At 62.1% G+C, this 41,701-nt stretch carries 37 protein-coding genes and 2 tRNA genes; 19 read left to right on the forward strand and 20 right to left on the reverse strand.

From position 1 onward, the window contains the following. Positions 1–82: 82 nt before the first annotated feature. Positions 83–2,116, forward strand: coding sequence for an antiviral reverse transcriptase Drt3b (drt3b, locus tag B8446_RS13230; protein WP_304650778.1), 2,034 nt, complete (start codon positions 83–85; stop codon positions 2,114–2,116). Between the two features lie 482 nt (positions 2,117–2,598). Here the strand turns inward: drt3b and B8446_RS13235 are convergent, their stop codons facing one another. Beyond that, positions 2,599–2,811, reverse strand: a complete 213-nt coding sequence (locus B8446_RS13235; RefSeq protein ID WP_048850380.1) for a hypothetical protein — start codon at positions 2,809–2,811, stop codon at positions 2,599–2,601. Between the two features lie 134 nt (positions 2,812–2,945). On the opposite strand from B8446_RS13235, the gene queA reads away from it, so the two are divergent. The 5 genes from queA (at position 2,946) to B8446_RS13260 (ending at position 6,955) form a co-directional block, all read left to right on the forward strand. Next, positions 2,946–3,989 carry a tRNA preQ1(34) S-adenosylmethionine ribosyltransferase-isomerase QueA gene (queA, locus tag B8446_RS13240; protein WP_048850382.1) on the forward strand — a complete coding sequence of 348 codons (1,044 nt, stop codon included), beginning with the start codon at positions 2,946–2,948 and terminating at the stop codon, positions 3,987–3,989. Continuing rightward, positions 3,986–5,137: a tRNA guanosine(34) transglycosylase Tgt gene (gene tgt / locus B8446_RS13245; RefSeq protein WP_048850384.1), complete on the forward strand. Its 1,152-nt coding sequence runs from the start codon at positions 3,986–3,988 to the stop codon at positions 5,135–5,137. The genes queA and tgt overlap by 4 nt, the downstream gene beginning before the upstream one ends. Before the next feature lie 117 nt (positions 5,138–5,254). Further along, positions 5,255–6,295 (forward strand): tRNA epoxyqueuosine(34) reductase QueG, encoded by a 1,041-nt coding sequence (gene queG / locus B8446_RS13250; protein ID WP_048850385.1) that lies wholly within the window; start codon positions 5,255–5,257, stop codon positions 6,293–6,295. Continuing rightward, complete coding sequence (locus B8446_RS13255; protein WP_048850387.1) at positions 6,292–6,507, forward strand: ribbon-helix-helix domain-containing protein; 216 nt, start codon at positions 6,292–6,294, stop codon at positions 6,505–6,507. The genes queG and B8446_RS13255 overlap by 4 nt, the downstream gene beginning before the upstream one ends. Before the next feature lie 145 nt (positions 6,508–6,652). Further along, positions 6,653–6,955, forward strand: a complete 303-nt coding sequence (locus B8446_RS13260; protein WP_048850389.1) for a hypothetical protein — start codon at positions 6,653–6,655, stop codon at positions 6,953–6,955. 32 nt (positions 6,956–6,987) lie between these two features. Here B8446_RS13260 and B8446_RS13265 read toward each other — a convergent pair whose 3' ends face one another. Next, a complete protein-coding gene (locus tag B8446_RS13265) occupies positions 6,988–7,521 on the reverse strand; it encodes a DsrE family protein (protein WP_084712337.1) in 534 nt (177 codons plus the stop codon). A gap of 259 nt (positions 7,522–7,780) precedes the next feature. Between B8446_RS13265 and B8446_RS13270 the strand changes: the two genes are divergently transcribed. Together B8446_RS13270 and B8446_RS13275 are read left to right on the forward strand one after the other, a co-directional pair. Beyond that, positions 7,781–8,215: a hypothetical protein gene (locus B8446_RS13270; RefSeq protein ID WP_148506000.1), complete on the forward strand. Its 435-nt coding sequence runs from the start codon at positions 7,781–7,783 to the stop codon at positions 8,213–8,215. A 317-nt stretch (positions 8,216–8,532) separates the two neighbouring features. Then, positions 8,533–10,455: an HAD-IIIC family phosphatase gene (locus B8446_RS13275; protein ID WP_158507593.1), complete on the forward strand. Its 1,923-nt coding sequence runs from the start codon at positions 8,533–8,535 to the stop codon at positions 10,453–10,455. Between the two features lie 165 nt (positions 10,456–10,620). On the opposite strand, the gene B8446_RS13280 is transcribed toward B8446_RS13275, so the two are convergent. Together B8446_RS13280 and B8446_RS16310 are read right to left on the reverse strand one after the other, a co-directional pair. Next, a complete protein-coding gene (locus B8446_RS13280) occupies positions 10,621–12,294 on the reverse strand; it encodes a peptide-N4-asparagine amidase (RefSeq protein WP_158507594.1) in 1,674 nt (557 codons plus the stop codon). Between the two features lie 169 nt (positions 12,295–12,463). Continuing rightward, entirely contained in the window at positions 12,464–13,216 is a 753-nt protein-coding gene (locus B8446_RS16310) for a glyoxalase superfamily protein (protein ID WP_048850402.1), read from the reverse strand. A gap of 295 nt (positions 13,217–13,511) precedes the next feature. Between B8446_RS16310 and B8446_RS13285 the strand changes: the two genes are divergently transcribed. After that, a complete protein-coding gene (locus tag B8446_RS13285; protein ID WP_048850403.1) occupies positions 13,512–14,495 on the forward strand; it encodes a zinc-dependent alcohol dehydrogenase family protein in 984 nt (327 codons plus the stop codon). A gap of 94 nt (positions 14,496–14,589) precedes the next feature. Beyond that, on the forward strand, positions 14,590–14,982 hold the full coding sequence (locus B8446_RS13290) for a hypothetical protein (RefSeq protein ID WP_199484118.1): 393 nt from the start codon (positions 14,590–14,592) through the stop codon (positions 14,980–14,982). Positions 14,983–15,135: 153 nt separating this feature from the next. Here B8446_RS13290 and B8446_RS13295 read toward each other — a convergent pair whose 3' ends face one another. Further along, complete coding sequence (locus B8446_RS13295) at positions 15,136–16,302, reverse strand: L-dopachrome tautomerase-related protein (protein ID WP_084712340.1); 1,167 nt, start codon at positions 16,300–16,302, stop codon at positions 15,136–15,138. A 130-nt stretch (positions 16,303–16,432) separates the two neighbouring features. On the opposite strand from B8446_RS13295, the gene B8446_RS13300 reads away from it, so the two are divergent. Beyond that, positions 16,433–17,263, forward strand: coding sequence for a TerB family tellurite resistance protein (locus tag B8446_RS13300; protein ID WP_048850406.1), 831 nt, complete (start codon positions 16,433–16,435; stop codon positions 17,261–17,263). A 581-nt stretch (positions 17,264–17,844) separates the two neighbouring features. After that, entirely contained in the window at positions 17,845–19,647 is a 1,803-nt protein-coding gene (locus tag B8446_RS13305) for an AsmA family protein (RefSeq protein ID WP_199484119.1), read from the forward strand. Between the two features lie 217 nt (positions 19,648–19,864). Here B8446_RS13305 and B8446_RS13310 read toward each other — a convergent pair whose 3' ends face one another. Beyond that, a complete protein-coding gene (locus B8446_RS13310) occupies positions 19,865–21,082 on the reverse strand; it encodes an MFS transporter (RefSeq protein ID WP_048850410.1) in 1,218 nt (405 codons plus the stop codon). Positions 21,083–21,233: 151 nt separating this feature from the next. Then, positions 21,234–22,418: an aldose epimerase family protein gene (locus tag B8446_RS13315; RefSeq protein ID WP_456316202.1), complete on the reverse strand. Its 1,185-nt coding sequence runs from the start codon at positions 22,416–22,418 to the stop codon at positions 21,234–21,236. Positions 22,419–22,893: 475 nt separating this feature from the next. On the opposite strand from B8446_RS13315, the gene B8446_RS13320 reads away from it, so the two are divergent. After that, positions 22,894–23,649: an MlaA family lipoprotein gene (locus B8446_RS13320; protein ID WP_241767788.1), complete on the forward strand. Its 756-nt coding sequence runs from the start codon at positions 22,894–22,896 to the stop codon at positions 23,647–23,649. A gap of 11 nt (positions 23,650–23,660) precedes the next feature. Continuing rightward, positions 23,661–24,311 (forward strand): MlaC/ttg2D family ABC transporter substrate-binding protein, encoded by a 651-nt coding sequence (locus B8446_RS13325; protein ID WP_053053883.1) that lies wholly within the window; start codon positions 23,661–23,663, stop codon positions 24,309–24,311. Between the two features lie 115 nt (positions 24,312–24,426). On the opposite strand, the gene B8446_RS13330 is transcribed toward B8446_RS13325, so the two are convergent. The 3 genes from B8446_RS13330 to B8446_RS13340 form a co-directional block, all read right to left on the reverse strand. Continuing rightward, positions 24,427–24,954 (reverse strand): GNAT family N-acetyltransferase, encoded by a 528-nt coding sequence (locus B8446_RS13330; RefSeq protein WP_048850413.1) that lies wholly within the window; start codon positions 24,952–24,954, stop codon positions 24,427–24,429. Between the two features lie 59 nt (positions 24,955–25,013). Beyond that, positions 25,014–26,693, reverse strand: coding sequence for an energy-dependent translational throttle protein EttA (gene ettA / locus B8446_RS13335; protein WP_048850415.1), 1,680 nt, complete (start codon positions 26,691–26,693; stop codon positions 25,014–25,016). Between the two features lie 35 nt (positions 26,694–26,728). Then, positions 26,729–26,802, reverse strand: a tRNA-Ile gene (locus tag B8446_RS13340). A 189-nt stretch (positions 26,803–26,991) separates the two neighbouring features. Here B8446_RS13340 and B8446_RS13345 point away from each other — a divergent pair. Both B8446_RS13345 and ppa read left to right on the forward strand, forming a co-directional pair. Next, the gene (locus B8446_RS13345) at positions 26,992–29,202 is read left to right on the forward strand and encodes an FUSC family protein (protein WP_048850417.1); all 2,211 of its coding nucleotides are present in this window, start codon (positions 26,992–26,994) and stop codon (positions 29,200–29,202) included. Between the two features lie 63 nt (positions 29,203–29,265). Continuing rightward, positions 29,266–29,784: an inorganic diphosphatase gene (gene ppa, locus B8446_RS13350; protein ID WP_048850419.1), complete on the forward strand. Its 519-nt coding sequence runs from the start codon at positions 29,266–29,268 to the stop codon at positions 29,782–29,784. 55 nt (positions 29,785–29,839) lie between these two features. Here ppa and B8446_RS13355 read toward each other — a convergent pair whose 3' ends face one another. The 3 genes from B8446_RS13355 to B8446_RS13365 all read right to left on the reverse strand — a co-directional run bounded on the left by B8446_RS13355 (position 29,840) and on the right by B8446_RS13365 (position 33,853). Then, entirely contained in the window at positions 29,840–30,838 is a 999-nt protein-coding gene (locus B8446_RS13355) for a phospholipase C/P1 nuclease family protein (RefSeq protein WP_048850446.1), read from the reverse strand. A 14-nt stretch (positions 30,839–30,852) separates the two neighbouring features. Then, positions 30,853–33,012, reverse strand: a complete 2,160-nt coding sequence (locus B8446_RS13360) for a TonB-dependent receptor (RefSeq protein WP_158507595.1) — start codon at positions 33,010–33,012, stop codon at positions 30,853–30,855. Between the two features lie 418 nt (positions 33,013–33,430). Next, a complete protein-coding gene (locus B8446_RS13365; RefSeq protein WP_048850420.1) occupies positions 33,431–33,853 on the reverse strand; it encodes a baeRF12 domain-containing protein in 423 nt (140 codons plus the stop codon). Between the two features lie 396 nt (positions 33,854–34,249). On the opposite strand from B8446_RS13365, the gene hemH reads away from it, so the two are divergent. Then, positions 34,250–35,275 (forward strand): ferrochelatase, encoded by a 1,026-nt coding sequence (gene hemH, locus B8446_RS13370; RefSeq protein WP_048850422.1) that lies wholly within the window; start codon positions 34,250–34,252, stop codon positions 35,273–35,275. Positions 35,276–35,366: 91 nt separating this feature from the next. On the opposite strand, the gene B8446_RS13375 is transcribed toward hemH, so the two are convergent. Then, positions 35,367–35,774 carry a hypothetical protein gene (locus tag B8446_RS13375; protein ID WP_048850423.1) on the reverse strand — a complete coding sequence of 136 codons (408 nt, stop codon included), beginning with the start codon at positions 35,772–35,774 and terminating at the stop codon, positions 35,367–35,369. 236 nt (positions 35,775–36,010) lie between these two features. On the opposite strand from B8446_RS13375, the gene B8446_RS13380 reads away from it, so the two are divergent. Next, entirely contained in the window at positions 36,011–36,286 is a 276-nt protein-coding gene (locus B8446_RS13380) for a hypothetical protein (RefSeq protein ID WP_048850425.1), read from the forward strand. Positions 36,287–36,358: 72 nt separating this feature from the next. Further along, positions 36,359–37,114, forward strand: coding sequence for a C1 family peptidase (locus tag B8446_RS13385; RefSeq protein WP_048850428.1), 756 nt, complete (start codon positions 36,359–36,361; stop codon positions 37,112–37,114). A gap of 162 nt (positions 37,115–37,276) precedes the next feature. Here B8446_RS13385 and B8446_RS13390 read toward each other — a convergent pair whose 3' ends face one another. The 6 genes from B8446_RS13390 to dinB form a co-directional block, all read right to left on the reverse strand. Continuing rightward, positions 37,277–37,483 (reverse strand): cold-shock protein, encoded by a 207-nt coding sequence (locus B8446_RS13390; RefSeq protein ID WP_048850430.1) that lies wholly within the window; start codon positions 37,481–37,483, stop codon positions 37,277–37,279. A gap of 432 nt (positions 37,484–37,915) precedes the next feature. Then, a tRNA-Pro gene (locus tag B8446_RS13395) sits at positions 37,916–37,992 on the reverse strand. A 109-nt stretch (positions 37,993–38,101) separates the two neighbouring features. After that, positions 38,102–38,683: an LOG family protein gene (locus B8446_RS13400; protein ID WP_048850432.1), complete on the reverse strand. Its 582-nt coding sequence runs from the start codon at positions 38,681–38,683 to the stop codon at positions 38,102–38,104. Between the two features lie 34 nt (positions 38,684–38,717). After that, on the reverse strand, positions 38,718–39,920 hold the full coding sequence (locus B8446_RS13405; protein ID WP_048850450.1) for an MFS transporter: 1,203 nt from the start codon (positions 39,918–39,920) through the stop codon (positions 38,718–38,720). A 197-nt stretch (positions 39,921–40,117) separates the two neighbouring features. Next, entirely contained in the window at positions 40,118–40,579 is a 462-nt protein-coding gene (locus B8446_RS13410) for a DUF2501 domain-containing protein (RefSeq protein ID WP_048850434.1), read from the reverse strand. Positions 40,580–40,692: 113 nt separating this feature from the next. Continuing rightward, a partial coding sequence (dinB, locus tag B8446_RS13415) for a DNA polymerase IV (protein ID WP_048850435.1) occupies positions 40,693–41,701 on the reverse strand: 1,009 nt, incomplete at its 5' end.

The following is a 41,701-nucleotide window of genomic DNA, read 5'->3' on the forward strand; positions in this document are numbered from 1 at the left end:
AAGCAGCAGGATATGAACCGGATTAACGTGGAACGGCTCTAGGAAAATAAAGCTATCACCAAAGGCTCGCTATCAGCGGCCGGTGGCAACTGACATGTTGCCTTTCGAGGTGCCGCCTTCATTTTCCAATTCTGGGTTTTTCGCGTTCCTGATGCAACATGAAGTCAGAATATCTTGCTGGGACAACAAGAAGACTGTGCGTTGGATTGCGCCCGATGACAGGTTCGACGATGCATTCCGGATAATATTCAGGCTCGCTGACAAGACCCACGAGAACTTCCGAATATATTTCGAAGCTCATGACGGCAAGAATCTAGCAGTTCGAGAGTGGAAGATTTTTTCAAACTGGACGATGCCGTTCAATTTTCGAATATCCCATAAGGAGACCGAATTTCGCCAGCTATCAGTAATACATCCACAAGCGCAGATGTTTGTGGCTGAATTTTACCAGTTGCACGCTTCAGAGATTCTCTATCATTGTTCCAAGAGCAACTTCTCGATCAGGTTTCCAGCATCTGTCGCAAGATCCGTCAGATACAAAGATCGGCTCTTCAAAGAGAACGTCGGGGACTCAAACGACTCTATTGAGGAGGCTGGGAAGGAGTATGAAGGTTCAGGATCATACTTCACCTACAGCAAATACAGTAATATTTTCAAGTTCTACGAAAATTATGCATACTTGAACGCCGAGCGCAAATTCGGAACTCTATACAAGCTCGATGTATCGAGCTGCTTCGACAGCATATACACCCATTCCATTACATGGGCCACGCTTGGACAAGAAGTTTCCAAGGAAAATTTAAATAATCTCGACACTACATTTGGAGGTAAGTTTGATAGACTTATCAGAGAATTAAATAGAGGTGAGACCAACGGGATTGTAATCGGTCCTGAATTTTCGCGAGTATTTGCTGAAGTTATTCTTCAGGATGTCGATAGAAGCTTGGAGAAAGTTATTCTGTCTGAGTACGGCCTGAAGAACCGGGTTGACTATGAAATATTCAGGTATGTTGATGATTATTTTGTCTTCTGTAATCGGGAGGTGGTCGCCACATACATAAAGCGTCATTTGTCGGAGTTGCTGAAGCTTGTCAAACTCACTTTGAGCTCCGAGAAATCAGAGCGTTACGAGAGGCCAATAATCACTCCGCTCACGATAGCTAAGAATAAAATAAGTAACTGTCTTGCAGAAAGGATCGTGACGAATGTTGAGAAAAAAAGCGACCCGCATAGCGGTGATGACATTGATTACTTCAGTGTCAGAATTCAATCTAAAAGCCTGATCGTAGACTTCAAAGCAGCACTAAAGGACAGCGGAGTAAAATATAAAGACGTTTTAAACTATACCCTTGCAGCAACTGAGAAGAAGGTGAACTTCATCTTTCGAAAATTCAAAGGCAATCACGATAATCATAAGGATTACCGAGAGTTAGTTTCAGCTATGTTGGGAATGCTGGAATTTTCAGCGTTTATTTACGCAGCTCAGCCTCGAATTAATTTTGCTGTCAGGTTAACGCGTATTATCGCCACAATAGTGGACAAATTGCATGAATTTGAAGTTGAACGAGACCTGAAGGATCGCGTCTTTAAGTTTATCTTCGACAGCATAAATCGACACATAAAACATACGCCCCATGATCGCTTTCATGAGGTCGAAACGCTTTCTCTGCTGCTTGCTCTTAACAAGTTGGGGCGCGGCTATAGAATTCCTGAACAAAACATCGCGACCTTCGTTGGGTTGGAAATCAGTGACGCCGGAGATTACTCATTCAAGCGACACATGAGCTACTTCTCGATTTCTGTTTGCCTGCTCTACATAAGAAATCAAGCTAGGTATGGAAAGCTCCATGACTTCCTAGAAGCCGAAATCAAGAAAAAGTTCGAAGATAGAAGTGCCTACTTGCATCAGGATTCGGAGCTCGTAATCGCTGCGCTCGATCTTCAGTGTTGCCCTTACATTTCTCAAGGGCTCAAAGAATATATCGCGACCAGCTACGGGGTTGAAACTGCGCGACTACCTTTGCTTCAGCGTGCGTCTCCTTACTGGTTTACCAACTGGGAGAACTTTAATCTTTCGAGAGAACTTGACAAGAAGCGTGCTCGCGAAGTTTATTAAGGCTAGAGCGGCACCCAAGCTAAATTGCCATACGTGGAACTCTTTGAGTGAAACGTAGTTGCGGCACACACACAAGCTCCATGTCCTGCGTGCCTATAGACGTCATCAGGGCTCCATCGGTGGTCGGGGTGCGCCACCGACACTATCTCATCTGAGATGAATAGATATGCCAAAGTTTAAACAGTTAAGTGTTTTCCTTCGCTACATTTGGCCACAATATCTGTTATGGGCGCGGAGGTGCCGGGAAGCCAAGGTACACGCGCTCCGGTCGCCAGGTCCGCTGCCGGCGCAAGCCGGCCGATAGACTTTGAATCCAGTTATGTCCGCTATGAGGAAGGCGATGAAACGTCCTGAACGTCTGTCATGAGGCGGAAGCTGCCGTGCCTTCAAACGAAGTAAACGCCTGTATTCAAGTCAGCAGTCCCAAGACGTGCCCATCCGCAGGCTGAGAATCTGGGGGCAAGGCCCCCAGAACACCCGTGTCACCAGTTCCGGCTGAGCAGCCAGAACTCCTCGCTCGTCAGCGTCACCGGCTGGTCGCTGTCGGCGGCGGCGGCGGCCAGGGCGTGGATGCGTTCGATCATGATCGTCTTGCGCTGATGGGCCTCGCCCGTCTCCTTGATCTGCGCGAGCGCGTCGAGGGCGGATTTCGCGGCGCGGGCCGTGCGGGCGGCGTCGAGGGCGGCGTAGGACATGGGCGTCTCCTGTGGGTCGTGGTGGCGGCCAGCATAACAACGCGGACGCCCGATTGGAAAACCGGCACGCGATCGCGGCTCCGGGAATTCGCGCTTGGCGGGGACAGGGCGGTTTCTGCTATGAGCGCACCGCCATGACCGATCCGATCGCCGATTTCGATTTCGACCTGCCGAAGGACCGCATTGCGACCGAACCCGCACGGCCGCGCGATTCCGCGCGCCTGCTGCATGTCCGGCCCGGTGTGCCGCCTGCGCTGCACATCGTGCGTGACCTGCCGACCCTGCTGCGGCCCGGCGATCTGCTGGTCACGAACGATACCGAAGTCATTCCGGCGCAGCTGACGGGCAAGCGCGGGGAGGCCGCGATCGGGATCACGCTGGACCGCATCCTGCCCGATGGAAGCTGGCATGCCCTGGCGCGGAACGCCCGCAAGCTGAAGCCCGGCGACATCGTGACTTTCCCGCGGTCGGACGTGACGGCGGAGATCGTCGTGAACGAGGGCGACGGGGCCGTGGCGCTGCGGTTCAGCGTGGCGGGGGACGCATTCGATGCGTTCCTGAAGGATGTCGGCGCCCTTGCGCTGCCGCCCTATATCGCCCGCCCCGAAGGCCCTACGCCGCAGGACGCACTCGATTACCGCACGATCTTCTCCGCGCATCCGGGTGCGGTCGCGGCCCCCACGGCGGGCCTGCATTTCACGCCGGAGCTGCTGGCGGCGCTGGAGCAGGCCGGGATCGGCCGGTGTGCCCTGACGCTGCATGTGGGCGCGGGCACGTTCCTGCCGGTCCGGACCGACATCGCGCATCACAAGATGCATGCGGAATCCGGCATCGTGACGGCGGAGACGGCGGATCGCATCAACGAGACGCGTGCGCGGGGCGGGCGGATCGTGGCGGTCGGCACGACGTCGCTGCGGCTGCTCGAAAGTGCGGCCGGCGAGGACGGGATCGTGCGGCCGTGGTCCGGCGAGACCTCGATCTTCATCACGCCGGGCTATCGGTTCCGGGCCGTCGATCTCCTGATGACCAATTTCCATCTGCCGCGCTCGACCCTGTTCATGCTGGTCGCAGCCTTTGCCGGGACGCAGACCATGCGTGATGCCTATGCTTTCGCCATCGCGGAGCGGTTGCGGTTCTATTCCTATGGCGATGCGTGCCTGCTGGAGCGCGCGGCATGAGCGCGTTTCACTGGCGCTGTTCGGCGACGTGCGGCCATGCGCGCGCGGGCATGCTGAAGACGGCGCATGGCGATGTGCCGACGCCGACCTTCATGCCGGTCGGCACGGCGGGGACGGTCAAGGCGATGACCATGGATTCCGTGCGTTCGACGGGGGCCGGGATCGTGCTGGGCAACACCTATCACCTGATGCTGCGGCCGGGCGCGGATCGCGTCGCGGCACTGGGCGGCCTGCACAAGATGATGGACTGGCCGGGGCCGATCCTGACGGATTCCGGCGGGTTTCAGGTCATGTCGCTGGGCGCGTTGCGCAAGCTGGATCAGGATGGCGTCACGTTCCAGTCGCATATCGACGGATCGAAGCACCGGTTGACGCCCGAGATTTCGACGCAGATCCAGCACAAGCTGGATGCGACCATCACCATGGCGTTCGACGAGTGCCCTGCCCTTCCCGCGACGCCGGAGAACCTGCGCAAGTCGATGGAGCTTTCGATGCGCTGGGCGGCGCGCTCGCGCGAGGCGTTCGTGCAGCGCGACGGCTATGGCCAGTTCGGCATCGTGCAGGGCGGCACGGAGCGTGACTTGCGGGAATACAGCGTCCGGGCGCTGGCCGATATCGGCTTCGAGGGCTATGCGATCGGCGGTCTGGCGGTCGGCGAGGGCCAGGCGCTGATGTTCGAGACGCTGGACTATACGGCGCCGCTCCTGCCGCCGGATCGCGCGCGCTACCTGATGGGGGTCGGCACGCCGGACGACCTGCTGGGGGCCGTCGAGCGCGGCGTGGACATGTTCGACTGCGTGATGCCGACGCGGGCGGGCCGCACCGCGCGCGCCTATACCGAGCGCGGCACGCTGAACCTGCGCAATGCGCGTCATGCCAACGATACACGCCCGCTGTCGCCGGACTGCGACTGCCTGGCATGCGCGCGTCATTCCCGTGCGTATCTGCATCACCTGTTCCGGGCGGATGAAATTCTCGGGCCGATGCTGCTGACATGGCACAATCTGGCCTATTATCAGCGCCTGATGCGGACCATCCGCGCTGCAATCATCGCGGACGACCTGCCGGAGACCGCAAGGGCCTTGCGTGCCGGATGGGCCTCGGAAGACTGGACGCCGGACGAAATGCCCTATCCCGACCTCTCGTGACCGGGAATAATATTTCCCCGGCACGAAGAGAAAAAGCCACGCCGTAAATCGCACTATAAAATCAGAACTTTTTTGGTTCTTTTCTACAAAAAAGAACGCTTGTCCCCCCGGAGGCCCATGCCCCCAGACCTGACCACACGCATCGCCGAACACGCCCGCGACCTTGGCTTCGACGCGGTCGGTTTCTGTGCGGCGGAACTTGGCCCGGAGGCGGGCGATCGTCTGCGCGAGGCGGTGGAGCTGGGCTGGCACGCGGACCTGTCCTGGCTGGCCGAACGGCAGGAGGCGCGCGCGCAACCGCGCGCCTTGTGGGCGGAAGCCCGGAGCGTCATCGCACTGGGGCTTTCCTACGCGCCGGATGGCGATCCGCTTGAGACGCTCCGCGAGCCGTCATGCGGCAACATCTCGGTCTATGCACGGCATCGCGATTATCATGACGTGATGAAAGGGATGCTCAAGCATCTGGCGCAGTTCGTCGTGAAGCTGGCCGGCCCTGACGGCGCACAGGTGAAGGTGTTCGTCGATACCGCGCCCGTTTCGGAAAAAGCACTGGCGGAACAGGCAAGACTGGGCTGGCAGGGCAAGCATACCAACCTCGTGTCACGCGAGCATGGTTCGTGGCTTCTGCTGGGCGAGATCTATACGACCCTTGAGCTCGCGCCGTCCGAACCGCGCGCCGGATCCTGCGGCTCCTGCTCGAAATGCCTGAACGCCTGCCCGACCGACGCTTTTCCCGCGCCCTATCGCATGGATGCGCGGCGCTGCATCTCGTATCTGACGATCGAGCACAAAGGTCCGATCCCGCACGAATTCCGCAAGGCGATCGGGAATCACATCTATGGCTGTGACGACTGTCTGTCCGTCTGTCCGTGGAACCGTTTTGCCGTGGAATCGCGCCATCTGAAGCTGCGCGCACGCGAAGACCTGATTGCGCCGACGCTTGCGGAATTGGCTTCTCTCGATGATGCGGGCTTCCGGGCGAAATTTTCCGGATCGCCCATCAAGCGCATCGGGCGCAACCGCTTCGTGCGCAATGTCCTGATCGCAATCGGGAATGCGTCCGACCCGGCGCTCCTGCCCTGTGCCCAAGCATTGATGGGCGATCCCGATCCGGTCGTAGCCGAGGCGGCAGTCTGGGCGGCTGCGCAATACACATGAACACCCTCGTCAAGCGCAGTGTCTCGCTGTCGGGTCATCGCACGTCGATTGCCCTCGAGCCTGAATTCTGGGCAGTTCTCGAGACGATGGCACAGGTGCGCAATCTGTCTCTGGCCCGTCTGGTCGGCGAGATCGACGATGGCCGCACGCCGGATCGCGCGCTCGCCTCCGCGCTGAGGGTCGCGGCATTGCGCCATGTGAGTGCCGACTGATACCGGCCTTCCGAATTTGAACGCCGGGGCTCATCGTTCACGACCATACGATCGGATGCCGCACCACGACCCGCATCCGTGCATCGATGTCACGATCTCTGTGCCGTCCAGTAGTACTTCTCTCTCCGACAGAATAAGTCCGATCATGCTCTGCGCGAAATCGTGGCTGACAGGTCAAACGTTCAGTGCGCTGGCTGAAACGGGTCTGTCTGGGGCTGTTCTGTATCACCTGTTTTCCCGTGCACAGGCTCATGCCGATGACGACGTGTTGCGAATGACCTTGTCCTGCGGATTACACGTGGTGATTGTGCGCGATGATCCGCTGACGCGCGGCGTGATGCTGTATGGCGACAACCGTTATAACGGCCGGCTAACGTCGCCACCTAACGTCAATCTCCGCGTCGGCGCGTCGAACGCCGGCTTCAAGGAACTTCTGTCGAAAAGCTGACGACACGCGGATGAGCTGCGACAAGAGGCGCCCTATTGCTCGATCCGGACGTATCCGCGCGTCTGCAGGTTGAGGAATGTGACGATGCCGGACAGGTTCATCTGCGTTTCCGGCATGAACATGGACGCATCATAGTGTTGGGCTTCTGCAGCCTGCCCGCAGATCGCGAGCGTTACGCCGGCATGGGCAAGTTGCCGCAACAGGGGCAGATTGGGATTCGCACGACCGCCGGTATGTGCGGCGTAAGCCGCGTCATTTGCCGCCAAAACCACGCGAGTGCCGCGAAAAACGGCGACGACGTGCACGTGATCGGGTGTCACACCGGCTTTTGCGAACGTGTTCACGAGAGCCGCCAGTTTCTGGACCGCCGGGCTGATTCCGGTCGGCTGCGCGGCAAGGGTCTGCATGTCCACAACGATCCGATAATCGAGGGACGGGTCGGGCAGTTCGTGTGCGCCCGGAACAGCGCGCAACGTGCCGCCCTCAGGCACGGGCAGGGATGCGGCGCCGGCAGCCGGCCCCACGAGGCACCCCAGCATTGTGGCAATTCGGAACAACGGTCTCATGCAGGTCTCCTTCGCAAGGAAAAGCAGAGCATGTCGTCATGGATGCGAAAACCCCGTGTCCTTAGGTTCGGGCTGCTATCATGGATCGCTTGCGCCGCGTCTTCGTCTTCGCCAGAGTGCGCGGGGCCTTGATCGGGAGGTCCGAGAGCGTGTGCGAGACCCTGTCAGCGTTATGACGGCCGACCCATTTTCCCTTGTCCAACAGCCGCTGCGTCGCCCCGGCCGTGCCGGGCGGATTTGTGCTGCGGCTGCGCTGCTCGTGGGATTCTTCGTTCTGCCCTGTGCCCAAGCGCAGACCATTGGCGTCGAGGGTAACGACCCGCTGCTGGCACGGCCGCTGTTTGCGCCCGACCGACGGCCGACCGATGCACCAACGGCCCCAGTCCTGAACCACGATCCGGTGCTCACAGGCATCGTGCTGCGCCAGGACGAACGAAGGGCGTTGTTCGCCCCCATGATCTCCGGCATGCCGGCACCGGCGTTGTCGTCCGGCGATCTCATTGCAGAGTGGCGGGTTACCTCCATCGACGCCGATACGGTGACACTCGAAAAGAATGGGCAGGTTCTGTCCCTGCACCCGCATTTCGGCCCTGCAGCCCCGGACGATGGCAAGCCGGTGGTCGCATCGCCCCATCCGAGTCCCGCCGCCGACAGGAAGCAGATTGGACCAAGGCGGCCTTTACTCCTGCACTGAAGACATCAAGGGGACCAGTTCGCAAAGAAGAGTTCAGACGGACCTGACCCTCCACAAGGTTTATGTCGGAGTGTAAGTCAGCTTATGCAAGCTACATCGTAAAAAATTTGGGTTTTTGTCTAATTGCCTGATTGTAAAATTAATTTATAATAATAGCGGTTTGAATACAATATGAAATATAACCATCAGAGCAATAGTTTTTCTGGAAATTCCCGCAGATTGACTATATTCTAAGTGTCTCGAAGGCATACGCTACATCGACAATGCGAATGTTAAAGAAAAAAAGATCCAGGCGTCGTTTGCCGAGCAAATTGGGCATGCTAGAAACGGACAAATTTCTAGTGAGGTGGACATTGCCTGAAGCTGTAAGGTTGGTCATCTGGGACCTGGACGAGACTTTCTGGAAGGGCACTCTCTCCGAGGAAGGTATTTCCGATTATATTTCGGAAAATCATGACATTATCGTTACATTAGCCGAGCGCGGCATAATGAGTTCAATATGTTCGAAAAATGATTTCGAGCAGGTCAAGGATATCCTCGAGGAGAAGGAGCTCTGGGACTACTTCATATTCCCGAGCATAAACTGGGAGTCGAAAGGTCCTCGGGTTAAAGAGATCATAGAACTTGTCCAGCTACGGCCGGCGTCCATCATGTTCATTGATGACAATCCCGGAAACCGGGGAGAGGTCGCTCGATACTGCCCGGACGTCCAGATCGAAAATGAACATTTTGTCGAAAAAATGCTCGATGACCCGCGATTTGCAGGCAAGGAGGATTTCGATCTTTCGCGCCTCAATCAGTACAAGGTGCTTGAGAAGAAGTCCAGCGACAAGCAAAATACCGGCAATGACAACAGCTCATTTCTCCGCCAAAGCGGCATCGTGGTTGAAATAGAGCACAACGTCGAAGGTAATATAGAACGAGCCGTCGAGCTGATAAACCGGACGAATCAGCTTAATTTCACAAAGAACCGCCTTCCGGAAGATCATCAGCAAGCCATTGCCGAACTGAAGAAACAGATCACAGACCTTCCCTACGCACGTACCGTAGGGCTTGTAAAAGTCAAAGACAACTATGGCGACTACGGTATTTGCGGCTTCTATCTGTGTGAACAGATCCACGAATGGTTTGTGCTCAAGCATTTCTGCTTCTCGTGCCGGATTCTGGGCATGGGCGTCGAACACTGGCTCTACAACAAGATAGGCCGCCCTTACCTGCACATCGAAGGTGAAGTACTGAGCAACCCTCTCGATGACACAGAGGTCGACTGGATCAACAATGCCGCATCCGACACCGGGCAGAACGATTTTGCGACAGCCATATCGAAGGTCAACAACATCTACATTCGTGGTGGCTGTGATCTGGATGCAGTCGGACACTACCTTCGGTACGTCGCCAACTCCATAGTGTCCGATACCAACATCGTCCGCGACGAAAATCTCATCCGTCGGGACAGTCTTACCAACATATACGATGGCCTCGTCGGGCTAACAGCAGAACAAAAGGAAACGGTCAGCGCGCTCGGATTCGATCCGGCGTATTTTCATGCCGATTTCCTGAAAAAAGCGAAAGATGACGATGTCATCCTGCTGAGTCTGGCTGCGGACACGACCGTTCCGACGTATGTTCCTGTCGGAACGGCATCAGATGACCCGAAATTTGCATTGCTGATGCAGATCCGGGGGATCTTTCTCGACCTTGTGTCCACCTCGGCCGAGACCCTCCGGGAAAACATGAGGCATGTGAACTGGGACGACGAACTGCAGGATCGATGCTGGAACCGAGTAGAGTACCTTAGGTCCAGGTTTGAATCGTTCCAGATCACGGTCCCTTATTACAGGAAAAAACTCGACGCCGTCCTGAGCCAGATGCATTCTGGCGCAAGGATGGTCATCATTCTGCCGTCCTTTAAGCATCGGGATAATTCCGGTCAGATCGTCGTAAACGAACGTGCAAACGCGGTTCGTCAGGCAGTTCTGGAAAGCGTCAAGAACCGCAGGAACGTTCGCACTGTCGACATCATGTCAACGGTCGATAACGATGCTGATTTTGTGGATGGCGATCACATTACGCGACAAGCTTATTTCAGACTTTATGAACAGGTTGTTGCCGCGATCATGCATATGGTCGAGAATGCAGATGGAGAGATTATCGAACCTGCAAGCGAACCTTCAGACAACGACGAACCGAAAAGCGGGTTTTTTGGTAAGTTTCGTTCCAAGATAAAGCTGTTTTCCTAATCACTGCAGTGCGGTGCATTTCGGGGCTCATGTGACGTCGGTATTCATCACATGCCTCTCGAAGTGCCCCGCAATCCCGGACTTTATTTTCGTGTCCATTGTCTGCCGTAAGGACTGTGGGCGCATTACTACTCGTCAGGGTCAGCTTTCAGAACGAAGCCTGCTCTACAGGCCCCAGCAGGGTCTGGTATCGGTCTTCCACTCTGTCAGCAGGTTGTTCTTCGCTGCCGTCTTTCGTGTGACGCATTGCAGGCCGTCGAACGCGCGGTAGAGCCCTGTTGACGATCCTGCATGGGATGTAACGCTGCCGGATGCGCTGAAATTGAGTGTGTCATGCGGCTGGATACGTTCCTCCACGCTCGTCGTCGGAAGAGCGAGACCATTCCATGTCCTGCTGACGTCATCACGAAGGCGCTGGTCGACCGTCGTTGCCTGAGATGACGTTCCGTCTGCGGCGACGGTGTAGTCATAGACGAGATCGAGCGGGAAATGCTGATGCTCGTGCGTGACGTGCACGCCCTCGAAGCCGAGGCTTGTGACCGTGGTATCAAAATCGGTCGTCTGATTGATCTTCTGGTCGTAGACGCTGGATCCGGTCACGGTGAAGGTCTGGTCATTGTGATATTGCCCGCGTGCATCGACAATTGTCTCGACCGGTCCGCGCGACGTCCAGGCCATGCCCGCGATACGATAGGCGTTGTGCGCGGTAATCGAGACCGTTCCGCCTGCTGTCCCGTTCGCACTGGTGATGGTGTTCGTGCTCTGCGGGGCCGTCTGTTGCAGCGTGTTCACCTCGATCCCGCCCGGCACGGTGCTGCGTTCGTGATCGAGGGTGAGATAAAGCGTGCCTGCCACCGAGAAATAATTGTTGGCGCCATTTACCGCGAGGGCGAACGTATGCGCCTTGCCGTCGTTCAACTGCCCTGCGAACGGCGTCAGCTCAACCTGTTGCGGCCTGAACTGAAGCGTATGGATGCCCGGCGTCGGTGACCACAGATAGGGGTCGATGCCGCCGGTGAAAATCAGGGGATAAACCGGCGCCAATCCTGCAAGGGTGCCGTCGATGCTGACCTGCCCTTCGCGGAAGGTCCCGCCGCCGCAGTCCTGCAGCTCCGACGCCAGCGCATCGGTCGTGCAGGTATAGTAGAATTCGTCGCTGCTCTGGTTCTGAAGGAAGGTCTCGAGCCGAGCCGAAACGATGTTGCGCGGCAGTGTCAGTGCACGGGACAGCGTCGCCGTGCCAGTCGCGAGTGCGGTCGTCGTCCCACGCGCATCCGTGTCGAGCGGGATGACCAGATCGGGCTCAGGGGGTGCCGGGTGCTGGCGATCCGCCGGGTAGAACAGCAGGCTTGCAGTCCCATAGATCGTCGAATTGTCGGTTGCGTTCTGGTAATTGGCGATGAACATCTGGCCGAGCTGCTGCGATTTCAGCAGTGCCGTGTCTTCGGTCACATCCCGTTCGCGATGCCAGCTTGGCGCAACTGCGCGACCCGGCTCGGACGTGGTGCCGAAGAACAGCGGCACGCCACCGAGAAACAGGGTCGCCGTGCGATCGTACTGCGTACCGGCCGTAACCGAGATGTCCGTGCTGAGCACCACTTTTGCCCACGGACCGGGGCAGGCCGCAGGCGGCGTATAGGAGAACGTCGCCTGGGTTGCGCCAAAACTCGCGTTCTGCACCAGAGGCACGACGCACGGCTTGCCTTGCGGAAGTGGCGCATCCGGCTCCAGCGGCGCCGTGTCCTGACTGCCGATTTCTGCCGCCTGTGCGGAGAGTGACGTGAATGCTCCGGCCATGACTGCCGCCAGCACCAAGGACCGCACAACCCGACGCGACATCACCGGCTCCCCCATTCTGATTGGTTCGATTTGATAACGTAAACCAACCGTAAAGAAAACCATGTAACAGGCATGTCGTGGACGCATGTCCGTTACTGGAGGCGTCTGGCGGGCTCGGCACCGCTGCCTGCCGTTATGGCCGATATCCGGCAGACAGCCCCTGCCCCGATCAGGCCAGCATGGCGGGTCGGAGATCGAGATTGCGCGGCGCGGCATGCAGTGCGCGAGGATGCTCGGCGGCCGTTGCCAGACCGAAAGAGGGCGCGCACGTGATAAACGTGCCGGGTCCTGCGCCAAACTGGACACCGAACTGAATATATTCGGTGTTCTCGGGCACATCGATGGTCACCGAGCGGCGCTCCCAGCCGGTAGTGCCGGCAATCGGGCCGTCCGGCTGATTGAGTGGGCTTTCATTCATGCCCAGATTATCGAAGGCGAGATTGACACGTCCGGGACCGCGCGCGGTGATCCAGATCCGGCCGCGCCCCTGTGCATCCGTGACGCGCAGGCTTGCGCGGAAGCTGAAACGTCTGTCGCGAAAGTCCGTGGCCGCGAAACGCTGCATGACGGTCAGAAATGCGCTGGTCGGCACGTCGGACAAGCCATCCCGGCTCGCAAGCAGGATTGCCGGACCGCCATCCTCGCCAGCGCCTTCCAGCAGGTCATGACGAAACAGGCCGTGGTGGCCATTCTCATGCACGAACCAGCCTTCCGGCACCAACCCCTTGTCGGGCGCCAAAGGGCTGACTGTGCGGCCATCAGACGGCATGCGGGCTGCCAGCACGTTCCCGTTCTCGCAACCGAACTGACGGGCGACCAGTTCGAGTGCATCGGAATGGGAGATTGCAATGCGGCGTTCGGCCAGGGCTGCGCGCAACGCACGCGCCATGGTCTTGGGCGCAGGAATTTCGGGAGTGGTCATCGCATGTCTCCGTCCGTGGCGAACGACGGATCTTCATTGGGGCCTGCGTTGCCGACATCGGTTCGCCACGACGGGTAAGGTCATGCACGGGAAACCAGCCTGCGATGCGTTCACCATGCGCCGGATCATGACCCGAGCGCGCAGGCGGCGGGCCGCATCAGCCCATGTGCGCGACGCCAGCACGAAACTGGCGCCCTGCCACGCGTTCGGCCACGCGGATGTTTGATGCAGATCATGGCGGCCGGACCGGCTAGCGTCCCAACATGCCAGGGAACGAAAACGGGAGATCGCGTCGATGTTCGCCATGCAGCTCAAACGTCCGCAGACCGCGTTGGAACCTGTCGACCTGCTCGACCCAGAACCCGGCCCCGACCAGATCCGTGTCGTCGTCGGTGCGTGCGGCGTGTGCCGGACGGACCTGCACGTCGTGGATGGCGACCTGACGCACCCGGCGCTGCCGATCATACCGGGCCATGAGATCGTGGGGCGGATCGACCGGGTCGGCCCGGGCGTGACCGACCTCTCGGTCGGCATGCGTGTCGGCATTCCGTGGCTTGGCCATACATGCGGGCACTGCTTCTTCTGCACGCATGACGCCGAAAACCTCTGCGACGATCCCCAGTTCACCGGCTACACGCGACCCGGCGGATACGCGACCATGACGGTCGCCGATGCCCATTTTGCGTTTCCCCTGGGCGAAGACGGCGACGATGTGTCGCTCGCTCCCCTGCTGTGTGCCGGGCTGATCGGCTGGCGCTCGCTGGTCAAGGCCGGCGACGGGCAGAAGATCGGGCTCTACGGGTTCGGCGCGGCCGCTCACATTCTGGCACAGGTCCTGCGCTGGCAGGGCCGGACGGTTTATGCCTTCACCAGCCCCGGTGATACGAAGACGCAGGATTTTGCCCGCAGCCTCGGAGCCGTGTGGGCCGGCGGATCCGACATAGCCCCGCCGGATGCGCTCGACGCCGCAATCCTGTTCGCGCCCGTCGGCAGCCTCGTGCCCGCGGCACTCAAGGCCGTGCGCAAGGGCGGACGCGTGGTGTGCGCCGGTATCCATATGAGCGAGATCCCGGCCTTCTCCTACGACGACCTCTGGGAAGAACGCGAGATCGTCTCGGTGGCCAACCTCACGCGGCAGGACGGCCTCGATTTCCTGTCGCTTGCACCGAAGATCGGCGTGCGGACGCAGACGACACGCTATGCCTTGCGGGACGCCAACAAGGCTCTGGACGATCTTCGACACGGCCGGTTCGAGGGGGCTGCGGTCCTTGTTCCGTAAGGCGCAAATTCCCGTCATGATTTCGTGACGCCGCGTTAAGGAAACGACCGGCTATAAAGGCGCGTCCAGCGTAGCGGACACCGGAGTTTCCAGTATGCCTAACATTGTCATCACCGCTTATCGCCCGAAGCCGGGCCAGGAAAACGCCCTTCTCACCCTGACGCGGAAGCATGTCCCGCTTCTGCGGGCACTCGGCCTTGCAACCGCGCGCCAGCCGATCGCCATGGTGGGCGGTGGCGGCGTGATCGTCGAGGTGTTCGAGTGGGCCAAGGACGGGATCGCGCGGGCCCATGAAACGCCTGAAGTGCAGGCGCTCTGGGCCCAGTTCGCCGAGATCTCGGATTACGTCCCGTTGCAGGAGTTGCCCGAGACGGCCGAGATGTTCGCGACCTTCGCGCCCATCGACCTGACCGCGCCACGCCCCCAACCGCGCGCCTTCACACATGAAGCGGCATTGAGCGAGGTCGGGCTGGAGGAAGTCCTCTAAGGCCATGCCCCACGAGCCGGAGGGCCTTGTTCCAAGCCCTCCGGCCGGGACCTCACCAAACAGACTCACGAATGCCCGGCGCCTCACGTCGATGAGGCCATGGTGTGCGACCACAGGGCATGCGGCCGGCACACGGCGGAATCAGGTCCCCATTCAGGGTAACGGTGCGATCTTCACGACGAGATAGGGCCGTTCCTGCAGGTCATGTCCGTCATGAAAGGCAGGCAGTCGCGACCACTGACCAACCGTCAGCAGCAGGCTCGTTCCATCCAGCGCCAGACTGTCCGGCCAGATGAAACGCGGATCATGCGCGACCATGTGCAGCGTGCCATCCGGATCGCGTTTCAGCACGCCATGACGCTCCACGTCGGTCATGAACAGGCTGCCGTCCGGTGCCGTGATGATGCCGTCCGCAACGCCGATTTCGCCGCAATCGGTCACCGCATGGGCCAACTGCTCCGGCGTCGCCTTCGGATCGGCAGCGAGGGCCGTCGGCAGGCTGTAGAGACGCCGTGAAGATAGCGCTGACCAGTAGAGCGTCCGGCTGTCGGCGCTCAGCGCGATGCCGTCCGCACCGCCGGTTGCCGTCGTCTGATGACCGGGACGATACTGGTGCATCTGGCCATCCATCTCGATCGCGAAGCCCGGATCCGCGCTGACGGAAGGCGCGCCATCGAGCATCCGCCACGCATGCCCGGTCGCGAGATCGACGGCCAGCAGCGCCGAATGATCGGCCAGGGACGTGTCGGTGATGAACGCCGTGCCCTGCGCCCCATGCGTCAGGTCCACCCGCACGTCGTTCACGTGCGTATCGGGCCGAATGGCGGGAGCCGTCAGCGCGATGCGGGCGAAGATTGCATTGGTCTTCGGATCGATCCCGAACAGCACCGGCTGCGCGGGGTCGGTCTGGCCCGCGACCATGCCTTCATCGATCATCCACAGGCGCCCACGCGCATCGACCGTCATGCCCAAGGGAGACCGCATCCCGGACTGCGCCGCCGCATTCGGGAACGGTGCCAGTGCGCCATGGGCGTAGGTCGCAAGAACCGGGCCGGGATGCTTTGCCGCGCTGGTCGGAAACGAGATCACCACGCGCCCGTCGGGCAGCGCCACGATGCCTGACGGCTCCGCCTGCGCGAACCGCCCGATGACCTGCACATTGCCGGACGGCCGTGCGCCATGATCCACGCTGTCGGCAGCAAATCCCGGCGCCGTGCAGGCGATGCCCAGCAGGAGCGCGCCGATACGTGCGCCCGCCGGGATCATGCCTGCCCGCGCCCCTGTCTGCCTGATCGCTCCATGCACCGTTCCGTCCGTCATCCATGTCCCTCCTGAACAAGCGGGAAACCCTATGGACGCCGCAGGACCCGCGCCAATCACGATCCGGCCACTCCGGGCCCGGACGTCATGATGCCTTGCGTGACGGCGCGTCCGTGCTACGGATGGCACCATGTCAGTCTGGGGCAAATTGTTCGGCGGCGCTGCCGGGTTCGCAATCGGTGGGCCGTTCGGCGCGCTGATGGGCGCAGCTCTTGGCCATGCCGCCGATCGCGGTTCGCTGCTGGAAGCTCCGGCCGGAGGCTGGGGCGACGCCTGGGCCGCGCGGGGACGGCCCGATCCGAATGGGGCCGCTTTTTTCGCGGCGGCCAAGCTCTCCGCCCTCATGGGCAAGCGCGAGCAGGTCTATGCGATCGGGATCGTCGCGCTGTCGGCCAAGCTGTGCAAGATCGACGCGCCGGTAAACCGGATCGAGATCGAGACCTTCAAGCGCTGCTTCCAGATCCCGACGGAGAATGCGCGCGAGGTGGGACGCCTGTTCGATCAGGCCCGCCTGCGCACCGACGATTTCGAAGCCTATGGGCGCGAACTCGGCCGCGCCTATGCCGACGAGCAGCAGCCTCTCGAGGATCTGCTGAGCGCCCTGTTCGTCATCGCGCGCGCTGACAGCCCGGCGCCGGAGCGGGCGCTGCATCCGCGCGAACTCGATTTCCTCGCGCGCCTGCACCGCGCGCTCGGCCTGCCATTGGGTGCCTGGGATCGCGCCGAGCGCGGCGGCGCGCGGCCGAGCCTGGATGAAGCCGACGCCTACGTTATCCTCGGCGTGACCCGCACGGCGACGGACGCCGAAATCCGTACCCGCTGGCGCACCCTGATGCGCGCGCACCACCCGGACGTTCTGTCCCGTCAGGCCCTTTCAGCGGCCGAGCAGGCAGCGGCCCAGGATCGTATCGGCCGGATCAATGCGGCCTGGGACCGGATCAAACGGGATCGGCGACTGTAAAAGCACAGGCACGGCTCGAACGCTCCGATCGGTTCGGGAGGCGATGACGCGCAATCGGGAAACGGTATCCAAGCCAGCCGCCGCGTGCTTGGCCTGAGCACACATGTCTTCGCCACGCAGCGGGCATTTTCAGTGCGGTTCCGGCACGACAAACGCTGCTGAGCTCATGAGACGTCAGGCGTGAGCAGCGATCCCGCCGAAGACCGCTGCATCGTGGATCGGTGCAGGCGTCTGTACTGGAACTGGCTTTCGTCAGACGAACAGAGCCTTTGAGCGGGCCATAGAGCCTCGCCTTCCTTCGATTGCGGCCCATCGCTGCCGGTAGCGCTTTCCAAAAACGCGGGACATCATGGCGTATTCTACGCACGCCACCGTCGCTTTTCGGGCAGCGCCCGCCCTTTAATCTTTATCGTAGGAGGGGCGTGGTCAATTCCGATCCTCGCAGCTATTTTCCTGCGCATCGGAAGACCGCACTCTTCCGGCCTTCATGACGTCGCGGACACCACGCGGGCCAGTCCTGTCTCCGGAGTCCTGTCTTGCGACGATTGACCCTTATTGCCGTCGGAACGTTTGGCTTGGTCATGGCAGTGTGCGGCGGAGGCCTGCTGGCCCTTTCGCACGCCAACCTTGCAGGTATCGCGACAACGAAACTGACGCGGGCCACGCAGCGGGACGTGCATATCGGGGCGGTTCACGTCTCACCCGGCCGCTGGCTGACGCTCGACGTGAACGATCTCAGCATCGCCAACATTCCCGGCGGCCGTCGTCCCCAGATGATGACGCTCGGGCATCTGCACGCACGGATCCGCCTGACCTCGCTGCTGCACGGCCCTGTCGAAACCCGTGATCTCGTCGTGACCGACTTCTCCGGTCTGTTCGAACGCACGTCGGACCGCACACCGAACTGGCGTTTCGGTCCGCCGTCGCAGCCTGGCCCGGACAAACCCGCACCCGCCGATACAGGCTGGTTTCCCGGCATGCGCGACGCCACGATCAAGGGAAGCGACGTTACGTACTGCTCGGCCAACGGCCATTGCTACCGCGTCGGACTTGATGAGGTCGCCCTCAAGGCACGTGACGACACGGCGCCGCTGGAAATAACAATCGCCGGTTCCTACAATCAGGTGCCTGTCGCCCTGACAGCGCATACGGGACCGATTGCCGTGCTCCGCGATGCCGGGAAACCTTATCCGGCGACCGTGCATGCCACATCCGGTGACCTGACGCTGGATTTCGACGGCACACTGACCGACCTGGTCGATTTCGACGGCGTGGACGGCAGGTTTTCGCTCCGGACGGCGACCGCCGCCCCCCTGATGGCACTGGCGGGTGAGACCGCCGACACCTTCGCGGTTTCTCTCAGCCTCAATGGTCAGTTCATCCACAAGGGCGATCTGTGGAGTGTTACCCAGGGCAAGGGAAATCTGGGCGACAATCCGATCGAAAGCGCCAATCTCACATTCACGGAGGGCAAATCGGGCTCACCGGATCGTCTTGGCGGCGACATGGGATTTGCGAAACTCGACCTGAACGACCTGCTTCCCACATCGAAAGGCGATCCGAAGCCGAAGCGCCATATCGATCTGCCCGTGATCGCGCCTTCCAGCCCCGATCCGCTGCTGGACCTGCGTCTGTCTGCACGCTCCCTGCATTACAACGAGCTCGAATTTTCCAGCGCTGCCATCGCGTTGAAGCAACAGCCCGGCCGGATCGACATCTCGTCGCTTCAGCTCGGCTGGCTCGGTGCGACGCTGCGTGCCTCCGGCGCCATCGAGAACCGGCAGGGCGGGTCGCGCATCCGCGCGGCCATCGACGTGACGGGGGCGGATATCGATCGCTTTCGGCGTCAGGCCGGGCTGGCGCCCGTCCCTGTCTCGGGCGCGCTGTCCTTCCGCGTTCGCGCCAATGCCGACAAGGTCCATACGCTCAACGAGGCATCACGGAAGGCGGATGTCGACGCAGTGGTGGGCATGAACAGCGGTGTCATCAGCCAGAAGGTGATCGACATCGCATCCATGAATGTCGGCCTGCTTTTCCGAAAGGCATCGGGCACGACGCCCGTCACGTGCCTTCTCGGCGCGCTCGTCATGCGTCATGGCGATGGGACGGTCGTGCCGCTCCGGATCTACACATCCAAGGGATCCATCGTCGGCGAAGCCATGTTCGATCTCGACCGGCGTTGGTTCGAACTGGCCTTTCAGAGCCGGACTCCCGGCCTGCTGGCGCTGGACATTCCGATCCGGGTCAGCGGCCCGTTTGATAACCCGTCCATCGGCCTTGCCGGATGGTCCGCCAGAGGCCGCGCGTTGCTGAAGGCCGCCCGAACCGCCAATGCGCTTCCTGCGGGGCTGGAGGATTTTTCAGCAGGCAAGGCCTGTCTGTAGGGCGGCACTGAAGCGAAACAGGCGAGCAGGCCGCCCGGATCCGGCTGGCAACAGCTTCCGCAGCGCTTCCAACATTGGCCTTCAGTCTGGTCTCCCGGAGTGCTGCGTCTGCCTTCAGGAGCATCGGGATTTTCCGAAATGCCGTAGTCCGGCAATGGTGTCCGCTGGAGACAATTCCGGGCGATCAGCCAGGTCTTGCCGCGCCCTGAGTGAGCCGCTAGGCGTCCCGCCGACTATCGCGCACCGTCAGCGCCGTCACCAGCAGGGCGACAACCGAGACGGCGGCGAACACCAGATATGTGTTCGAAAATCCGTAGCGCTCCACGACTTCGCCGCTCAGCAGGTTGCTGAACATCGAGCCGCCTGCCATGCACAGCGCGACGAAGCCCAGCGTCACATTGAACCGGCCGGTACCCTGCGTCAGGTCTGCCGCAATGACGACGCTCGTGACCGAGAAGATGCCGGAGGCAACGCCGTCGAGCAGCTGGATCGCGATCACGCCGGGAATGCTCAGGCCCCCGTGCACCGCCCAGGCGAACAGCAGACCGCGCAAGGGGAGCACCGCAAAGCCCGCGAGCCACAGGACCCGGCGGCTCACGCCCCTGTCGAGTGCACGACCGACACAGAAGGCGGCCCCTGCCATCACCACCTGGGCCGCCACCACGCAGCCGCTCAGCGCCAGCAGATCGCCCTTGGGATGGGTCAGCGTCAGCGCCTGGCCTGCCAATGGCAGCATCGCGGCATTGGCGAAGAAGAACAGGGCGATCGACGTCAGGAAAGCCAGGATATCCGGCCGCAGAAAGACTTTCCCGAGTGGCACGGGACGTCCGTTTTCGCCTCCTCCCCGGGCCTGTTCGTGATCGATCTCGTCCGGCCGTACCATGAGGGTGGATGCAAGGCTTGCGATCGAGAAGCCGCAGATCAGCGCGAAGATCCAGCCGATGCCAAGCAGCTGCCCGCACAGTCCGGTGAGACTGGCGGCCACGAACGAGCCGACATGGTTGACGGTTTCGTTGCGCGCCGTGCGATCCGCCATGGCTTTCGGCCCGACGAGGCCGAGCGTGATCGCACTGATGGCGCAGGGAAGGACGGCCGATCCGGCTCCCAGCACGATCTGGGCGCCGATGACCGGCCAGTAGTCCGCAAACCGCGCGATGACGAGACTGGCAATGGCAATGCCCAGCGCCGCGCCGATGACCATGGCCCGCTTGATGCGGAAACGATCGACGATCAGTCCGGCCGGAAGCTGGGCCAGCGCGAGGGCCGCGGCACTGGCTGCGAGTGCCCGGCCGATCTGGAGGCCGTCCCAGCCGTGCACCGTCAGGTACACGGTCAGGTAGGGACCAAGACCGCCCTGCACGTCGGCAGCGAAGAAGTTGATGAGCCCGAGGCCCAGGAGGCTGCGCCGGGAAGGCGCCTGTCTGTCGTCGGTCACGCGGCCATATTCAGATCAGAGACAAGAAGGCGGCGCACCGCGTGAGCACCGCCAGAGAACGTCCGGCGCTAACGTGGCCCCAGTCGACCCGGTTTGCCGCGCATCGCGCCCCGACACAGTTCGTCGCACAGGACACGCGGCTTTTACGGAATCAGTGGTTCGAGAAGTGGAACGTGGTCGTGTAGTCGAACGTCTCGCCGGGGTTCAGACGCGTGGTGGGGAACTGCGGATGGTTCGGGCTGTCGGGATAATGCTCGGCCTCGAACGCGATCGCATCCGTCTGGCGATAGGCATGACCCGAAATGCCGGCATATCCACCGTCCAGCGAATTGGACGTATAGACCTGAAGCCCGGGCTGGTTGGTCAGCACCTGCATCGAGCGGCCCGAGCGCGGGTCATAGACATTGGCCGCCAGACGCGGCGCCTGCCCGTATGGTCCGTTGACGATCCAGTTCATGTCGTAGCCGCGCGCATACATCATTTGCGGATCGTTGCTGCGCAGACGCGCGTTGATTTCCGTGGGCTTGGTGAAATCGAGCGGGGTGCCGGCGACGGGCGCCGTCTGGCCGGTCGGGATCGACGTCGCATCCGTGGGCGTGAAGCTGTCGGCGTTGATCGTCAGGATTTCGTGGGCGATCGACCCCGATCCTTCCCCGCCCAGGTTCCAGTAGGAATGATTGGTCAGGTTCAGGACCGTGGAGGTGTCGGTCGTTGCCTTGTAATGAAGGCTCAGGCTGTCGTTGTCGTCGAGCGTATAGGTGACATGGGTGGTCAGTGTGCCGGGGAAGCCCTGATCGCCATTCGGGCTGACCAGCGTCAGCGTGACGGAGGCGGCATGGGCGTCATGATGCAGACCGCCCACGGTCCAGACGTTTTTGTCGAAGCCCCGGGTGCCGCCGTGCAGGGCGTTCGGCGGCGCGGTCACCGCGATATGGTAGGACTTGCCGTCGAGCGAGAAATTGCCGCCGGCGAGGCGGTTCGCATAACGGCCGATGACAGCACCGAAGAACAGGCCGCCCTTGGCTGAATCGACGGTATAGCCATGCAGGTCTTTGAACCCGAGCACGACGTCGCCCGTATGGCCGTCACGGTCGGGGGTCTCCACCGACTGGATCACGCCGCCATAGGACAATACGCGGACCGTCACGCCGTGATCGTTCGTGAGCGTCATGATCGAGACCGGCTTGCCGTCGGGCGTCGTGCCGAACGGAGCGCGCATCACGCCCGGTGCGGCCTGTGCTGCGGGCATCATGAGCGCAGGTGCCACGTAGAGCGCGGTTGTCACGGCCAGGAGGCGAGCCGGTTTCGACGTGCGCATGGCCCGGGCGAATGGCATCATGGAATGGTCCTCGTGAGCTGTTGATTTGCGGCCACACTGGTCGCAAAAACAACACTCTTCAACCCGCTGCATGAACCAAGCGGCAATCTGTAGCGGCGTTTCGTCGTTCCGCACGGCAGTGATGCGACCTGTGCGCAGATTGCGCGAGGGGCGTGCCATGCTACACGATGTTGACGCCAGGCCGGGCTTCGGATCCCGCTCGCGCCCCCGCCTGTCGCGGCTGTGGCGCGGTCGGGTTGCGGTTCCGGGTGCCTGGCCGTCGATAGGGTCTCCGCGCAGGTTTCTGGAAGGCGCGGACAGAGGGTTGGTGCGTTCGGCGGTCCCGCAACATGGCGGGATTGCGGTGCGTGCCACGCAGGGTTTGGGGATTTAGATGCTCACACGCTTAGCCACGTCGGTTTCACGATCGCAGGGCGACACAGGCTCCGACGGGCCGGGACGTGATGCTTATGGACGTGGTGTCCGTCGGCGCTTGGCGGCAGCACTGGCGGTCTGCGGCCTGACGGGCCTTAGCGCCTGCCATGGCCTGTATAACCCGCCGCCGAAGGATCCCGATGCGCTCGCCGACTACAAGGAGGCGAACGATCCCTACGAGCCGCTGAACCGCAAGATGTACGGCGTGCAGATGTGGGCGTTCAAATACGTCATCAAGCCGGTCGGCAAGGCATGGATCTGGGTCCTGCCGAGCCCCGTGCGCCGTTCCCTCGGCAACATCGCGGAAACCTGGAACCAGCCGGTGGTGTTCTTCAGCGATGTCGGCGCGGCGCGGCCGCGCCGGGCGGGCGATGCGTTCGTGCGCTATGCGATCAACATGACCGCGGGCGCTGCGGGCCTGTTCGATGTGGCGAAATACGCAGGCTACCCGCATCATGACGGTGGCGCCGGCCTGATGATGGCGAGCTGGGGCATGCCGAGCGGCCCTTACCTGTTCGTCCCCGGAACCGGGCCGACCACGATCCGCGATGGCGTCGGCACGGGTGTGGACATCGTGTTCCAGCCGCTGACATGGGTGCCCAGCGGCTACGGCCTGCTGACTTTCTATACCGCCTATAGTACTGCAGGAACGATCAACGCGTTTGCTGATCACATCCAGGATTTCGACCAGGTCGAACGCGACTCGCTCGATCCCTATGCCACCATCCGCAGCGCCTGGCAGCAAAACCGCCAAAGCCAGGTGGACACGATCCGCAACGATCACCGGGCGACCACCCCGGACTGGTATAACTGAGGACCTTGGACATGCCCCTCTCCCCGCCGCGCCCTCGCCGGTCCCTGACGCGCCGCAGTGGTATGGCATGCATCGCCGCTGCCCTGTCGGCCCTGATCGCCATCAGCCTGCCCTTCGGTTCCGCCCGGGCCGCAACCGAGGCTGAAGCCCGGAACTTCATCGACAGCTTTGGCGGCAAGCTCGTTGCGATCGTCAATTCGGACCAGTCGCTGGATGCCAAGAAGCAGGCCGTTCTGCCGCTGCTGCAGCAGAACGTCGATGTGTCGCTGATCGGCAGGTTCTGCCTCGGTCGCTACTGGCGGAATGCAACACCCGAGCAGCAGCAGCGCTATCTCGATCTGTTCGACCACGTGCTGGTCAATGCGATCACCGACAAGCTCGGCGATTACCGCGGCGTGCATCTTACCGTGACGAGCGCGGCACCGAGCGGCACCGGCGAGATGGTCAATGCGACACTCACGCGCCCGGGCCAGCCGCCTGCCGAAATGCAGCTTCTGGTCGAGGATTCGAGCGGCGCGCCGAAGGTCGCGGACATGATCGGTGAAGGCGCCAGCCTGCGTCTGACCCAGCGGCAGGACTACGCGTCCTATCTCGCGCGCAATGGCGGCAACGTCGACACGCTGATCGCGGCCCTGCAGCGGCAGCTGGCGCGCCACCACTGATCCGAAGATCGGCCTCCCGACCGGCGCCTGGCCGTTCGGGAGGCCGATCATTCAACGGCATCGCCCGGTCATGGGGCGATACGCCGTCCTTGCCAACGAACCCGTCCCTTCCGGATCAGGGCTTCGCGGCGACATCCTCCCGGCTTTCATAAATCAGCATCTGGTGCCCGCCACGCGGGAACGTCGCGATATGACGCATGCCGATGCTGCCCAGCACGAGGCGTGAAGCGCGGTTGTCTTCCCGCGTGACGGCAATCACGACCGGCTCGCCCTGCTCGTGCGTGAAGCGCAGGGCACTTCCCGCCCCTTCCCGTGCCAGTCCCCGACCCGATGCCCAGGGCCAGAGCGCGATACGCAGGCCGAGGCCGCGTCCATCCGGCCGCTCGTGAACGCCGGTGATGCCGACCATCCGTCGTGCCTCGGGCGCATCGATTTCGTTCATCGTGAACATGCCGACGCCACGGCGGCCCCAGAGCGCCACGTCGGATATGAGTTCATCTTCCGTCTGCTGACGCGACCGGACACCGCCCAGCATCATGCCGAACGCGCCGGCGTCAGCCTTCAGCCGCGCAAGATTGTCCAGATCGCGCCACGATACCGGCTCCAGCAGCAGACGCGGCGTGCGGATCGTGCGGCCGAGCATGGGGCGGGCCCGGCCGTGTCAGCGGTCTGCGTGCGGCACGCGACGGACGCCGCGCGCGGTCAGCGCGCGAGCGGGCGATACTTGATCCGCGCCGGCTCCGTCGCATCGGGACCCAGACGGCGACGCTTGTCTTCCTCGTAATCCTGGAAGTTGCCCTCGAACCACTCGACATGGCTGTCGCCCTCAAAAGCGAGGATGTGGGTCGCGAGACGATCGAGGAACCAGCGATCATGGGTGATGATCACGGCGCAGCCTGCAAACTCCGCCAGCGCATCCTCGAGCGCACGCAGCGTGTCGACGTCGAGATCGTTGGTCGGCTCGTCGAGCAGGATGACGTTGCTTTCCTGCTTCAGCATCTTGGCGAGGTGAACACGGTTGCGCTCACCGCCCGACAGGATGCCGACGCGCTTCTGCTGGTCCGCGCCCTTGAAGTTGAACGCGCCCACATAGGCCCGCGACGGCACCGCCCGCTTGCCGAGATAGATGACGTCCGTGCCGCCGGAAATTTCCTCCCAGACGGTCTTGTTGTCATCGAGCGTGTTGCGCGACTGGTCGACGTAACCGAGTTTCACGGTCTCACCGATCGTCAGCGATCCGCTGTCGGGCTGATCGTCGCCGGTGATCATCTTGAACAGCGTGGACTTGCCCGCGCCGTTCGGCCCGATGACGCCGACGATGCCGCCCGGCGGCAGTTTGAAGCTCAGGTCGTCGATGAGCAGGCGGTTGCCGTAGCCCTTGCGAAGGTCTTCCGCTTCGATGACCGTGCCGCCGAGACGCGGTCCGGGTGTGATGACGATATCGGCCGTGCCGCTCACGCGCTCGCTGCTGGCCGCCAGCATATCCTCGTATTTGGAGATACGCGCCTTGCTTTTGGCCTGACGGGCCTTCGGAGACGAGGCAATCCATTCCTGTTCGGCGGCAAGCGCACGCTGGCGCGCACTTTCTTCCTTCTCCTCCTGCGCCAGACGCTTGCGCTTCTGGGTCAGCCAGGACGAGTAGTTGCCCTCGAACGGATAGCCGCGGCCGCGCTCGATCTCGAGGATCCAGTTCGTGACGTTGTCGAGGAAGTAGCGATCATGGGTAATGACCATGACCGTGCCCTGATAGTCGCGCAGCGTCTTTTCGAGCCACGCCACGCTCTCGGCATCGAGATGGTTGGTCGGCTCGTCGAGCAGCAGGATGTCGGGCTTTTCCAGCAGCAGGCGGCACAGCGCGACGCGACGGCGCTCACCACCCGAAAGCTTGGTGACGGGGCTGTCGGCGGGCGGGCAGCGCAGCGCGTCCAGCGCGATGTCGAGCTTGCGGTCCAGCTCCCAGCCGTCGCCCGCGTCGATCGTTTCCTGCAACTCGGCCTGTTCGGCGAGGAGCGTGTTCATCTCCTCGTCCGACATGGGCTCGGCGAACAGCATCGAGATCTCGTTGAAGCGGTCGACCGCGGCCTTCAGCTTGCCGAAGCCCTGTGCCACGTTCTCGCCGACGGTCAGGTTCTCGTCGAGCTTCGGCTCCTGCTCGAGATAGCCGACGCGCGCGCCTTCGGCGGCCCAGGCCTCGCCGCCGAACTCCTTCTCGATGCCGGCCATGATCTTGAGCAGCGTCGACTTGCCGGCGCCGTTGACGCCGAGAACGCCGATCTTGACCCCGGGAAGGAAGGACAGGGTAATGCCCTTGAAGACCTCCCGACCACCCGGATAGGCCTTCGTCAGGTCCTTCATGACATAGACGTATTGATAAGCGGCCATGAATGGACTCCTGAAAAAGGGTTCTGGCGGGACCCTGCGCCCGGCAGGACTTGAACCCGCAACCAAGCCGTTATGAGCGGCCCGCTCTAACCAATTGAGCTACAGGCGCACAGGTTTGCGGCAGATCGCGCAGATGGCGGGATTTTGCAAGGGTAACCTCGCGTAAAACATGCACGCAAGCCGTGGCTGCCCTGCCGGTGCGGGGGTATGTGACGGGCGGCTGCGCGGGTTACGCTTCACTTCGGGATCGAAGCGGGCCCCTGCAACCCTGCAAGGGCAGCCGATCCCGGAGAGCACCATGTCCGCGGGCCGATCGACACTTCATCGCCTCCCCGGGGCGGACCTGCGCCAGCTGATCACGGGCCTGCGCTGGCTCTATGCGCCCGATCCGGTGATGTTCGGCTACGCCCTGCGCACCACGTTCTCGTCCCTGCTGGCGCTCGGGATCGCACTCTGGATGGAACTGGGCAGCCCGCAATGGGCGGCCCTGACCGTCTGGATGATCGCGCAGGGGACACGGGGACGCAGCCTTGCGAAGGCGCGCTGGCACCTGTTCGGCATGGTGCTGGGCGTCATCTTCGGCGTGGGCCTGGTCGCGGCGTTCCCGCAGGCGCCGATGCTGTTCATCGTGGCACTGGCCTGCGGCATCGGGCTGTTCTGCATGATCGGCACGTTCCTGCCGGGACCGGCCACCATGACCAACTATCGCATCCACGGCATGCGCGCGACCGGCTTCACCTATGCCATCGTCTCGCTCGACGGGATCGCGGACCCGGGCCACATCTTTCGGATCGCCGCCTCCCGCGCGACATACATCCTGCTTGGAATCGTGCTGGAGACGACCATTTCCGGCCTGTTCCAGCTCCGGCTCGTCAAACGGACCCGGGCCCAGCTTGCGGATAATTTCGAAACAGCGCTTTCCGGCTCCATCGCCTCGCTCTGTGCGCTGCTGGAAGGCCAGAAGGAGGCGCTGTCAACGGCGCGCAGTCTGTTCACCACCATCACCACGCTGGGCGACCAGGTCGAATTCGCGGAGGTCGAGCTCGGTCGGGCGACCCATGCCGGCGATCATGCGCGCGCGGCCCTGGCGGACATCGCCATCCTTCTCGCCCGCGGCTTTGACGTCGCAACGCTTATGCGTGTGCCGCTCGCCACCAGCGAAACCTTCAACCGTCAGGCCCATGTCCTGCGGGATTTCCTCCAGACCGTCCCGGACCGTCTGCGCGCGGAGCCCGATGCTTCAAAGATCCTCGACGATTTGCGCGCCCTGCGCCGGACCTGCCGCCATGACGTCACGGACGCGCTGGCCGCCGAGACTGAGCATCCGGCCCATTTCGATCCTCACACGCCGGACGCAGCACATGATTCGCTCGTGCGGCAGGCAATGCTGCATCATGCCCTGATCGCCCTGATCGATGCGCTGCGTATGGCGCTGATGCAGTTCGACGCCAGTCGCGTGGCCCAGCCTCACGACCATTTCCGTGCCCCGATCCGCTCCTATCGCAACTGGCCGCAGGCTGCCGTCAACAGTGCGCGCGCCGCCGTCACCGTCTTCGGGGCCGGGCTGATCTGGGTGACGACGGCGTGGCCGGACGGTCTGACCTTCCTGATGTTCGTGTCGATCGCCTGTTCACTGTTCTCGACGCTCGAGCGTCCGGCACTGGCGACCAAGGCGTTCTTTCACGGGGCCTGCTGCGCGGCTCTTGCCGGCGGCGTTCTGGATCTTGCGCTGCTCGGCACGCCCACGACGTTCGAACTGCTGGCGTTCTGGACCGGCATCGCCATGCTGCTGGGCGGCCTTGCCTTCGCCTATCCGCCGCTAACCCTGCCCGCCGTCGCCTACAACCTGTTTCTGCCCATCATGATCGGGCCGGCCAATTCCGGCCGCACAAACGAGATCACCTACTTCAACACGGCCCTGCCCCTGGTTCTGGGGCTTGCCTATGCCACGTGGATGTTCCGGGTATTCCTGCCCTACAATGTGCGTCACCAGCGGCAGGCCATGCGCGCGCACATCCTGCACGACTTGCGACGGACCGCACGGGCCCGCACGCCGCCGGATACGGACGACATCGTCAGCCGCAATGTGGATCGTTTCGTTCGCCTTCTGACGAATGCCGGCAACACGCCGGCCCCGATCATCGAGACCTATCTGGGCGGCATTCTCTCCGCCATGCGGGTTGCCCTGTGGGTGCGAAGACTGCGCGCAATCCGGCATGTCGGTCTGATCCCGCCTCCTGCGCAACGGGCGATCGGTCTCGTGATCGGGCGAATGAGCCATTTCAGCGGGCGTTACAGCGGTCATTACGGCCGCACGTTGCGCGCAACGCGTCTGGCCATCGCACGTCTGCGCACCTGCGAGCGCATGACGCCGCAGCTCCGCACGCGTGTCGCACTCGTTGCAGCGCTCACCGGCCTCGACATCATCGCGGCCGAGCTGGATGAAAACCGCGCGTTCTTCGACACCCACAACGAGGCGCCCGAAAACTCGGATGCCGGGACATTGTGAAGCCACGACCCGGCGGCTAGGATCATGGCCATACCCTTTCAATCACAGCAGGATCCGCTGACCATGGACGTCTCGAAAATCTCTCCCGGCCGCGACGTGCCCTACGACATCAACGTGGTGATCGAGATCCCGCAGGGTTCTTCCGTCAAATACGAAGTGGACAAGGACAGCGGCGCGATCGTCGTGGACCGCGTCCTGTTCACGCCCATGGCGTATCCGGCAGCATACGGCTTCATTCCGGGCACGCTGGCGGCCGATGGCGATCCGTCGGACGCCCTGGTTCTGATCCCGGCGCCGGTCGTGCCGGGCGCGGTCATTCGCGCACGCCCGATCGGCATGCTGAAGATGACCGACGAGAGCGGCGAAGATGAAAAGATCATCTGCGTGCCGCACGACAAGGTGCATCCGCAGTACAAGGACGTGCAGAAGATCGAAGACCTGCCCGAGATCACGCTGAAGGCGATCGAGCATTTCTTCACCCGCTACAAGGACCTCGAGCCCGGCAAGTGGGTGAAGGTCGATGGCTGGGCCGACAAGGAAGCCGCAGCGGACGCCATCCGTTCGGCCATCATCGCCAAGTAATCCGCAAAAAGGCGCGTGCCGCTCCGGCCCGCGCCTTTTTCTCACGCGTCCCGTTTCACGGCATTGTCGGGGCCGGGGCGCTGCCGGTTTCCGGATCGTAGGCCGGATTGGAAAGGTCGATGGGATTGGCGACCTTGGCAGCCGGCCTGGCACTTTCGCGCCATGCCCGGACCAGCAGGTCCCGCAGCATGGACGCCCCCGCCGCCGTCCGCTCATAGATCATGTCCCGCGCCTTTTTATTCCGGGCGTCCTCAAATGCCCCAGCCTTGTCGAGCACGTAGACGGCACGAACGTCCTGTCGCGAGCGATCCAGATAGGCAAGCATGGCGTTGAACACGTCGCCATCCTGATGCGCGAGCGGCGTCATATGCGCTCGCACATCCGCTTCCGTCAGGCCGATCATGTCCACATAAGTGGACTCGAACTGGCCATGCACTTTCGGATCGCGTGTGAAGCCATCCGGATTGGGGCCGACCCAGCCGTCATGATGGATCGTGACATGCAGCGGCTGCGACCCATCGCCCACGTAATGGCCCATCCAGGCGACATAGAACGCGCAGGCCATCTGCAGGCCGCTCGTGTCCTTGCCCTCGGCCTGCAGCTTGCGCATCCAGCGCATGTCCGCCACAAGGTGGCCGTACCCTTCCGCCACCGCGAAAGGCAGCGTTCCGGTCCACCGAACGTTCATGCGTGCGGCATCGGCCTGCTGCCCGGCCGCCACGAGTTTCTCGTGCTGACGATAGAGCGCCAGTATGAATGCAAATCGCGATCGCGGAATGTCTTTGATGAACGCGAACTGCTCGCGAAACCATCCATGATTGGGATCTTCGGCGATCTTCGAGAACGGTTCCGACGCGCCACGCCAGCTGTCGGGGACGCTCGCGTCTTCGCCGATCTGATCGACATAGCGCTGTAGAAAGACAGGGCCGTCGGCTGGCAGGGCGTCCACCGCTGCGCGATCGATCGCCGTATGGGCGCGACCACCCCATGCGAGCGCCGGGGTCACCGAAGACGCGGCGAGGAAAGCAGCTGATGCAAGCAGAAGTTTTTTCATGATCGGCATGTGCCTCAGAATCCGGTGGAGACAGACACATAGGCGGAGAACGGTGCGCCTATATTGTAGGTCGGTTCGCTGCCGCTGACGGACGTGCCGAAAATGCCTTTTCGCGCCACGGCTGTCGGATTGTCGCCTGTTGGCGAAGACAGGTAGTGATTGTCGCCGATATTGACGATGTTCAGCATGATCTGCGGCGATTTTGCGAAACCGATCCGCTCCAACCGGTATCCGAGCGTCGCATTGGCAACCGTGTAGCTGTGCATCGCCTGATCGTTCATCAGCGTGCTGTATTGTTTGTCGACGTAGTTCAGGTAGAAATTTCCGAACATGTGTCCGTTGTCGTAGGACAGACCGACCGCACCGCTGAACTTGGGCGTCTCCGGCGCAATCTTGCCTTTCGTCGGCAGATAGTCGGTTCCCGTATCGTAGTTGTTGTCGGTGGTTGCATGCAGATACTGCCCCGACAGATACGGGCTGAAATGGTGCCAGGGCTTTAGCCCCAGTTCGGCCTGCACACCGCGGATCGTCTCGCCACCTGCATTGATCGACTGCGAGACGAGAATGTTCGTCCCCGACAGATAGGTGGTGCTGGTCAACTGGTGGTTGGTCAGATTGTCATTGAAGAGGGCAACCGACAGATTATACAAACCCGTATGCCGGAAGCCGACTTCCTCACTGATGGAATATTCCGGCTTGAGATTGACACCCGGCGTACTGCTGGGGGTGGCCGACGTGGGTGAGAAACTTTCAACATAGGACGTCACATTGGCCGGAGCACGGAAAGCCGTCGTTCCGTTGATGTAGATCTGGTTTTTCCGATCCAGCCTGTAGGACAGCTTGATCTGCGGCAATGGCTGGAAATAGCTGCCACCCCCACGATAGGGATCGGCCCCCGGCACCTCGTTCGTCCCCGAGATGGTCAGCATCGCGGCCCGGATACCCGCGTCAGCCAGCAGGCGACCACCGAACAGCGTCAGCGTGTCATCAAGCGAGATCGTGTTAACCTGCTGGGTAAAGTTATAGTTGTACCCACGAAGCTGCGTTCCTCCGAACACATGGATCGAATCGCTCTCGTAATTCGACGGCGTGTTGCCCGCATAATCCACGGGAGAATACGCGGCATACTCGTGATGGGTGTTGTATGCATACCAGTAGCTGAGCGAGACCGTGTTGTTCCTGTGGACCCACGCCAGCGTCGAGTTCAGGCCGGATGCCCGTTGTTCCCATGGATCGAAACGCTGCGTCGTGACCACGCCGTTGACGGCATACGGAACGTTCAACGTTCCATAGGACCGGGTTCCGAAATATCCGCCTGTCACCGGCAGATTCTGTCCGAAAATGGACGGCCCGTGCTGGCTGATGAGGTAGGGCGTCGTGTGGAAGGTGAGGCCCGAGCCCAGGTTGAACTTCAGGGGGGCCGTTATGAAAAGTCCGTCGGGATTATGCTGGTTGAGTTTGTAATAGGACGAATTGCCTGGATAATAATGCGAGGATTCATACTCGCCCGTAGCCCCGCTCGCTTCCCATTTCGCAAGCGACGGGCTGACAAGATTGACCTGCTCCTGCGCAGTCCATCCGAAGCTTATCGACGCGCTGTTGTTGTCTCCCCATTCCTTGAAAAGACGTGCATCGACGTGATGACGGGTCAGACCGCCCGGCCCGCGCCAGTTGTCGTATGACGTGTGGGAATAGGACGCGAAACCATAGACGCCGGTGCGGCCGATTTCCCCGCTGTTGAGACGCAGGAATTCCTTGTTCATGCCATAGGTGCCGCCGGTCGCGGCAATATAGCCGCCCATCTGCTTTGCCGGCGTGATCTCGGATGTTTCAATCTGCCCGCCGACCGCGTTGTACAGCGGCGATGTCAGATCAGAGGATCCTTGCGTGACCTGTACCCGCCCTATGTTTTCGCTATCGACGATCATGGCCGTATAGGGCGCGTAACTCATCGGATCGACGATCGGCACGCCTTCGAAGACATACCCCGTTTCGGTCTCATTGAGACCGCGCAGCATGATGTGATCGTTGGTCACGCCGGCAGGATCGACGCTTGGTGCCAGCACGCCGGGCAGATGCGAGATCAGACTGGCGATATTGCTCGTGGGCGACTGTTTCGCGATGTAGTCGCGCGTGACGGCCGACTGGGAACGCGGAGCGGTCTGGACCGGCATGAGACCGCCGCCCGGCGTCGTATTCGACGTCCCGTCGGGACGCGTTGCAACGCCTGTAACAGAAATTACCTCGCCCTTGCTCGATTTTTTCTGCGCCGGTCCCTGTTTTCCAGATGAGGCCGGAAGATCTGCCGCAGATGCCGCATATCCGTGAAGCATGGTGCCGATGGAACAGGACAAGGCAAGGCAGATGCGGAATACGCTTGTTGGCAGGGGCATAAACACAAACCTGATTGTTGAAAGCCGTCGCCTGCTACCATTCCAGCCGTTCCATTCGATATGGAAATATTATGATGAATTCATGACACCGCGGTTTTTATTGGTTTTACAGCGGTCTATGTATTCGGACCTGTGCGCACAAAAAAAAGCCGCCCCGGTCGGGCGGCTTCGGCGATGCTCAAGCAGCCGAGGTGGCAGGTCAGCGCCCGGCGGGCATTTCCCAGCCGGTCGCCGGCCGATGGAAGTGCGACAGCAGGTCGTGATCGGCAATGTTCGTCAGATCCTTCGATTCGGTCGTCACGAGCTTCGCGGCCGTCGCCTTGTTGAGATGGCTCCGGATCTCATGCAGCGTGGATGCGGGTGCGGCCAGGGCGATACCCTCGACCGCGCTGTCCTGCTGCGCATCGTGGGCGATCGCATCGGCGACCTCGCGGGCGAAGCGTTCCTTGATCTGCGTCCGCGGGTCCGCATGCGGCGTCTTGATCGAGCCGACTTCGGCATGGGCAGGCGCCGTCTGTGCATCGAACGAGCGTGTCGTTCGCAGCTGCTGCCCGTCGTATTTCAGGAAACGGGCCTTGTTGCCGTCAGCAACAACGTAAAGAACGGGATCGAGCGTCGTCATGGAAGATACCTCCAAGCAGTCTACGAAACGGGGCACGACCCCGGCGCGGACTTTAACGGGCGCATACGGCAGACGGTTGCGGTGCGGTCTTGGCTGGTCGTCGGGACTTCGATGGCATTTCCTGGTTGCAGGTCAGGCAAACTGTGCCAATGTAAGGTTCAAGGCAGGTCGCCGGGCGGTCGGGGGTAGCTCATGAATCTCACGGATACAGTCTCTGTGCTGGGAATCGCGGCGCTTGCGCTGTGCGCACTGGTCACGCGTGCGCCACGTCCGCAGCTTCGTCCCATTCCCGTACGCGCAAATCGCAGCGGCAGCCGCAGGGCCTGACGGATCACGAGACAGGGCGTGGCCTGAACCGGGCTGGTATTCCAGCCTGTTGCAGCGCACAGTCAGGCCATGTCTTTCCTGTACCGCACTCCCAGCCAGCCGGTCCCAGAACAGGGACGCGCCGGCGTTCTGCTCGTCAATCTCGGTACGCCTGACGCGCTCGGCTACCGGGCTGTCCGACGCTATCTGCTTGAATTCCTGTCGGACCGGCGGGTCATCGAGGCCTCGCCGTTCATCTGGCAGCCGATCCTCCGCGGCATTGTTCTGGCAACGCGTCCATTCACCAGCGGCGCGAATTACGCCCGGATCTGGGATCGGACGCGCGACGAAAGCCCCTTGCGAACCCATACACGCGGACAGGCCGAGGGGCTGGCCGCGCGCCTGAAGGATGAGGGCGTGCCCGTGGAATGGGGCATGCGCTACGGCAATCCGTCCGTCGCCGCCGCCATGGACCGGCTGATGGATGCCGGATGTGACCGCATCGTGGTGCTCCCGCTTTATCCCCAGTACAGTGCGACCACGACAGCCACAGCGAACGATCAGGTTTTCCGCGCGCTCATGGAGCTTCGTCGGCAGCCTGCGATCCGGACCGTGCCCCCCTTCCCGGACGACGCGCGCTACATCGACGCCCTGTCGAAGTCGATCCGCACATCCCTTTCGGCCTTGCCGTTCCGCCCCCAGCGTCTCGTCGCGTCGTTTCACGGCATTCCGAAGGCATACGTGGAAAAGGGCGATTCCTATCCTCAGGATTGCGAGCGCACGATCACGGCCCTGCGACAGTCGCTCGACCTTCGGGAAGAGCAGATGCCGCTGACCTATCAGTCCCGTTTCGGGCCGACAGAGTGGATCCAGCCCTATACCGCGCCATTCGTCGCGGGCCTTCCGGCCGAGGGCATCACGCGCATCGCCGTGGTGATGCCCGGCTTCATGACGGACTGCATCGAGACGCTGGACGAAATCGGCCGTGAACTCCGCGAGGAATTCATGCATGCGGGCGGAGAAGAGTTCGCACTGGTGCCGTGCCTCAATGCAAGCCCCGAGGCGATCGACCTGATCGAGGCGCTGTCGCGGGACTCTCTGGCAGGCTGGCTCTGATCCGCCTGCCCGGCGCGTTGCCGGGGACGATACCGAAGAGCCGAATGGTAGCTTCATTCCCGGCGCCTGTTGCCAGGCGCCGGGGCGGATGTCAGTGACCCGGAGGCGCGGGCGGGTTGGTGGCGGGGCCGGTGGTGGCGGGTCCTGATGCACCGGGTGCCGTTGTTCCATCCGTCGGATGCTCGTGATCCCAGAGAGCCGCCTTCTGCTGATACGTCAGGGCGTTGTGATGACGCTGCAGCCAGCTCTGGTTCGGATCCGCCGGGTGTTCCTTGTCGTAGAGCGCTGCCTTCTCGCGAAGGCCCTTGCGATATTCATGCCGCGTGACCATGCCCGTCACGCATCCGCCTGTCGCGCCCAGGACGCCGTGGTGGACGAGATGACCACCGACCGCGCCGGCTGCGCCGTATTTGATACAGCCGCCCGGTTCGGCATGTGCCATCGGTGCAAGGGCCAAGCCCGAGGCGGTCAGAAAGGCGAAGGCCAGGGATTTTTTCATAGGCGGACAACTCATCATCACGGTTTCGACCACCGCTGAACGCGAAGATGGCCGCGGCTGTTGCGTGATGTAGCACAGTTTTGGCTTGCATGATGACGCTGTTTTGCCTAGGTTTGTGGCATTGTGCCAAAGGCATCTGGCACATGACCGACGCGCGGCCTGGAGCAATCCGGGGCGCGCGTTTTTGTTTTCAGGCCGATTTTCATTTCAGATTGCTCGAACGAGACAGAATTTCCATGACATTCGCCGACATCCTGGCTGCAATTCCGCAGGCCTACACGCTGTATGCAGCTCTCCTGATCCTGTCCTGCAAGATCGTCACGATCTTCATCCGGCCACCGGCCGCGACCTCGCACTGGGCCCCCCTGTTCACGCTGGTCACGACGATCGGCCTCAACGTGGGCTGGGCCACCAACCGGCTTCAGGTCGGTCGCACCGGCATCATGGTGCCGCGCGGCCAGGTTCCTGCCGCCAAGGCGGCCATTGCCGCGGGCGTCTCCACCACACCCTGAGGCGCAGGTCGCACGCGCTCGCGATGCGATTTCCATTTCCGACGATTTTCAGGTCACTGAAGGACATATCCCATGCCTCAGACCATTCGTGCGCTCGGCAAGAAGCCGGCGCGACACGATCCGCAGACCTACCGTCTCGGCGCCGCCCTTCGCGCGCATCTCATCACGCCGCCACCAAGCGCCGACTGGGCGCCGGGCGTGACATGGCCTGTCTGGTGCAATGACACGATCGGCTGCTGCACGCAGGTTTCGGTGGCCAGTGCCATCCGGACCTGGACCGGTGTCGCGCAGGCGCCCGTCCTGCTGTCCGACGCCCAGGTCATTGCGAATTATTCGGCCGAAAGCGGCTACGTCCCCGGGCAGGCTGCCACCGATCAGGGCGGTGTCGAGATCGATGTGCTCAACCGCTGGGTCAAGGACGGCTATGCCCGGCCGGGCCAGCCGGGCCGCGATTACCTCACGGCTTACGGCACCGTCGATCCTCATGACCGCAGCGGCATCATGCGCGCGATCGCCAGTCTGGGCGGCGTGTATATCGGAGTGCAGATCCCGAACTACATCATGCAGTCCGGTGGCGACTGGGTGATCAACGAGAGCGGCGATCAGACCATCGCCGGCGGCCATGCGCTCTGGCTGCACGGCTATGACGCGGACTGGCTTCATTTCAACACCTGGGGCGAGCGCCGCCGGATGTCATGGGACTGGTTCGAAGTGTTCTGCGACGAGGCCTATGGCCTCGTCTCGCGCCAGAACTGGCTCGGCACCACGGGATTTTCCCCCGATCATGAAGACTGCGATGCCCTGATCGCCGAGATGCGCGCGGCCTGACAGGCCAGCACGGCGCGGCGGCAGACCTGAATTTCGGCGGGCCTGCTGCCCCACGGGCGGGCCCGTCGGACCGTTCCCGAAGGAGAGAACCGCAAGCACGACCGATGCGGCAGACATAAAAAAAGCCTCCCGAAGGAGGCTTTTTCTACAGCTTGCGCTGGCTCACTCGGCCTTGAGATTGGCCGCCGACATCTTGCCGTTCTGGCCTCTCTGCAGCTCGTAGGAGATGGCCTGGCCTTCGTTGAGGCCGCTCATCCCTGCACGCTCAACGCTCGAGATATGCACGAACACGTCGTTCGAGTTGTCATCCGGCTGAATGAAGCCGAAGCCCTTCTGCGCGTTGAACCACTTAACTTTGCCTGTAGCCATGACAGGTCTCCTTAACACACGGGCCTGCGCGATATTACGCAGGAAAAAAACTTCTCTTCGGAGACATCAGGATTCAGCTTGCGAAGGGTACCAAAACATCTGTCCGGGGGAAAAGCGCGCCCGTGTGGATGTGTCTATACCCCTGCTGCCCAAGACGCACGCTAAATCGTGCGGATAACCCTGAATAATACGCAATCACATTTGCAGTCGACAAGGCTCATGGCGCAAACATTGGCGTTTAACCGCCATTTTCAGGGCAGGATGCCGCCACGAAACATGCTCTGAGACAAGCCGCTTTCAGACACGCCCGGTTCCGGCTCATGATTTCGAAAATCGGATTGTGGGATCATCATGCACGCTGACCCGGCTGGGACAGTCCTGGCGCTCCGCCAGATCCCATGAGGAAACCAGTCTGGTCTCCCATGTCGCCGCTGGTCGGAGTGAGAGGATTCGAACCTCCGGCCCCTGCGTCCCGAACACAGTGCTCTACCAGGCTGAGCTACACTCCGGGCGACGCAGCGGGTCATAGCGAAGCGTCGGAACACGCGCAAGATGCCAGCGGGACCTTTTCGCGCGTTTTTCAGCGATCGGCGTTCGATACCGACGCACGAACTGCCGTTACAGCCTCTCGACTTCGCCGGGTGTCGCAGGCGTGGCACCTTCCGACAGCCGGGACAGGGCCGCTGCGACATCGGGCACGACTTCGAACAGGTCGCGTGCCGTCGGGCTGGCGAAACCCTGTGCGATAGCCGCATCGACCGCCGCCACGACGAAGCGCGACCAACCTGCGATATCGACGATCAGGATCGGCTTGTCATGCAGTCCGAGCTGACGCCACGTCATGATTTCCATGAGCTCGTCGAACGTGCCGAGGCCGCCCGGCAGGATCAGGAACACGTCCGCGCGCGCGAACATGCGCGTCTTGCGTTCATGCATGGTCTCGGTCACCTCGAGATCCATGACGCCGTGATGCATGACTTCCCGATCCCGCAGGAACGTGGGGATCACGCCATAGACCGCGCCGTTCCGCGAGATCGCTCCGTCGGCGACACTTCCCATGAGCCCCACGTTGCCGCCGCCATAGACCAGCGTAATCCCGGCTTGCGCGAGTCCCATGCCGAGCTCGCGTGCCGCCTGCATGAACGCGGGGTCCACTCCGGGGCGCGACCCACAAAACACGGCAGCAGCGGCAATCCTCATCTCGTTTCCCTTTCGACGCGCAATCAACCTGCGATCAGCGTCGCCTTGCTGCGGGTCTGCCCAGAGCCTGCGACACGATCGCGCCGCCTACACTGCAGGCCCCGGCCAGGAGAAACAACGGGGGATATCCGCCATATTCGGCGACCAGGCCAAGTGCCGGCCCGGAAAAGCCGATCGCGAGATCGAGGAAGACCGAAAACGCTCCCAGCGCGGCACCCCGGTTCTCCGGCCCGGCGCGATCCACCGCCAGCACACCCAGGGCCGGAAAGACCAGCGAGAAGCCGGCACCCGTGATCGCGGCTCCCATGGCGGCAGCCGTCGAACTCCCGCTCCGCCACAGCATCATCAACCCGACAGCCTCGACGACGAGGGACACGACAGCCACCCGCGTGCCGCCGAACCGCCCGATCTGACGCGACAGCACGAAGCGCACCAGGACAAACACCGCACCGAATGCAGCCAGCGCATCCGCCGCCCCGCCCCAGCGCATCGCCGCGTAATACAGGGCGAGATAGGACGAGATCGCACCGAACCCGATCGATCCCAGCGCCAGGGCCGCCCCATGCGGGAAGACGCGCTTGAACACGTCCGTGAACTTCATCAGCGGCCGCTTGGACACCGTCGGCTGCACGTTGTCGTAGGCCCAGATGACCGACAGGCCGAATGCCGGCAGCAGCAGCGACAGCAGACCGACCGTCGTCACCCCGCCGAAGGGATGCGACAGATGCGAGAGCAGTTCGCCGACCGGCGCGCCGAGTGCTATTCCGCCGTACGAACAGACGCCGTTCCACGAGATCGCCTGCGCGGTGTTGGCCGAACCCACCCGCCGGATATTCCAGTAGATGACAGCGGTAGCCGTCCAGCTCTCGGCCCAGCCGAGGATGACGCGGCTGCCTGCCAGCAGGGCCAGCGACAACACCGGCCATGCCGCGAGGAACCCCGCCAGCATCAGCAGAGTGCCGGAAACCACACCCAATGCGAGCCCAGCCACGACCACGGGTTTGGGCCCGATCCGGTCGGTTCGTTGCCCCGCGGACGGACGGAAGGCGAATGTCGCGAAATACTGAAGCGAGATCGCAAGGCCTGCGACCGTTGCAGAATAGAGCAACGTGCGGTGGACGAAGACCGGAATGACGGCCATCGGCAAACCGATGTCGATATAGATAAGGAGATTGAACAGAACGACGAGCAGGATGCGCCTTGTCGGCGAATCCACCGGCGTTCCTTCGGCTTGCATTGCGATGCCCTCTTTCACGACTTTCCCGACCATAGAACGATACGTGTCCGTCGTCACGCAGACGAGCGGTCACGCTTTTGTCGGGCTTGCGACAGGATGCTCATCCGGCGGGAAAGTCCGGACGAGCGATCGTTGCACACGGCCGTCCGGGGTGTCGATCGGCGGCCGGGTGTCAGGGTTTCAGAGTGTTGAGGTTTTCAGAGCAGGTTCTGGGCCCGGCTCAGGATCGACTTGCAGACGCGCTGCTTGAGCGGCTGCGCGAGGTTCGACAGCGAGAACGTATTGCCCGACCCGGTCTCGAGCAGCCCCTGCGAGCCGTTCTGGTAGCCACTGCTGGATGCGACATTGCCCTTGCTGGTCAGCTGGCTGAGTGCAGTGCTGCCGGCACTGCTGGAAACCGCGTTGTTGCTCACGCAGTAGCTCAGGACGCCCGCGACATTGCCCGAACTCGCACTGCTGACGCTCGGCAGGCCCATGTTGCCCATGGCTCCGCTCAGCATGCCGCCTGCCCCGTTGCCGCCGAGCAGGCCACCGGCCGTCCCTTGTGACGTTCCCTGGGTCTGGCCGCCCATGCCGGGGATCTGTGCGAATGCGCCTGATGACATCGCGCCAAGAGACAGGGATACGGCGCAGGCGGCGGCAAAAACAGAACGATTCATGATGGATAAGACTCCCGTTTCGTAAACATGGACCATCGATCCAACGCAAAAGACGCCGAAAGTCTCAAAAAAAGCTCAGGAAAGTCCCGCCTCGGGCTCCCGGCACGGGCCGCTCACAGGTCGAGCGCAAGCGCCAGTTGCCCGGATGTCACCGGTGCCTGCTCGCCTGCCGGCACCAATGCCGACAGGGTGATGCCCAGCAGGCGCACCCCGCGATCGCTGGGAAAGAGCGGTTCGGCCAGTCCGCAGGCGCGGGCATGAAGCTCCTCCGCGGACGCGGGCGGCGCCTGATCCGATCGGGCCCGGGTGATCTGCCGGAAATCGTCGTATTTGACCTTCAGCGTGACGGTGCGGCCCGCGATGCTGCGCTCGGCACTTTGTGCCCAAACCCGGGTGGCAATCGCCAGCAGGGCGTCAGACGCTCCGACGAAATCCTTCAGATCCGTGGAAAATGTGCGCTCGCTGCCCAGAGATTTGCGCAGCCGGTCGGGACTGACCGGACGCTCGTCGATGCCGCGTGCAATCCCGTAGTAGAATGGCGCGATGCGGCCGAAATGCGCCTGCAGTTCGTCAAGGCTGCGCGCACGGAGATCGGCGCCCGTGTGAATGCCGAGCGCATGCATCTTCGCGGCCGTCGCAGGACCGATGCCGTGAAATTTCCCGACGGCCAGCCCAGCCGCGAAGGCCGGTCCCATGCGCGGCGTGATCACGAACAGGCCGTCAGGCTTGCGATGATCGGATGCGAGCTTCGCCAGGAACCGGTTGTAGGAGACGCCGGCCGATGCCGTCAGGCCCGTCTCGGCCAGAATGTCGCGCCGGATGGCCTGTGCGACCTCGGTCGCGCTGCCGAAACCTTTCAGATGATCCGTCACGTCCAGATACGCCTCGTCGAGCGACAGCGGCTGGATCAGTGGCGTGTAGCGCGCGAAGATCGCATGGACCTGCTGTGACACCGCGCGATAGGCGTCGAAACGCGGACGCACGAACACCAGATCCGGGCAACGCCTGCGGGCCGTCACGGATGCCATCGCCGAGCGGACGCCGAACCTGCGCGCCTCGTAGCTCGCCGCCGCGACCACGCCCCGCGCCTCGCCGCTGCCGACTGCCAGCGGCCGGCCGCGC

The sequence above is a fragment of the Tanticharoenia sakaeratensis NBRC 103193 genome (assembly GCF_000963885.1).
GTDB lineage: Bacteria > Pseudomonadota > Alphaproteobacteria > Acetobacterales > Acetobacteraceae > Tanticharoenia > Tanticharoenia sakaeratensis.

What these genes read in the sequence shown, in the direction of transcription:
- B8446_RS13235 (WP_048850380.1), bottom strand. Translation starts at nt 2,811, where the DNA reads ATGTCCTACGCCGCCCTCGACGCCGCCCGCACGGCCCGCGCCGCGAAA.
- queA (WP_048850382.1), top strand. Translation starts at nt 2,946, where the DNA reads ATGACCGATCCGATCGCCGATTTCGATTTCGACCTGCCGAAGGACCGC.
- tgt (WP_048850384.1), top strand. Translation starts at nt 3,986, where the DNA reads ATGAGCGCGTTTCACTGGCGCTGTTCGGCGACGTGCGGCCATGCGCGC.
- queG (WP_048850385.1), top strand. Translation starts at nt 5,255, where the DNA reads ATGCCCCCAGACCTGACCACACGCATCGCCGAACACGCCCGCGACCTT.
- B8446_RS13255 (WP_048850387.1), top strand. Translation starts at nt 6,292, where the DNA reads ATGAACACCCTCGTCAAGCGCAGTGTCTCGCTGTCGGGTCATCGCACG.
- B8446_RS13260 (WP_048850389.1), top strand. Translation starts at nt 6,653, where the DNA reads ATGCTCTGCGCGAAATCGTGGCTGACAGGTCAAACGTTCAGTGCGCTG.
- B8446_RS13265 (WP_084712337.1), bottom strand. Translation starts at nt 7,521, where the DNA reads ATGAGACCGTTGTTCCGAATTGCCACAATGCTGGGGTGCCTCGTGGGG.
- B8446_RS13275 (WP_158507593.1), top strand. Translation starts at nt 8,533, where the DNA reads ATGCTAGAAACGGACAAATTTCTAGTGAGGTGGACATTGCCTGAAGCT.
- B8446_RS13280 (WP_158507594.1), bottom strand. Translation starts at nt 12,294, where the DNA reads ATGTCGCGTCGGGTTGTGCGGTCCTTGGTGCTGGCGGCAGTCATGGCC.
- B8446_RS16310 (WP_048850402.1), bottom strand. Translation starts at nt 13,216, where the DNA reads ATGACCACTCCCGAAATTCCTGCGCCCAAGACCATGGCGCGTGCGTTG.
- B8446_RS13285 (WP_048850403.1), top strand. Translation starts at nt 13,512, where the DNA reads ATGTTCGCCATGCAGCTCAAACGTCCGCAGACCGCGTTGGAACCTGTC.
- B8446_RS13290 (WP_199484118.1), top strand. Translation starts at nt 14,590, where the DNA reads ATGCCTAACATTGTCATCACCGCTTATCGCCCGAAGCCGGGCCAGGAA.
- B8446_RS13295 (WP_084712340.1), bottom strand. Translation starts at nt 16,302, where the DNA reads ATGACGGACGGAACGGTGCATGGAGCGATCAGGCAGACAGGGGCGCGG.
- B8446_RS13300 (WP_048850406.1), top strand. Translation starts at nt 16,433, where the DNA reads ATGTCAGTCTGGGGCAAATTGTTCGGCGGCGCTGCCGGGTTCGCAATC.
- B8446_RS13305 (WP_199484119.1), top strand. Translation starts at nt 17,845, where the DNA reads ATGGCAGTGTGCGGCGGAGGCCTGCTGGCCCTTTCGCACGCCAACCTT.
- B8446_RS13315 (WP_456316202.1), bottom strand. Translation starts at nt 22,418, where the DNA reads ATGCCATTCGCCCGGGCCATGCGCACGTCGAAACCGGCTCGCCTCCTG.
- B8446_RS13325 (WP_053053883.1), top strand. Translation starts at nt 23,661, where the DNA reads ATGCCCCTCTCCCCGCCGCGCCCTCGCCGGTCCCTGACGCGCCGCAGT.
- B8446_RS13330 (WP_048850413.1), bottom strand. Translation starts at nt 24,954, where the DNA reads ATGCTCGGCCGCACGATCCGCACGCCGCGTCTGCTGCTGGAGCCGGTA.
- ettA (WP_048850415.1), bottom strand. Translation starts at nt 26,693, where the DNA reads ATGGCCGCTTATCAATACGTCTATGTCATGAAGGACCTGACGAAGGCC.
- B8446_RS13345 (WP_048850417.1), top strand. Translation starts at nt 26,992, where the DNA reads ATGTCCGCGGGCCGATCGACACTTCATCGCCTCCCCGGGGCGGACCTG.
- ppa (WP_048850419.1), top strand. Translation starts at nt 29,266, where the DNA reads ATGGACGTCTCGAAAATCTCTCCCGGCCGCGACGTGCCCTACGACATC.
- B8446_RS13355 (WP_048850446.1), bottom strand. Translation starts at nt 30,838, where the DNA reads ATGAAAAAACTTCTGCTTGCATCAGCTGCTTTCCTCGCCGCGTCTTCG.
- B8446_RS13360 (WP_158507595.1), bottom strand. Translation starts at nt 33,012, where the DNA reads ATGCCGGTCCAGACCGCTCCGCGTTCCCAGTCGGCCGTCACGCGCGAC.
- B8446_RS13365 (WP_048850420.1), bottom strand. Translation starts at nt 33,853, where the DNA reads ATGACGACGCTCGATCCCGTTCTTTACGTTGTTGCTGACGGCAACAAG.
- hemH (WP_048850422.1), top strand. Translation starts at nt 34,250, where the DNA reads ATGTCTTTCCTGTACCGCACTCCCAGCCAGCCGGTCCCAGAACAGGGA.
- B8446_RS13375 (WP_048850423.1), bottom strand. Translation starts at nt 35,774, where the DNA reads ATGAAAAAATCCCTGGCCTTCGCCTTTCTGACCGCCTCGGGCTTGGCC.
- B8446_RS13380 (WP_048850425.1), top strand. Translation starts at nt 36,011, where the DNA reads ATGACATTCGCCGACATCCTGGCTGCAATTCCGCAGGCCTACACGCTG.
- B8446_RS13385 (WP_048850428.1), top strand. Translation starts at nt 36,359, where the DNA reads ATGCCTCAGACCATTCGTGCGCTCGGCAAGAAGCCGGCGCGACACGAT.
- B8446_RS13390 (WP_048850430.1), bottom strand. Translation starts at nt 37,483, where the DNA reads ATGGCTACAGGCAAAGTTAAGTGGTTCAACGCGCAGAAGGGCTTCGGC.
- B8446_RS13400 (WP_048850432.1), bottom strand. Translation starts at nt 38,683, where the DNA reads ATGAGGATTGCCGCTGCTGCCGTGTTTTGTGGGTCGCGCCCCGGAGTG.
- B8446_RS13405 (WP_048850450.1), bottom strand. Translation starts at nt 39,920, where the DNA reads ATGCAAGCCGAAGGAACGCCGGTGGATTCGCCGACAAGGCGCATCCTG.
- B8446_RS13410 (WP_048850434.1), bottom strand. Translation starts at nt 40,579, where the DNA reads ATGAATCGTTCTGTTTTTGCCGCCGCCTGCGCCGTATCCCTGTCTCTT.